At 69.0% G+C, this 41,319-nt stretch carries 37 protein-coding genes and 4 pseudogenes; 16 read left to right on the top strand and 25 right to left on the bottom strand.

The window, feature by feature from the left end; genetic code table 11:
• A partial coding sequence (locus ACFVJQ_RS39905) for a YncE family protein (RefSeq protein WP_385790706.1) occupies positions 1-742 on the top strand: 742 nt, incomplete at its 5' end.
• A gap of 430 nt (positions 743-1,172) precedes the next feature.
• On the opposite strand, the pseudogene ACFVJQ_RS39900 reads toward ACFVJQ_RS39905, so the two are convergent.
• Positions 1,173-1,472 (bottom strand): annotated as a pseudogene (locus ACFVJQ_RS39900) (SDR family NAD(P)-dependent oxidoreductase); the annotation flags it as partial.
• 415 nt (positions 1,473-1,887) lie between these two features.
• Here ACFVJQ_RS39900 and ACFVJQ_RS39895 point away from each other — a divergent pair.
• Positions 1,888-3,984 carry a serine/threonine-protein kinase gene (locus ACFVJQ_RS39895; protein WP_385790704.1) on the top strand — a complete coding sequence of 699 codons (2,097 nt, stop codon included), beginning with the start codon at positions 1,888-1,890 and terminating at the stop codon, positions 3,982-3,984.
• A gap of 142 nt (positions 3,985-4,126) precedes the next feature.
• Here ACFVJQ_RS39895 and ACFVJQ_RS39890 read toward each other — a convergent pair.
• Together ACFVJQ_RS39890 and ACFVJQ_RS39885 are read right to left on the bottom strand one after the other, a co-directional pair.
• Positions 4,127-4,249 (bottom strand): annotated as a pseudogene (locus tag ACFVJQ_RS39890) (IS110 family transposase); the annotation flags it as partial.
• Between the two features lie 63 nt (positions 4,250-4,312).
• Positions 4,313-4,537 carry a hypothetical protein gene (locus tag ACFVJQ_RS39885; protein ID WP_385790702.1) on the bottom strand — a complete coding sequence of 75 codons (225 nt, stop codon included), beginning with the start codon at positions 4,535-4,537 and terminating at the stop codon, positions 4,313-4,315.
• A 416-nt stretch (positions 4,538-4,953) separates the two neighbouring features.
• On the opposite strand from ACFVJQ_RS39885, the gene ACFVJQ_RS39880 reads away from it, so the two are divergent.
• The gene (locus ACFVJQ_RS39880) at positions 4,954-5,523 is read left to right on the top strand and encodes a GrpB family protein (protein WP_385790700.1); all 570 of its coding nucleotides are present in this window, start codon (positions 4,954-4,956) and stop codon (positions 5,521-5,523) included.
• Between the two features lie 262 nt (positions 5,524-5,785).
• Here the strand turns inward: ACFVJQ_RS39880 and ACFVJQ_RS39875 are convergent, their stop codons facing one another.
• Positions 5,786-6,022: a response regulator transcription factor gene (locus ACFVJQ_RS39875; RefSeq protein WP_385516630.1), complete on the bottom strand. Its 237-nt coding sequence runs from the start codon at positions 6,020-6,022 to the stop codon at positions 5,786-5,788.
• 315 nt (positions 6,023-6,337) lie between these two features.
• Between ACFVJQ_RS39875 and ACFVJQ_RS39870 the strand changes: the two genes are divergently transcribed.
• Complete coding sequence (locus ACFVJQ_RS39870; RefSeq protein WP_385790698.1) at positions 6,338-8,773, top strand: SpoIIE family protein phosphatase; 2,436 nt, start codon at positions 6,338-6,340, stop codon at positions 8,771-8,773.
• Between the two features lie 19 nt (positions 8,774-8,792).
• Here ACFVJQ_RS39870 and ACFVJQ_RS39865 read toward each other — a convergent pair whose 3' ends face one another.
• The 3 genes from ACFVJQ_RS39865 to ACFVJQ_RS39855 all read right to left on the bottom strand — a co-directional run bounded on the left by ACFVJQ_RS39865 (position 8,793) and on the right by ACFVJQ_RS39855 (position 14,361).
• Positions 8,793-9,650: a hypothetical protein gene (locus ACFVJQ_RS39865; RefSeq protein ID WP_385790696.1), complete on the bottom strand. Its 858-nt coding sequence runs from the start codon at positions 9,648-9,650 to the stop codon at positions 8,793-8,795.
• Positions 9,651-9,743: 93 nt separating this feature from the next.
• Positions 9,744-11,579, bottom strand: coding sequence for an MFS transporter (locus ACFVJQ_RS39860; protein ID WP_385516625.1), 1,836 nt, complete (start codon positions 11,577-11,579; stop codon positions 9,744-9,746).
• Between the two features lie 199 nt (positions 11,580-11,778).
• Complete coding sequence (locus tag ACFVJQ_RS39855; RefSeq protein ID WP_385790694.1) at positions 11,779-14,361, bottom strand: D-alanyl-D-alanine carboxypeptidase; 2,583 nt, start codon at positions 14,359-14,361, stop codon at positions 11,779-11,781.
• Positions 14,362-14,586: 225 nt separating this feature from the next.
• On the opposite strand from ACFVJQ_RS39855, the gene ACFVJQ_RS39850 reads away from it, so the two are divergent.
• The 3 genes from ACFVJQ_RS39850 to ACFVJQ_RS39840 all read left to right on the top strand — a co-directional run bounded on the left by ACFVJQ_RS39850 (position 14,587) and on the right by ACFVJQ_RS39840 (position 16,945).
• Positions 14,587-15,339, top strand: a complete 753-nt coding sequence (locus tag ACFVJQ_RS39850) for a GPP34 family phosphoprotein (protein ID WP_224734706.1) — start codon at positions 14,587-14,589, stop codon at positions 15,337-15,339.
• Between the two features lie 375 nt (positions 15,340-15,714).
• On the top strand, positions 15,715-16,572 hold the full coding sequence (locus tag ACFVJQ_RS39845; protein ID WP_385516621.1) for a helix-turn-helix domain-containing protein: 858 nt from the start codon (positions 15,715-15,717) through the stop codon (positions 16,570-16,572).
• A gap of 184 nt (positions 16,573-16,756) precedes the next feature.
• Positions 16,757-16,945: a DUF397 domain-containing protein gene (locus ACFVJQ_RS39840; RefSeq protein ID WP_385516619.1), complete on the top strand. Its 189-nt coding sequence runs from the start codon at positions 16,757-16,759 to the stop codon at positions 16,943-16,945.
• Positions 16,946-17,052: 107 nt separating this feature from the next.
• Here ACFVJQ_RS39840 and ACFVJQ_RS39835 read toward each other — a convergent pair whose 3' ends face one another.
• The 3 genes from ACFVJQ_RS39835 to ACFVJQ_RS39825 are packed head-to-tail and all read right to left on the bottom strand — an operon-like array spanning position 17,053 to position 19,491.
• The gene (locus tag ACFVJQ_RS39835; protein WP_385790691.1) at positions 17,053-17,931 is read right to left on the bottom strand and encodes a MerR family transcriptional regulator; all 879 of its coding nucleotides are present in this window, start codon (positions 17,929-17,931) and stop codon (positions 17,053-17,055) included.
• A 54-nt stretch (positions 17,932-17,985) separates the two neighbouring features.
• Positions 17,986-18,489: a glutathione peroxidase gene (locus ACFVJQ_RS39830; protein ID WP_385790689.1), complete on the bottom strand. Its 504-nt coding sequence runs from the start codon at positions 18,487-18,489 to the stop codon at positions 17,986-17,988.
• Between the two features lie 9 nt (positions 18,490-18,498).
• Positions 18,499-19,491, bottom strand: coding sequence for a winged helix-turn-helix domain-containing protein (locus ACFVJQ_RS39825; protein ID WP_385516614.1), 993 nt, complete (start codon positions 19,489-19,491; stop codon positions 18,499-18,501).
• 73 nt (positions 19,492-19,564) lie between these two features.
• On the opposite strand from ACFVJQ_RS39825, the gene ACFVJQ_RS39820 reads away from it, so the two are divergent.
• A complete protein-coding gene (locus ACFVJQ_RS39820; protein ID WP_385790687.1) occupies positions 19,565-20,749 on the top strand; it encodes an MFS transporter in 1,185 nt (394 codons plus the stop codon).
• A gap of 110 nt (positions 20,750-20,859) precedes the next feature.
• Here ACFVJQ_RS39820 and ACFVJQ_RS39815 read toward each other — a convergent pair whose 3' ends face one another.
• Positions 20,860-22,437, bottom strand: a complete 1,578-nt coding sequence (locus ACFVJQ_RS39815) for a carbohydrate-binding protein (RefSeq protein WP_385790685.1) — start codon at positions 22,435-22,437, stop codon at positions 20,860-20,862.
• A 185-nt stretch (positions 22,438-22,622) separates the two neighbouring features.
• Complete coding sequence (locus ACFVJQ_RS39810; protein ID WP_385790683.1) at positions 22,623-24,059, bottom strand: BTAD domain-containing putative transcriptional regulator; 1,437 nt, start codon at positions 24,057-24,059, stop codon at positions 22,623-22,625.
• Positions 24,060-24,295: 236 nt separating this feature from the next.
• Here ACFVJQ_RS39810 and ACFVJQ_RS39805 point away from each other — a divergent pair, with 236 nt between their 5' ends.
• On the top strand, positions 24,296-24,613 hold the full coding sequence (locus ACFVJQ_RS39805) for a hypothetical protein (RefSeq protein WP_385516606.1): 318 nt from the start codon (positions 24,296-24,298) through the stop codon (positions 24,611-24,613).
• Positions 24,614-24,691: 78 nt separating this feature from the next.
• Here ACFVJQ_RS39805 and ACFVJQ_RS39800 read toward each other — a convergent pair whose 3' ends face one another.
• From ACFVJQ_RS39800 to ACFVJQ_RS39785, 4 genes are all read right to left on the bottom strand, one after another.
• Positions 24,692-24,982: a zinc-ribbon domain-containing protein gene (locus ACFVJQ_RS39800; protein WP_385516657.1), complete on the bottom strand. Its 291-nt coding sequence runs from the start codon at positions 24,980-24,982 to the stop codon at positions 24,692-24,694.
• A 135-nt stretch (positions 24,983-25,117) separates the two neighbouring features.
• On the bottom strand, positions 25,118-26,743 hold the full coding sequence (locus tag ACFVJQ_RS39795; protein ID WP_385790681.1) for a multicopper oxidase family protein: 1,626 nt from the start codon (positions 26,741-26,743) through the stop codon (positions 25,118-25,120).
• A 178-nt stretch (positions 26,744-26,921) separates the two neighbouring features.
• Positions 26,922-27,431: a cupin domain-containing protein gene (locus ACFVJQ_RS39790; RefSeq protein WP_385790679.1), complete on the bottom strand. Its 510-nt coding sequence runs from the start codon at positions 27,429-27,431 to the stop codon at positions 26,922-26,924.
• A 191-nt stretch (positions 27,432-27,622) separates the two neighbouring features.
• Positions 27,623-28,192: a DinB family protein gene (locus tag ACFVJQ_RS39785; protein WP_385790677.1), complete on the bottom strand. Its 570-nt coding sequence runs from the start codon at positions 28,190-28,192 to the stop codon at positions 27,623-27,625.
• A gap of 327 nt (positions 28,193-28,519) precedes the next feature.
• On the opposite strand from ACFVJQ_RS39785, the gene ACFVJQ_RS39780 reads away from it, so the two are divergent.
• Both ACFVJQ_RS39780 and ACFVJQ_RS39775 read left to right on the top strand, forming a co-directional pair.
• Positions 28,520-28,783 carry a hypothetical protein gene (locus ACFVJQ_RS39780; protein ID WP_385516600.1) on the top strand — a complete coding sequence of 88 codons (264 nt, stop codon included), beginning with the start codon at positions 28,520-28,522 and terminating at the stop codon, positions 28,781-28,783.
• Between the two features lie 441 nt (positions 28,784-29,224).
• The gene (locus ACFVJQ_RS39775) at positions 29,225-29,653 is read left to right on the top strand and encodes a VOC family protein (RefSeq protein WP_385790675.1); all 429 of its coding nucleotides are present in this window, start codon (positions 29,225-29,227) and stop codon (positions 29,651-29,653) included.
• Positions 29,654-29,727: 74 nt separating this feature from the next.
• On the opposite strand, the pseudogene ACFVJQ_RS39770 reads toward ACFVJQ_RS39775, so the two are convergent.
• From ACFVJQ_RS39770 to ACFVJQ_RS39740, 7 genes and pseudogenes are all read right to left on the bottom strand, one after another.
• Positions 29,728-30,459: pseudogene (locus ACFVJQ_RS39770) on the bottom strand (transposase); the annotation flags it as partial.
• On the bottom strand, positions 30,456-30,902 hold the full coding sequence (locus ACFVJQ_RS39765) for a hypothetical protein (protein ID WP_385790673.1): 447 nt from the start codon (positions 30,900-30,902) through the stop codon (positions 30,456-30,458). The gene ACFVJQ_RS39765 and the pseudogene ACFVJQ_RS39770, both read right to left, overlap by 4 nt.
• Positions 30,899-31,165, bottom strand: coding sequence for a hypothetical protein (locus ACFVJQ_RS39760; protein ID WP_385790671.1), 267 nt, complete (start codon positions 31,163-31,165; stop codon positions 30,899-30,901). Before ACFVJQ_RS39760 ends, ACFVJQ_RS39765 begins: the two co-directional genes overlap by 4 nt.
• A 445-nt stretch (positions 31,166-31,610) precedes the next feature.
• Positions 31,611-32,069 carry a hypothetical protein gene (locus tag ACFVJQ_RS39755; protein ID WP_385790669.1) on the bottom strand — a complete coding sequence of 153 codons (459 nt, stop codon included), beginning with the start codon at positions 32,067-32,069 and terminating at the stop codon, positions 31,611-31,613.
• Between the two features lie 236 nt (positions 32,070-32,305).
• Positions 32,306-32,494 carry a hypothetical protein gene (locus tag ACFVJQ_RS39750; protein ID WP_385790667.1) on the bottom strand — a complete coding sequence of 63 codons (189 nt, stop codon included), beginning with the start codon at positions 32,492-32,494 and terminating at the stop codon, positions 32,306-32,308.
• A gap of 565 nt (positions 32,495-33,059) precedes the next feature.
• Positions 33,060-33,281 (bottom strand): hypothetical protein, encoded by a 222-nt coding sequence (locus ACFVJQ_RS39745; protein ID WP_385518259.1) that lies wholly within the window; start codon positions 33,279-33,281, stop codon positions 33,060-33,062.
• 623 nt (positions 33,282-33,904) lie between these two features.
• On the bottom strand, positions 33,905-34,231 hold the full coding sequence (locus ACFVJQ_RS39740) for a hypothetical protein (protein ID WP_385518262.1): 327 nt from the start codon (positions 34,229-34,231) through the stop codon (positions 33,905-33,907).
• Positions 34,232-34,857: 626 nt separating this feature from the next.
• On the opposite strand from ACFVJQ_RS39740, the gene ACFVJQ_RS39735 reads away from it, so the two are divergent.
• A complete protein-coding gene (locus ACFVJQ_RS39735; protein WP_385518265.1) occupies positions 34,858-35,193 on the top strand; it encodes a hypothetical protein in 336 nt (111 codons plus the stop codon).
• 327 nt (positions 35,194-35,520) lie between these two features.
• Here ACFVJQ_RS39735 and ACFVJQ_RS39730 read toward each other — a convergent pair whose 3' ends face one another.
• Complete coding sequence (locus ACFVJQ_RS39730; RefSeq protein WP_385790664.1) at positions 35,521-35,826, bottom strand: hypothetical protein; 306 nt, start codon at positions 35,824-35,826, stop codon at positions 35,521-35,523.
• Positions 35,827-35,933: 107 nt separating this feature from the next.
• The gene (locus ACFVJQ_RS39725; RefSeq protein ID WP_385518271.1) at positions 35,934-36,407 is read right to left on the bottom strand and encodes an ASCH domain-containing protein; all 474 of its coding nucleotides are present in this window, start codon (positions 36,405-36,407) and stop codon (positions 35,934-35,936) included.
• Between the two features lie 344 nt (positions 36,408-36,751).
• Between ACFVJQ_RS39725 and ACFVJQ_RS39720 the strand changes: the two are divergent.
• The 4 genes and pseudogenes from ACFVJQ_RS39720 to ACFVJQ_RS39705 all read left to right on the top strand — a co-directional run.
• Positions 36,752-37,437 (top strand): annotated as a pseudogene (locus tag ACFVJQ_RS39720) (FtsK/SpoIIIE domain-containing protein); the annotation flags it as partial.
• Positions 37,438-37,657: 220 nt separating this feature from the next.
• A complete protein-coding gene (locus ACFVJQ_RS39715; protein ID WP_385518274.1) occupies positions 37,658-40,258 on the top strand; it encodes an NACHT domain-containing protein in 2,601 nt (866 codons plus the stop codon).
• On the top strand, positions 40,255-40,752 hold the full coding sequence (locus ACFVJQ_RS39710) for a hypothetical protein (RefSeq protein WP_385518277.1): 498 nt from the start codon (positions 40,255-40,257) through the stop codon (positions 40,750-40,752). The genes ACFVJQ_RS39715 and ACFVJQ_RS39710 overlap by 4 nt, the downstream gene beginning before the upstream one ends.
• Before the next feature lie 141 nt (positions 40,753-40,893).
• Positions 40,894-41,319: a hypothetical protein gene (locus ACFVJQ_RS39705; RefSeq protein WP_385790662.1), complete on the top strand. Its 426-nt coding sequence runs from the start codon at positions 40,894-40,896 to the stop codon at positions 41,317-41,319.

The following is a 41,319-nucleotide window of genomic DNA, read 5'->3' as shown; positions in this document are numbered from 1 at the left end:
GGGGGTGGCGGTGTCCGGGGACGGGAACCGGGCCTACGTGACCAACGCCGGCTCGGACTCGGTGTCGGTGATCGACACCGCGACCCGCAAGGTGGACGACATCCCCGTCGGCAAGAGCCCGGTGGGGGTGGCGGTGTCCGGGGACGGGAACCGGGCCTACGTGACCAACGCCGGCTCGGACTCGGTGTCGGTGATCGACACCGCGACCCGCAAGGTGGACTACCGCATCCCCGTCGGCAAGAGCCCGCTGGGGGTGGCGCTGTCCCGGGACGGGAACCGGGCCTACGTGACCAACAACGGCTCGAACTCGGTGTCGGTGATCGACACCGCGACCCGCACGGTGGACCACATCCCCGTCCGCAAGGACCCGCGGGAGGTGGCGCTGTCCCGGGACGGGAACCGGGCCTACGTGACCAACTACAGCTCGGGCTCGGTGTCGGTGATCGACACCGCGACGAGCAGCACGGTGGAGCACATCCCCGTAGGCAAGAGCCCGCTGGGGGTGGCGGTGTCCCCGGACGGGCGCTGGGCCTACGTGACCAACGCCGGCTCGGACTCGGTGTCGGTGATCATGGACCAGAAGACGTCCGACACCTCAGCACTGCGCCCGGCCGATTCGGCGGGACCAGGAAACTTCTCTCCCGGAAGCACGGCTGACCTGCAGGCGATGGCGCGATCTTTGTCCGGTGGCATGCTCGGCGGCGGTCCCACATGGCGTCTTGACGGGCGCAGTCGGACCTAGGCCAGTGGCGGTTGCCTTGCCTCACATCATGACGGGGTGCAGCCCGGCGGGTGCCAGACACCCTCGTCGTAGCCTGTGCAGGGCACGTTCGATACCGCGCTCGACGATCCCGTCGTGACCTTCGTTGTCTGAGGCACTGCCTCGGCGCTCGCCACGCCCACCGTTCCGGCGAGCAGCGCAGCAGCGCAGGACGCGCCGACGAGGTGTCGGATGCGCCTTCGGGTGCTTGTCGCCATGATGATCTCCTTTGGGGGTGGATGGGTGGCTTACTCATCAGCGTGGAAGGCCGGTCATGAGGGCGTCAACGGCCATGGGGGACTTGTCGCAGTATCGGGACATTCCATGACATTGAGGATTTTCCGTAGGCCTTCCCCCTTCCCCCGCCCTGTAGGTGGCGTCACTGTCACGGCCCGAGGGTCGTCAGTGCTCCCAGCCCGCCGAAGTGGCTGTCCCGGGCGGCGACATGGACGACCGCGTCGATCCCGCCGAACCGCTCCCGCGCCAGCCCGGCCGGCTCCTCGCACTGCCCCTCGTCGGTGATGTCCGTCGACCGGTACGCCGTGTGCGCCCCGCCCGGATCGATCGCGGCCGCGCTCTTGGCGAGGTTCGCCTCCGTCCGCGCACCCAGCACCGCATTCCCGCCGTCCCGTACGACCGCCGCCGCGACCTGGTGACCCAGTCCGGCGCCGACCCCCGAGACGACCACGGTCTTTCCCTTGAGCAGTGACATCGCAGACTCCCGGCTCTGACGCATTATCTGACGGAGCGTCAGAGTATGAGGGCGCGAGGAAAGGGGAACGCCACGGATGCCCACAGCGAGCTCGGCCGCGAGTGCGCCTATCACCGCCGGTAAATCCGCTGCACCTCTCCGACCTGGGCTTACGGGAGTCGAAGCGGCTGTGACCTGCTAGGGCGGGTTGCAGAGGCAATCGGAGGCAATCAGAGGCAATCCCTGGCGACGGCGGCGATGCCATGCATCCGGCTTGCGCTTTCTCCTGATCCGGACACCGCCGCACGGAATATGCGTGGGATACACCAGTTATGAGTGACTTGCTGCTCTTCAGGCGATATGAAATACCTGAAGAGAGGAGCCTTTCAACGCTCGCCGGGGACCCCTGTGGGGCCGTCCCGGAAGAGGGAGCGTCATGACGGGAGCGTACGAGGGCGGGCGCGTGATCGCCGGTCGCTACCGGCTCCTGCGTCGGCTCGGCGCCGGCGGCTGGGGTCGGGTGTGGCTCGCCTATGACCCGGAACTGGCGCGCGAGGTCGCGCTCAAGGAGATCATCCTGCCGCCGAACCTCCCGGAATCAGAGGTGGGCGCCCGGATCGCGAGGGCCCGCGGCGAGGCGAAGCACCTCGCCCGGCTGGTCGACCACCCCCATGTCGTCACCGTGCACGACATCGTCGAGGAGGGCGGCCTGCCGTGGATCGTCATGGCGTACGTCCCCGGCGCCACGGACCTGGAGGAGGTGGTGCACGAGCGAGGGCCGCTGCTGCCCACCGACGTCGCCCGGATCGGGCTGGCGATCCTGGACGCCCTGCAGGAGGGCCACCGGCTCGGCGTCCTGCACCGGGACGTCAAACCGGCCAACGTCCTGCTGACCCAGCCGGGCCCGCAATCCTCCCACCCTGCGGAGTGCGGCCGGGTGCTGCTGACCGACTACGGCATCGCGCTGGAGCCAAGCTCCGGCGAGCCGCGTCTGACCGCCCCCGCGGAGATCATCGGGACCCTGCGTTTCATGGCCCCGGAACGGTTCGGCGGCGAGATGCCCACCCCGGCCTGCGACCTGTTCTCACTCGGCGGCACTCTGTATTTCGCGCTCGAGGGGACCGGCCCCTTCGACCGCGACTCTCCCTGCGCCATGATGAACGCCCTGCAGTTCGAGTCTCCCGCCCCGCCGCGCCGGGCGGCGGAACTGGCCCCGGTCATCCTCGGGCTGCTGGTCAAGGATCCCGCGCAGCGGATGGGCGGCGACGAGGCCGCCCAGCTGCTCACCCCCATCGCCGCCCAGCCCCGCCCTTCCCCTTCGCAGCCACCCGCTCTCCCACCGGAGATGCCGCAGCCCGAGCGGCCCCCCGCCTCGAAGCCGCCGCGCGCTCAGGAATCGGCCCCGCCGACCGAGATCACGCTGCCGACCGAGCCGGAGAAACCGACCGGCCCGCCCCTGGAACCGCCGCCGCACAAAGGTGACGAGGCCCGGCCGCGGCGTCGCCTGCCGTGGCCCAGAAGCCGACGGGCCAGGCTCATTGCGGGGGTGGTGGCGGTGGCGCTGGCCGCGGGGGGCGTCGGCATCTACCTGGCGCAGTCCCTCCCCTCGGATCCTGAACCCCCCGCACCGACATCCGTGTCCCCCATCCGCGTCGGCGACCGCCCGGAGGGGGTGGCGGTGTCCCCGGATGGGCGCTGGGCCTACGTGACCAACTCCGGCTCGGATTCGGTGTCGGTGATCGACACCGCGACGAACCGCCCCCTGGGCAACCACATCCGCGTCGGCGACCTCCCGAAGGGGGTGGTGGTGTCTCCGGAGGATGGGAGGCGGGTCTACGTGACCAACATGGGATCGGATTCGGTGTCGGTGATCAACACCGAGACGAACCGCCCCCTGGGCAATCCCATCCGCGTCGGCGACCGCCCGGAGGGGGTGGCGGTGTCCCCGGATGGGAGCCGGGTCTACGTGACCAACTCCGGCTCGGATTCGGTGTCGGTGATCAACACCGAGACGAACCGCCCCCTGGGCAACCCCATCCGCGTCGGCGACTCCCCGAAGGGGGTGGTGGTGTCTCCGGAGGATGGGAGCCGGGTCTACGTGACCAACATGGGATCGGATTCGGTGTCGGTGATCAACGCCAAGACGAACCGCCCCCTGGGCAACCCCATCCCCGTCGACTCCGGCCCGGCAGGGGTGGCGGTGTCCCCGGATGGGAGCCGGGTCTACGTGACCAGCTTGGACTCGCCCTCGGTGTCGGTGATCAACACCGAGACGAACCGCAGGGTAGGTCGCCCCATCCCCGTCGACCCCGGCCCGGCAGGGGTGGCGGTGTCTCCGAAGGATGGGCGCTGGGTCTACGTGACCAGCTACGGCTCGGCCTGGGTGTCGGTGATCAACACCGAGACGAACCGCAGGGTAGGTCGCCCCATCCCCGTGGAATCCGGCCCGGCAGGGGTGACGGTGTCCCTGGATGGAAGCCGGGTCTATGTGGCCAACTTCAGCTCGGGTTCGGTGTCGGCGATCACAATCTAGAGGACGTCTAAAAGTCAGGACTGCGCCCGGTCGATTCGGCGGACCAGCAGCATGGCCATCCGCCCGGAAAGGAAACGTCTCTCCTGGAAGCGCGATTGACCCGCGCAGGCGCTGGCGCGATCTTTGCCCGATGGCCTGCTCAGCGGCGGTCCCACACGGCGTCTTGCCGGACACAGGCCAGGACGGTGATGGCCTGGGCCAGTTCGCTGTCCGTGGGAAGGGGCCGGTGTTCGGCGATGCCGGTGCGCAAGAGGTGCGCCAGTAGGCCACTGGTCGGCGACAACACCAGGTCTGGTGAAAACGCGAGGTCAGTGGTGGTTGCCTCACTTCATGGCGGGGTGCAGCCCGGCGGCTCCCAGATGCGCATGTAGTTCTCGTCGTAGTGGTAACCCGTGCAGGTCTCGTATGGTGCCGCGCTCAACGACTCCGCCGTGGCCTTCGTTGTCTGAGGCGCCGCCTCGGCGCTCGCCACGCCCACCGTTCCGGCGAGCAGCGCAGCAGCGCAGGACGCGCCGGCGAGGTGTCGGAGGCGCCTCCGGCTGCTTGTCGCCATGATGATCTCCTTTGGGGGTGGATGGGCTGCTTACCCACCAGCGTGGAAGGTCGGCCATGATGGGGTCAACGGCCATGGGGGACCTGTCGCAGTATTGGGACATTCCATAACATTTGGGATTTTCTGTAGGTCTTCTCCTCTTCCCCCGCCCTGTAGGTCCCTTCCAGGCCCTTAACGTCGGCGGTCGTGGTCGGCATGAGTGCATCGCCAGCCGTCCTCGGCTGCCCGATGGTGTCGGCCCAGCAAAGAAGCCACAGTGTCGAGGGGGTACCAGGAACGCATGGCGAACTCTTTGGGCTGCGGCAAGGTGCCCCATCGCCTTGATCGTGGCCTTCGACAGTGACGTGATGCCAAGGAATGGAGTCTTCCTCATGCCAGAAGAGGAACGTCAGGCCCCAGGGATTCCGCGCGTGCCCATGACCGCTGCTGAGATCGAGGCGGCCCACCTCGGTGAGGCCCGCAAGCTCAGCGGCCAGGTCACCTTGGTGGAGTACGACCCGCAGTGGCCGCAGGTGTTCGAGCGGGAAGCCGAGCGCATCCGCGACCGGCTCGGACATGTCGAGCACCGGATCGAGCACGTCGGCTCCACGTCGGTGCCGGGGCTTCCCGCCAAGCCTGTCATCGACATGCTGCTGATCGTCCCCGACTCCGCGGACGAGGCGGCCTATGTGCCGCCCCTGGAGGGCCTCGGGTTCCAGCTCGTCATCCGGGAACCCGAGTGGTACGAGCACCGCGTCCTGCGCCGGCACGGTCTCGCGCCCAGCGCTGGGTCGGCCAATCTGCACGTGCTGTCGACCGGCTGTCACGAGGTCGGGCGCATGCTGCGCTTCCGCGACCGGCTGCGCACGCACAGCGGTGACCGCGAGCTGTACGCCCGTACCAAGCGATCCCTGTCCAGGCAGTCCTGGCAGTACATGCAGAACTACGCCGACGCCAAGACGGAGATGGTGGAGGAGATCCTCGGGCGAGCAGGTCACGAAGCCTGACACGCCCAACCGCCCGACAGCAGCGCGGCAACGCGCAAGGGCCCTGCGCCGGCTGCTGGCGGCCCGTCGGGCGGGGGCTACGGGTTCGCGTGTGAAGGAGCTCGTGTCCCTCAGGCCGTGTCTGCCCTGGTCATGGCCTGATCACGGGGTGAGCGGGTGACCTCCGTCGGTTGCGGTTGTGCGCCGCTGTTGGCGGCACCGCAGGCACCGCCGTTCCGCCGGTGCCTGCGGGGCCATCCCATAGGCCGCCCGGGCGTCACTGTCACAGCTCGAGGGTGATGGCCAGCCGCGTGAGTTCTGCCGTGCTGGTGATGCCGAGCTTGGTCCGGATGCGGCGCAGATAGGCGTCGACCGTGTGCTGGGAAAGCCCCATGCGGCGGGCCGTTTGAGCGTAGGTGTGCCCTGCGGCGATGTGCCGCAGAACCTCCTGCTCACGCGGGGCCAGCCGGGGCTGAGCGGGTGCGAGGGCTTCGTTGTACGGCGTGGGTGTGGAACTCATGGGATTACTGGGACTTTCCTCCGGCGGATCGGCTCGGTCATCACTGCGCACGCTCTCGAAAGCGTCTGATATGTACCGAGATGTAGCTATTGCCGTACTTCACGCGGAGGGCTCGGGATGCGGTTCCACGCCGTCTGCACTTTCTGAGATTTTTCCGGGCCGCCCGGCCGGGGCGGCCGGGGCAGGGCGGCGCCCCGACCGGCGTTGCGTTGGTGCTGCGTGCCTCGCAGGATCATGCTTGTCAGTGGGGCCCTGGCCGTGCAGGTTCCCGTGGGACTGCGGGGAAAGGATCTAGCGAGGACGAGATGAGCGGCGATGGAGCGACTTCCCACCCCTCCTGGTGAGCGGCCCGACAGGGCGGACGACTTCGGCGAGTCGGCGTACACGGCCGCGGCCACCGTCGATGCGCAGGGCATCGTGACGGGCTGGAGCGAGGGGGCGCGGCGGCTGCTCGGCTACGAGCCCCCGCAGGTCGTGGGGCGCCCCGTCGCCCATCTGCTCGCCGACGCCCCCGACGAGCGCACGCGGTGGGATGTGCCCGGGCGGGACAGGTGGAGCGGCAGCGTGGCGGTGCGGCACCGCGACGGCAGCCGGCTTCGGCTGCGACTGCTCGCCAACCGGCGCACGCCCGGCGGGCAGGCCGACGAGTGGCTCGTGGTGTCCGCCGTGGCGGGCCGGCCCGGCACACCCGGCGAAAAGGCTCTGGCGGAATGGGTGTTCACCCAGTCCCCCTGCGGCCTGGCGGTCTTCGACACGGATCTGCGACTGGTGCGGGCGAACACCGCCATGGAGCGCGCGCTCGGCTTCACGGAGACCGAGATGCGCGGGCTGCGGCTGCCGGAGATCGCACCGCATCCCCCGAGCGAGGAGGCCGACAGGAGGATGCGCCTGGCCTTCGAAACCGGCGAGGCGCAGTACCTGCAGGCCGACATCCGCCCCGCGACGCCGCCAGGCCCGCAGCACGGTCGGCCGACCTCGCTGACCCCGATAAAAGACCTGGACGGCCGGGTGCGCGCCGTATGCCTGGCGGCGCACCACAGGGCGCAGGAACCGCCCGCCCGGCAGCACACGCTCCTGCTGAAGGACGTCGGCGCCCGCATCGGCACCACCTCGGACATCGCACGCACCGCACAGGAACTGGCCGACGCCGCCGTCCCCCGCCTCGCCGACTTCACCGTCGTCGACCTGCTCGACATCCCCGGGAGCGGCGACGAGCTGCCCTCCGCCCTGCTGGCCGGGGCCGTCACCCTGCGCCGCACCGCGGTGCAGTCGGTCCTCGACGAGCACCCCGAGTCCGTGGCCGGGGCGGGCGAGACGACCGCCTACCCGGCACCGTCACCCGTGGCCGAATGCCTGGCCCAGGGCCGTGGCGCCCTGTACGCGACGGCCGACTTCGCCGTCGCCCGGTGGGCGGGCGAGGACCCCCAGGCCGCCCGGATCCGCGAGGTGGGGACACACTCACTGATGGTGGTGCCGATGCGCTCACAGGACACCACGGTCGGCGTGGCCCTCTTCGGCCGTCACCGGAGCCCGGAGCCCTTCACACCGGAGGACCTGTGGCTTGCCGAGCAGCTCACGGCCCGGGCGGCCGTCGGCATCCACAACGCCCGCCGGCCCGTCCGCGATCGCACCACCACGATGACCCTGCAGCGCAGCCTGCTCCCGCAGACACTGCCCGACCAGGCGGCCCTCGAGATCGCCTCCCGCTACCTGCCCGCCGGCAGCCGGGCCGGTGTGGGCGGCGACTGGTTCGACGTGATCCCGCTGTCCGGCGCGCGGGTGGCCCTCGTGGTGGGCGATGTGGTCGGCCACGGCATCCGCGCCTCAGCCACCATGGGCCGGCTGTGCACCGCGGTGCGCACCCTGGCCGACGTCGACCTGCCGCCCGACGAGCTGCTCACCCACCTCGACGACCTCGTCATCCGCCTGTCCACCGACGAGGCCGTCACGGGCGGCGCCGCCGAGACCGCCGGGGGCATCGGCACCACCTGCCTGTACGCCGTCTACGATCCGGTCTCCCGCCGCTGCACCCTCGCCCGGGCCGGCCACCCCCCGCCCGCCGTGGTCACCCCGGACGGCGCCGTGTACCTCCTCGACGTCCCGCCCGGCCCGCCGCTGGGCCTGGGCGGCCTGCCGTTCGAGACCAGCGAGACCGAACTGCCCGAAGGCAGCCTCCTCGCCCTGTACACCGACGGTCTGCTCGAAGCCCGCGAGCGCGACATCGACGAGGCCCTGGACAAGATGTTCGCCGCCCTCGCCCGCCCCGCCCAGACACCGGAGTCGGTCTGCGACCGGGTACTCACGGCCCTGCTGACCCACCGCCCGGACGACGACATCGCCCTGCTCATCGCCCGCACCCGGGCCCTCGACCCCGACCGGGTCGCCGCCTGGGACCTGGCCTGCGACCCCTCCGACGTCGCCCGGGCCCGGCAGCTGGCCACCGGCAAGCTGGCGGACTGGGGACTCACCGACGCCGCCTTCGTCACCGAACTGATGGTCAGCGAACTCGTCACCAATGCCATCCGCTACGGCCGGCCGCCCATCCAGCTCCGGCTGATTCACGAGAGCAACACTCTGATCTGCGAAGTCTCCGACTCGAGCAGCACCACCCCGCACATGCGGCGTGCCCGGATCTTCGACGAGGGCGGGCGCGGCCTGCTGCTGGTCGCCCAGCTCGCCCGCCGCTGGGGCACCCGGCACGCCCCGGCCGGCAAGACCATCTGGGCCGAGCAGTCCCTGACCGGGAGCTGAGTGCCCGCCCCCGAAGAGTTCACCGCAGCTCGTCCACGTAGCGGTCCGTCCCCGGGATGGTGGGGATGAAGGGTGCGACGAACGTGACGTCGCCCAGCCCCGAGGCGGCGACTGCCGTGTCCAGGTCCGTGAAGTGGTCCCGCCAGGCCTCGCGTGGGTCGTGCTGGAGGAACCAGAGCAGGGTCAGTCGGGTCCCGACGCCCTCGACCTGCTTGACGTAGGTCATCCGGTCCAGGGGCAGGGGCGTCGGCGTGAAGACGGTGACGAGGGCCGCGGGGGAGCCCGCCAGCCGTTTCGGGAGGTGGTCGTCGCGCAGCCAGGCGAGCAGTTCCTCGCGCCTGCCGGGGGAGCCGGCGTCGATGACCTGGACGACGAGCCCGGCGTAGGGGTGGTCGAGGGCGTGGATGTCACGCGGGCCGTGGTCGCCGTCGCGGTAGACGGTCGCGGTGTGGTCCTGGAAGGCCGTGAAGATGTGGGTGCGGTCCTGGAAGACGCGGTGGTCGCGGTTGAGGCGCTTGTTGATGCCGACGGTCCACCGCATGTGGTCGGCGTAGCGGCCCGCGGTGATCCAGTAGACGGATATGTAGCATCCCGCCGTGACCGGCTGCGCGATGGCGGACTTCTCGGGGTAGCGCAGGAGCTGCAGTTCGCGTGGGGCCACCCAGCGGCGCCCTGCGTACATCCAGGGCATGGCCATCGCGCCGGCGATGTAGTGGTCGTCCTCGTACCAGCGGTTGTACTCGCGCTCCCGGCCGGGGTGCGGCTCGACCATGGTGATCAGGGCGTGCCCGAGGTCGGCTCCGTAGGGGCCGACGGCGGCCAGTTCCGCGTACATGTCGCTGCGGGTGTCGGCTGTGTGTGCCGCGTCGTCTGTCATGCGTCCGGTCTAGCTGACGTTACGTCAGATGGGGAGGGGCATTCCGTCCGACTTCGCCCGGAGTCCGTCAGGCAGGTCGAGCTGCGCCGAGCGTCACCGCAGCTCCTGAGGGCACGGCGTCCCCCGCGGCAGGTCGTAGGGCGAGGCCAGCCGATACGTCCCGGCCCGCGGAGCGAGCAGCACCGTCCACTTGTCGCCCTCCGCGTCCTCCTCCGTCTCCATCAGACAGCCGCTCACGTTGCGGTACGTCTTCGGAGCGCCGTCGGGGCGGTCCTTGGACGCCTCCGTCTCCTGCGGCGCCTCGACCCCCTTGCCCTCGGCGTCGACGAGCTTGAGCCAGGGGGAGTAGGGGACGCGGATCAGGACCCGGCCCGGCTCTGTCACACGGAGGGTCATCTCGCCCTGCTCGGCCCGCTCGACGGTGGCCGGCGGATCGGCCAGCGGCGTCGGGTCGTCGACCGCGAACAGCTGCCAGTTGGCGTCGCCCCAGATCTGCTTGAGATACGGCAGCCCGCGCTGCACCAGCTCGCGCTCCCGCTCACCGCCGTCACCGTCCGGGTCGTCCTTGGGCAGGACGACATAGCGCACCGCCCAGCGCTTGAGCCACTCGTGGTAGTTCGCCGAGTTGAGGGTGTCGTCGTAGAAGAGCGGGTTGCGCTTCATGTCGGCCTGGCGGTTCCAGCCGCGGGCCAGGTTGACGTACGGGGCGAGGGCGGAGGCCTCACGGTGCGAGCGGGCCGGGACCACCTCGACGCGGCCCTTCTCGGCGCCGGCCTCCTGGAGCTGGTTGACCAGCGGCGCCAGCTCGCGCGCCCAGGACGCCGTCGGAGTCGTGTGGACGACATCGTCGACCGACTTGAAGCCGATCCAGGCGACGAAACCGGCGAACGCCACCACGATCGCGTACCACTTGCGCGAGCGCGGCACCGTGAACGGCAGCGCCGCCAGCAGCGCCACCCCGGCGAACAGCATCGCCAGCCGTGTGATGTTCGAGCCGATCTGCGAGCTGATCAGCCACACCAGCAGCACCGCGAGGGCGTACACAGCGGCCGTGATCCGCACGGTCTTCCAGTCGTGCGGGACCAGGAGGAAGACGAAGACCGCGTAGAGCAGCGGAAGGGACGCCGACCCGAAGGACATCGGCTGGGTGCCGGAGAACGGGAACGCCCACGCGGACACCGCCACCACGGCGCTCGGCGCCAGCCCCAGCGCCCAGGCGCCCGGCCGCCGCTTCTGCAGGAACAGCGCCACCGCCACCAGGCCCACGAACAGACCGGCGACCGGTGAGGACATGGTGGCGAGCGCGGCCAGCGGCGCCGCGCACAGCGCCTTCGCCCACCGCCGGTAGCGCCAGCGGTACGGCCAGCAGAACACGACGGCCACCGCGCCCAGCGCGAACATCGTGCCCAGCCCGAACGTCACCCGCCCCGACGCCGCGTTGCACAGCAGCGCGTACACCCCCGCCAGCGCCGGCCACATCGGCTGCCGGACCGCCCGGCTGCGCACCAGTATCAGCGTCAGCAGCCCCGCGGACAGCGTCCCCGCGATCATCATCGTGGTCCGCACCCCGAGCACCGACATCAGATACGGCGACACCACGCTGTACGAGACCGGGTGCATACCGCCGTACCAGGCGAGGTTGTACGCCGAGTCCGGATGCCGGCCGACGAACTCGGCCCAGGCGTCCTGCGCCGCGAGGTCGCCGCCACTGTTCGCGAACGTGAAGAACCAGATGACGTGGAGGATTCCGGAGAGGCCGGTGGCGACGAGGACGGGGTGCCGGGTCAGCCGCTCACGCAGAGCGGCGGCCATCTTCCCGCGGCCGGGCCGGCCGGACCCGTCCGGCCGATCCGCGGGCACGCGTATTCGCGGGCCGGATCCCCGGCCCGGACCGGTGTCGTCGGTGCGTGTCGGCTCCGCAGTGGCCACCTGTTGGCACTCCCCGTGTCCCGTCTTCTGTTCACGGCCGTACGTGCCGTTCCCGGCCGGTTCTCGGCCCTGTGGCCGGGGGTTTCCGCGCCCGTTGGGCACGCGGGCACCCTGTCCCGATTCGTGACGCTAGCACGCACCCCGCCGGCGAGCGCCCCGAGGAGGGCCTCGCCGACGGGGTGCGCCGGGACTGCGGCAATCAGCCGATTCGGGTCAGCTTGGCCGTGAAGCCCGGCTCGGCAAGGTCCGACTGCAGGGCGACCGGCACCTCGACCGCGCCACCACTGCCGTCACCCACGGTGAGCGTGCCCACCTTGGTACCGGCCTTCGCGGTGTGCGGTACGTCGTCGGAGGCGAAGGACAGCTCCACCTTCAGCCCCGCCCAGCCGACCGCGGCGACGTCCTCGGTCACGACGACCGGCGTACGGCCGCCGAGCTGGTCGTCCACATACCCGACGACGTCACCCTTCTTCAGGATCTTCGCCGAGGTCAGCGCGTCCTGCGCGCCGAGCATCGCGGTCTTGCTGACCGCGTTCACGGTGTCGATGATCGGCGCCGTGTGCTGGCCGAGGATCGCGCCGACGACGGTGACCGTCTCGCCGCCGACCTCCTTGGTGGCGGCGAAGAGCAGGTTGCCGCCGGCCGCGGTGGTGGTGCCGGTCTTGATGCCGATGGCGCCGTCGTACGGCACGAGGGTGTTCCAGTTGCGCCACTTCTGACCGGACGGGTCGACCCACTCGGGCAGCTTGGTGATCTCCACCAGCGCCGGCATCTGCACCAGCTCGTTGCCCAGCTTCACCTGGTCCTCGGCAGTGGAGACCGTGGACTCCTCCAGACCGGAGGGGTCGGTGTACGTCGTGTTCTTCATGCCGAGTTCCTTGGCGGTGTCGTTCATCTTCTTGACGAACGCCTCCTCGGAACCGGCGTCCCAACGCGCCACCAGCCGTGCGATGTTGTTGGCGGAGGGGATCATGATGGCCGAGAGCGCCTGACGCTCGGTGAGCTGGTCGCCCTCCTTGACGGTGTTGAGCGTGGACTCGTTGCCCGCCTGGTCGTAACCGCCCTCCCTCTCGGCGGTCGCATCGACCTCGATGTTCGGGCCCTCCTCGCCCGCCTTCAGCGGGTGCTCCTTGAGGATGATGTACGCCGTCATGGCCTTGGCGACCGAGCCGATGGCAACCGGCTTCTGCTCACCGAAGTTGCCCATCGTGCCGATGCCGGTGACGTCCATCCAGCCCTGGCCCTCGCCGGGCCACGGCAGCTCGGCCTGCTTCCCGTCGAAGGTGTACGACTCCTCGGCGGTGAGCTCGAGCGTGGGCGTCGGCAACGGCCGCATGGCCTGCACGATCGCAAACACAATCACCAGCAGCAGTACAAGCGGCGTCCAGATCTTGACCCGCCGCACCAGCGTCCGAAGCGCCGTCTCCGGGGGCGGCGGCGTGTTCGTCAGCTCCGCCAGCAGGTCCAGCGGCGGCTTCGGCGGCAGCGGCTGCTGCGTCGTCCGCTCCGGCCCGACCTGCGGCACGGGAGCGGTCGCGTCCGCGGGAACCCTGGGCAGCGCGGAGGTGGCCTCGGCCGGACGGGGCTTACGCGTCTCGGGATCGTCCAGCGGCTTCAGCGCAACGAACTTACTGGTGCGCTCGGCTTCGGCCTCGGAGGCGGCCTTCTCGGCGGCCCCTTCAGCGCCCTCCTTCGGCGCCTTCTTGACGTCGCCCAGCTTCAGCATGGTGGTGGGCTGGTCGACGGCGGGCTTGGCGGGTCGTACGGCCCGGAAGACGGCGGTGGGCTGGTCCACGGGCTTGGGGGTGCCGTCGCCGTCACGGTGGGACTCGTCGTCGCCGTCGGCCTCTTGGGTGGCGTCGGAGTCTCCGGCGTCGGCAGCTGCTTCGTCGGCCGTCTCCTCGTCCGCGTGCGCAGCCGCTCCTTCGGCCGCGTCCGCAGAGGCCTCCTCAGCGGCTTCCGTGGACGCCTGCTCGTCGGTTTCCTCTTCGGGCTCCGCGTCGGTCGCCTCGTCGGCGTCTGCAGCCGCCTCTTCGGCTGCCTCCTGGGCCGCGCCTGCTGAGGCCTCCTCAGCGGCCGCCGTAGACGCCTCGTCGGCGTCCACAGCTGCCTCTTCGGCTGTCTCCTCGGCCGCGTCCGCAGAGGCCTCCTCAGCGGCTTCCGTGGACGCCTGCTCGTCGGTTTCCTCTTCGGGCTCCGCGTCGGTGTCCGCAGAAGCCTCCTCGGCGGCCTCCGTGGACGCCTCCCGGTCGGGCCCCGCGCCGGTCGCCTCGTCGGCGTCCACAGCTGCCTCTTCGGCCGCGTCCGCTGAAGCCTCCTCAGGTGCCTCCGTAGAGGCCTCCCCGTCGGAGTCCGCCCCGGAGCCGTCCTCCCCGGCCGCGTCGTCCCCGTTCTGCTCGGCGTTCCCGTCGGCGTTCTCCCGGGCGCCCTCGTCCGTCTCCGGGGGAGCGGCCGTCACCCACGCGGCCACAGCCGCACGCAACCGCTCGTCGCCCGCCGCCTCGGCACGGTCCCGCTCCTCGGGGCCGCCGGTGTCACCGGCGTCACCGTCCTCCACCGAACCCTCGGAGAGCTCCCGCACGGAGAGCACCTGCGTCGCCGTATCCACGCGACCGCCCGCGTCGCCCGACGCGGACTCCCGCGCCACCGCGAGCCGAGGGTCGGCCGCCGCGGCCTTCCTGGCCTCGGGAACCGGACCCGCGCTCCCCGACGTCGGTTCTGCCGACGACTCGCGCTGCTTCGACCTGTCGGGGGACTCGCCCGCCACCGATGCCTCCTCCATGCGGCGCACGTACCCCGTGCGCCTACCCGAAACCGTGGAACAGCCGCCTGGGCCACCGTTCCACAGCGCTGTCCGAACCATGTACCAGTGTCCTGTGTGCGGACTTGACCCCTGCGGTAGACGAGAACGACATACCTACTGGTTCCACTACGAACCGGTCACGCACCCTCGACAGACCAATGTGAGAGGGGTCACCCTGTCATTCATCCACGCGGGGAGGCATGGATGGGCAGGAGCCGCAGAACACTTCCGGAGGAGCTTCTGCTGCTGGCACTGGACCCGGCCACGGGTACCACTGCACAGCCGCAGTCGCTCGACCTCGGTCTGGCCGGAGCACAGCTAGTGGAGCTGGCGCTGGCCGGACGGATAGCCCCAGACGGGGATCGTATCGCCGTGGTCGTACCACGGCCGACAGGAGATCCGACGCTGGATTGCGCGTTGGAGTTGCTGCGCAGGCGCGGCGCTCCGGTACGTGCAGTTCACTGGATCGGCGGGCCACGACTGGGGCTCCGCCAGACCTACCTCTCGCATCTGGAGCGGTGCGGCATGGTGCATGCCGTGGCCGGCCAGATGTGCGGGGTGCTGCCGACGACTCGTTACCAGGCGACGGACAACGCCATCAGCCGGGAGATCAGGGCCCGGCTGGATTCAGCGATCCGCACCGGCGTACCGCCGGACCCGCGGACCGCGGCGCTCGCCGCACTGGCCCACGCGGTCGGCCTCGGCAAGCACCTGTATCCGGGCAACGAGGGCCGCTCGTCCCGTTCCCGGCTACGGGACCTGATCCGGCATGACCCGATGGGCGGTCTCGTGGCGCACGCCGTGATGGACGTCCAGAACGGCGTGGCGGCCCAGCCACGCCGCAGCGCGGCACCGGCCGGCCGAGCGGCCGCCGGAGCCAGGCCCGCGGCGGAGCCCGCCCGCGGTGTCCCGGCGCAGCCACGCCGCGGATCGATGGCGCGAGCCGTGGCTCACTGAGCCGCAGTCCCACGGCACCGCACCACGACCGCACCACACCCACCAGGGCAGCACGACCGCACGCAGCACGACAGCACGCAGCACGTCCGCACCACGCACCGCCACGCGCAGCCGAGCCATGGAACAGGGCCCCACAGACGCCCCACAGACCCGGTTCGGGAGCCGCAGCGGTCCGCGCGGGGTGGCGGGACCCGTCGTCCGGACGACAGACGGGTTCCACCGCCCCGCGCGGTCGCATGTGCGCGGGCGAACTGACGCGTACGCGCCGCATATCCGCTGTTTCCCAGCGGTAAGAAGCACCTTGGTGGCAGTCTGCTCAGCAGCAGACACGCAAAGTGGCAAAGTTCGAGGCATGCAGCCGGAGGTGCACGTCCCGTGGCGTCAAATGTCAATCCCACCGTCAGGCGGCGCCGGCTGGGCCAGGAGCTGCGCAGGCTCCGCGAGCTCAAGGGCATGACGGCCGAGGAAGTGGCGGAGCGGCTGCTGGTGTCGCAGTCGAAGATCAGCCGGCTGGAGAACGGCCGGCGCAGCATCAGCCAGCGCGACGTCCGTGACCTGTGCGGGGTCTACGAGGTGGAGGACCACCGGATCGTCGACTCGCTGATGCAGATGGCCAAGGACTCGCGTCAGCAGGGCTGGTGGCACGCGTTCGGGGACATCCCGTACAGCGTCTACATCGGTCTGGAGACGGACGCGGCCTCGCTGCGGGTCTACGAACCGCAGGTGATCTCCGGCCTGTTGCAGACGCGGCCGTACGCCGAGGCGCTCATCCAGGGCGCACTGCCCGAGACCTCGGAGGCCGAGGTCGAAAAACGCGTCCAGGTGCGCCTGCGGCGGCAGGAACGCATCTGCGCCGAGGAGAACCCGCTGCGCCTGTGGGCGGTGCTCGACGAGGCCGCCCTGCGGCGCGTCGTCGGGAACCGGCAGGTGATGCGCGAACAGCTGGACCATCTGGTCGAGATGTCCCGGCTTCCGCACATCACCGTTCAGGTCATGCCGTACTCGGTGGGGGCGCATCCCGGCCTCAACGGCCAGTACGCGGTCCTGGAGTTCCCCGATGCGGGCGACTCGAGCGTCGTCTACATCGAGGGTGTCACCAGCGATCTCTATCTGGAGAAGCCCGCCGATGTCCAGAAGTACTGCGTCATGTACGAACACCTCAGGGCGCAGGCCCTGAACGTGGACCAATCGCGCCAGTTCATTGCAGATGTCGCGAAAGAGTATGCGGGCTGACGCTCAACACCCGAGTAAGGGCGCCGGAGAGTACACGTTCGCCGGGCGGAAAGGAAGACTCCTCTGGAATATGCCATCCGGTCGAGTGAATCGCTTCTTCAGGCGGGCAAGTTGGCGAGTAGCGTCGATCACGCCATCGATCAACAACGTTGGCGACTCGTCAACTTGCCAGACCGGAGCAACCATGGCAATTCAGCAGGGCGCCACCCCCGAGTGGACCAAATCCTCGTACTCGACCGGAAACGGCGCTTGCGTCGAGATCAAGTCTCCTGCCCCGTCGGCGCTCGCCGTCCGGGACTCCAAGACCCCCGAAGGCCCCGTTCTGGCCTTCCCCGCCGATGCGTGGAACGCCTTCGTGGCGTCGGTCAAGTAACGCCCGTTCAACACCCACGCGCACCACAGAAAGAGCCCTCTCGACTGGCCCGCCGTCCCGGCCGAGGGGGCTCGGCCCTGTCCAGGCCCTGCTCAGCAGAGCCTCCGTCACCTCACCGGAAACGCCACATCGCACACCGGGTCCTCGGCCCCCGCCGTGTCCCAGTCCGCGAAGTACACCTCCCGGCACGGGCCGGCCTGCCACAGCCCCTGCTTCGGGATCCACTCCTCCACCGCCTCGAAGGCGGCCAGGATCTGCGGATGGGCCACCTGCGCCTTGGTGATCCGGGTGTACGCCAGCCGCTGGGCCGGCTCCACACGGACCTTCGTCTCCCGCGTACGGCCCTGCTTCTCGACCCATGCCCGGGCCGCCGCCTCGTCGGCCACCGGCACGCACGACTCGGCCGGTCCGTCACTCTCCATCGACACGTCGGAGTGGTACACGACGAACGGCGCCGCCGTGATGCCGCCGCACTCCCGTGCCCCCTCCTCCAGACGCCCCAGCGACGCGCCGATCCACGTCGGCAGCTCGCCCGCCAGCACATGCCGCGTCTCGGTGATCAGCACCTGCTCGGGCACGTCCACCGTCTCGACCACGAACTTTCCGTACATCTCGGAGCTCCTCCCCGACAGTCGTCCACGGAGGTACTCGGCGAGCGTCCGCTGCCCCGCGAACCGCGCCTCCACGTCCGCCCAGTACGCGTCGAGCCGGTCGGCAGCCGCGGCCCCGTCCGGGGCCTCGACGACCTCGGCGATCCGCGCGAGCGGCATGTCCAGCTGGCGCAGGAGCGCCACGAGGCGGGCGCGTTCGATCTGGTCGGCGCGGTAGTAGCGGTAGCCGCTGACCTCGTCGACATGCGCCGGGGCCAGCAGCCCGAGGCGGTCGTACAGCCGCAGCGCCTTGGCCGACAGCCGGGCCCGCGCGGCGAACGCCCCGATGGTGAGCAGTTCTTCGTCGTGAAGGTCCACCACGTCATCCTCCGTCACCGGGCGCCTTCCGCCCGGTGACACAGGACGCTCACCCCTGCCCCAAGGGCAAGGTCAACCCAGCTGAGCCTCGACGGCGGCCACCACTTCCGCCGCCTCCGGCTCGGTCTGCGGCGAGAAGCGGGCGACGACCGTGCCGTCCCGGCCGATCAGGAACTTCTCGAAGTTCCAGCGGATGTCCCCGCTGTGCCCCTCGGCGTCGGCGAAGCCGACCAGGCGGTCGTACAGCGGATGCCGTCCGTCCCCGTTGACCTCGACCTTCTCGGTCATCGGGAAGGTCACGCCGTACGTCGCCGAGCAGAACTCGGCGATCTCCTCGGCGGTGCCGGGCTCCTGGCCGAGGAACTGGTTGCAGGGCACTCCGAGCACGGTGAAGCCGCGGTCCGCGTACTGCTCCTGGAGCTTCTCCAGACCCGTGTACTGCGGGGTCAGGCCGCACTTGGAGGCCACGTTCACGACGAGCACGGCCTTGCCGGCGTACTGGGAGAGGCCCGCGGGACCGCCCTGGAGGGCGCCGATCTCGACATCGAGGGGGGATGCGTTGGTGTCAGCAGTCATAAGCGGATGCTAGCTCCGGTAGGTGTCGGGCCCGTGGCCCGGTCCCGCCGCCTTCACCAGCACCTCCCCGGCCGCCGTGCGCGAGTACAGCACCGACCGTCCCGCCCGCCGCCGCTCCACCAGCCCCGCGTCCAGCAGCACCTTCAGATGCCGCCCGACCGAGCCGAGCCCTTGTCCGGTCACGGCGACCAACTGGCTCGTACTCATGGGTGAGTCGAGCAGGACGAGCACCCCGGCCCGCGCGGTGCCGAGCAGCGCGCCGAGGCTCGCGGGCACGAGCCGGGCGCCGGGGTCGGCGAGGGCGCCCGTGCAGCCGTAGACGATGGCGTACCGCTTCGGTATCTCCCAGTACACCCAGCCGTGTCCCGGTGTGACCGGCACGAGGACGAGTTCGGCGCCGGAGATGTCGCGGGGCGGGTACTCGTGCACGTTCACCTGGAGCCGGTTGTCGCCGAGCCAGCGCGTCTGCCCCGGCTTCAGGGAGTCCAGTACGGCCGCCCAGCCGCCCCGGCTCACCTGCGCGGTCCGGGCGACCACGTCAGCCTCCAGAACGCGGCGTCGGCGGTCCCAGTACGGCCGTACGGTCTGAGTCCAGACGTATTCCAGGAGCGTGGCCGCCCGGTCCGGCAGGTCGTCCCGTTCCAGAGCGGCGGGGAGCGGGCCGGCGAGGGAGACGCGGAGGTTGGCGCGGGCCTCGGCGGGGTCGGTCGCACGCACCTGGGCCAGTGTCTCTTCAAGGGGCTCCCCGTCGCACGGGAGGGGTGCGAGGAAGTCGGCGATCCAGGACTTGCCGAGCCCGGCGCGGACGAGCTGCGCGGTCACCGGGTCGGCCGCGAGGAGCGCGCGGTAGCCGGGCAGGTGGGCGCGCAGCCAGGCCTCCTCGCCGGGATGGGCGCCGGTGCCGGCGTGCAGCAGCTTCAGGCTCGCGAAGGTCTCGGCGAACGGGGAGAGGGTGAACCGGCTGCGGGCGAGTGTGTCGGCGTTGAGCTGCCACCAGCCCATGACCACCCCCGTAGGTTTCGCCGACGAGCGAAACAATAACGACCGCCTCCCGGCCGCTCCGAGACTCCCGTGCATGCGCAGCTACCGCGATCTCTTCCGCACCCCGGAGTTCACCCCCTTCTTCCTCTCCTACGCCGCCTACAACGCGGCCCTGACGATCGGTGGTCTGTCGCTCGCCACGCTGGTCTACCGGGCCACCGACTCGCCGCTGCTGTCGGCGCTGAGCATGTTCGGGCCGCAGCTGGCGCAGGTGCTGGGCGCGACCTTCCTGCTCTCGGGCGCCGACCGGCTGCGCCCTCGGTCGACGCTGGCCGGGATGGGTCTCGCCTTCGCGGCCCTCACGGCGGTGCTGGCACTGCCCGGACTGCCGATCTGGGCGGTCTTCGGCGTCGTCCTCGTGCAGGGCCTGATCGCGTCGCTGGGCGGGGGAGTGACCGGGGGGCTGCTGAACGAGATCCTCCCCAAGGACGGTTTCGTGCTGGGGCGTTCGGTGTTCAACATGGCCTCCGGGCTGATGCAGGTCATCGGTTTCGCGACCGGCGGCGCGCTCCTGGCGCTCCTGTCCCCGCGCACCTGTCTGCTCCTCGCGGCGACGCTGTACGCCACGTCGGCCCTGGGCTACCGCCTGGGCCTGACCGCCCGCCCGCCACGCTCCTCGGGCCGCCTCTCGGTCGCGGCGACGTGGCGCACGAACGCCTTCCTGTGGTCCTCGCGCCCGCGCCGCCTCACCTACCTGGGCCTGTGGATCCCCAACGGCCTGGTCGTCGGCTGCGATTCCCTCTACGTCTCGTACGCCCCGCACGCCGCCGGCGCGCTGTTCGCGTGCGGGGCGCTGGGCATGTTCGTCGGTGACGTGATCGTCGGCCGTTTCGTACCGCCCATCCTGCGCCCCCGGCTGGCCACCCCGCTGCTTCTGCTGCTGGCGACGCCGTATCTGCTCTTCGTGTTGCGGCCAGGGGTGGTCCTGGCCGCCTTGGCCGTGTGCCTCTCCAACGTCGGGTTCGCCGCGAGCCTGGTCCAGCAGGAGCGCCTGATGTCCCTCACCCCCGACGACATGGCGGGCCACGCCCTCGGTTTGCGCTCCGCCGGGATGCTCACGATGCAGGGCGTGAGCGCGGCGTTGGCGGGCACAGTGGCCCAACTGACGTCACCGGCGACGGGGATGACGGTGATGGCCGCCGCGTCGCTCGCGGTGACGGGGTGCCTGGCCTGGGGCTGGCGGAGGGCCGCGGCGCGGCCGGCATCCGTGGAGGCGTGAAGCGGGGCGGCGCCACGCGGCACGGACGGCGGGATCCTCGCCGACGCGAACCACTGACCCGGCCGGCACCTCGGGGTGCCGGCCGGGTCGCGAGAGGAGTTCCGGTGAAGTTACGGCGTCACCTGATTCCCGCCGAACGTCACGACCAGGCGGCCGTCCGCCGCGTAGGACCAGCGCAGGGCACCGGCGTACGAGGCGCACCGGGAGCCGTTCGAGCCGGACCAGAACTGGTTCGAGCTGTCCGCGTCACCGACGATCCGGTCGTTCGTCCCACTGCCGCTGCGGCACGAGGTGTTGCTGCGGAACACCGAAGTGCCCGCGTCGAACGAGAAGTTGCGCTCGGTGTTGTCGATGCTGACGTTGTTCGAGACCGTCATCGTGCCGGGGTTCCGGTTGTAGGTGAACCCGTGCTTGCCGTTGTCGTAGGCGATGCTGCGCCGGACGACGTGGTTGACCGGGACGTCCTCGCCGCCGAGCTTGTAGCCGTTGCGGTCGCCGTTCCCGGCCTGGGAGCCGTCGCTGAGGGTGCCGTTCTCGTAGGCGAGGGAGTCCTCGATGGTCACCGCGCCGATGGGGCCCTCGTCGGCGTAGGTGTAGAGGTCCCAGCCGTCGTCGATGTTGTTGTGGGCGACGGCGTAGCGGAAGACGTTCCCGGGGCCGGAGGTGAGCTTCGCGGCGAAGCCGTCGGCGTCCTCGCCGTCGGAGTCGGCGTTGTCGTGCGACTCGGCGCTCAGGATGAGGTTGTTGGACGGCCACTGGTCGCGCGGGGTGGTGGAGGCCATCCGTGAGAGCTGCAGTCCCGTGTCCCGGTTGAAGCGGGTCACCGTGCGCTCGAAAACGTTGTTGCTGCCGCCGACGAAGATCCCGTTGTCGCCGGCCCGCTCGACGACGATGCCGGAGACATGCCAGTACGACCCGTTCACGGCGAGCCCGCGGTTGGACGAGGACTCGCTCTGGGCGGAGAAGTTCAGGACCGGGGTCTCACCGGGGTAGGCGGACAGCTTCGTACGGGCACTGGAGGTGCCGTTGTTGCCGGCCGGGATGGTGATCGTCTGCGAGTGGTTGTACGTCCCGCCGCGCAGGTAGATCGTGCCGCCGGGGGTGATGCGGCTGATCGCCGAGGTGAGCGTGGTGGGGGACGTCTGGGTTCCGGCCGCGCTGTCGGTGCCGTTCGGCGCCACGTACAGCGCGTCGGCGGTCGGCGGCGGGGTGGTGTCGCCGCCCGTCTCGACCTCGAGGTAGTCGATGTTCGGCAGACCGGCGGCGGTGGTCGGGTTGAGCCGGACGGTGTTGCTGCCCGCGTTCAGTGACACGGTCAGGGTCTTGGTGACCCAGGTCGACCAGGCGCCCGTGCCTTCGAATGACGGGGTCTGCACCGTGGACCCGTTGACGACCAGGCCGGCCGGGCGCGCGGTGGTGGTCCCGTTGGCGAAGCGGACCCTCAGCGTCGCGGTGCCCGCGGCGGGCGCGTTCACGGTGAACTGTGCGTGGGCGCCGGCCGCGTTGGTGCCGTTGCAGAACCCGCTGCCCGAGTAGCCGGCCCAGTCGGAGTCGATGGTGCCGGTGCAGACGGACGGTGAGCTCTCGGCCTCGTACCGGGTGGCCGCGGCCTGCGCCATGGTGCCGGAGAGTGCGACGAGCGTGCCGGTCAGCAGGCTGACGCACGTGAGGGCGGCTCTTCGTTGCATCGTTGTCTCCTGGTTGGTCAGCGGGTGCCGTCAGGTTCATGAACGTGAAACGGTGTGAGTGAACTGGACGGCCGAATACGTGATTCGACCGGAGGGAAAGCGCTTTCTCGGACGCTAAAGCGGCCGCCGTGAACGCGTCAATATGCGCGTACTTGATCCTTATTCACAGACATGAACCACAGCGGCTACCGGACCTCGCGATCCCGCACGTCGAGCACGGCGCGGCGGTTCTGCAGCCGTGACCCGGCGATGCGCAGGGCCAGCGGCAGCCCGTCGCACAGCCCGACCAGCTGCTGCGTCGCCTCCGGCTCCCTGCTCGCGCGTTCCTCTCCGATGATGTGCATGAGCAGGGACACCGCATCCCCGCTCTCCAGCGGCTCCAGGGTGACGCGTCGATCGGCGTCCAGTTCGGCCAGCCGTCGGCGGCCGGCCACCAGCACCCGGCTTCCGGCTCCGGCGGGCAGCAGCGGTCGTATCTGGTCGGCGTCCAGGGCGTCGTCCAGTACAAGGAGCAGCCGTAGCGGGCTGGTTGCCGCGCGCCAGACGGCGGTGAGTTCGTCGAGGTCGCTCGGCAACTCGCCCGTGGCCGCGCCGAGCGATCGCAGCAGCCGTTGCAGTGCCTGCTCCGGCGACTGCCGCCGCTGGGTGCTGTGCGCGCGCAGGTCCACGAACAGGCAGCCGTCCGGGTACTGGGCGCTGAGCTCCCGGGCGGCCCGTACGACGAGCGCGGTCTTGCCGACCCCGGCCGGACCGTCCACCGTCACGATCGACACGGACCCTGGCGCGGACGGCGCGACCAACTGGGCAAGTTCGGCCTCGCGTCCGGTCAAGTATCCTGCGTCGCCCGGCAGTTCATTGACCGTACGGCGAGGGCGGGCGACCCTGCCGATCAGGCGTACGTCGTCCCGGCGCAGCACCGCCTCGTGCACGCGGCGGAGTTCCTCGCCAGGGTCGACCCCGAGCTCCTCGCGCAGGCGCTCGCACATGTCCTGATAGACGGTCAGCGCCTCCGCCTGACGTTCGCTGCCGTACAGGGCGCGCATGCGCAGGGCCGTGAGTGACTCGTCGTACGGACTGGACACCGACAGGGCGGCAAGGTCGTCCAGCGCATCGGCGAAGCGGCCGAGCAGCACCAGGCACTCGAGCCGCTCCACTCGCACCGTGCGCAGCCGCTGCGACAGCCGTTGCCGTTCGACGTCGGCGAAGGGACCTGGCAGCCCGGCCAGCGGCTCGCCGCGGAACAGGGCGAGCGCCCCGGAGAACCGGTCCATCGCGGTGGCCGGATCGCCGGCCGTCTTCGCGCGCTGAGCGTCGTCGACCTGCTGGGCCAGGTCCGCCACATCCAACCGGACGCCGTCGGTGGTGAGCCGGTATCCGCCCCGTTCCCCGCGGATCACCGAATCGGCGGGACGGGTGCCCTGCGCGTCGAGGGTCTGTCGTAACGCGTAGACATAGCTGGGCAGTACGCTGCGGCCGGTCTTCGGCGGCTCGGCTCCCCAGACCCCGTCGAGCAGCTGCTCGTGGCTCACCAGCAGGCCCGGACGCAGCGCCAGTGCGGCCAGCACCGCCTGGCGCCGGACGGGTCCCAGATCCAGGGGTGTGCCGTCACGCCAGGCCCGCACGGGCCCGAGCACCGCGAGCCGAAGCCGTTGAGGAGATCCCCCGCCCACTCCGAAGCCTCCGCCCCGCTCCGCGCATCATCAGAATTTCATCGGCATTGCAGCGTCTGCCGCCACGGTTTGCAACTGCCCATCGCGCCCCGCGGACAACCGCGGGGCAGTGCCGGAGGGTGCGCCGTACCGGGCGGCGGCCGTATGCGGGGGGACGGCCGCCGTCCTTTCGAGAAGGGAACACGGACGTGGCGGTCGACGACGGGTCTCTCACGAGCTTGCTGCAACAGCGGAGGCTGTTCCTCACGCCGGAGCGCAGGCGTGCCGGGGTGGTGGTGTACGTCTGCGTCGACGACGGGTTTCCCGGCGGGTTTCCGGTCGGCCGCGTCATCCCGTCCGAGGCCGGGACCTGGGCCGCGTACGCCCGGGTCCGTCCTGGCCGCGTCTTCGCCGAGGACCGGGTGGCCACGGGGCTGCCGAACCTCGCGCAGGCCGTACGCGCCGTTGTGGACCATGCCCACATCGGGGACGTTCTGCTCGGCCTGGAACAGGGAGCGGGGGCCTGACCTGCGCCACGCCGCTGTCGACCCGGCCCGCCGTGCCGGGCCCCCGGCGGCCGACGCCGGGACCCCGCGCCGGTGGGCTCAGGACTGGTACGGCTGCTGCTGCGACTGCCCGTAGGCCTGGCCGTGCGGGCCGCCGGCAGCCTGCGCCTGAAGCTGCTCCGCCTGTGCCTGGGACACCTTTTGTTCCGCGCTGCAGAAGGTGCACTGGGTCATGTACTTCGTCGAGACCGGGAACAGCGGCACGAAGAACAGCGTGAACTTCGTGACGCGCTTCCTGAGCGTGTGCGCGGCGGGGTTACCGCACTGCCCGCACACGAGCGTCAGTATCGCGAGCTGGTACAGATATCCCTTGGTGCCAAAGATGATCACGATCTCGGTCCTTCCCGGGTCGGCGCCTACCGACACAGTGCCACCGAGCAGGGGGCTCACGCGAACGCCGGAGTCCTCCCGTCCACCGGACGCAAGGGCTGGTACGCGCAGATGGCAGGGGAGCCGGTGCCGTCGTCACTTCCGGTAGCCGAGGATGGTCATCATTCCGGACTCGGAGTGGTACTGGTTGTGACAGTGCAGCATCCACAGGCCCGGGTTGTCGGCGTAGAAGTCGATGACGAGTTTGCGGTGGGGCAGTACGTGGGCGGTGTCCTTGCGGGCTCCGGCCGCGTCGATGCCGGTGAGGGCGAACGTGTGGCCGTGCAGGTGCACGGGGTGCCACATGTCGGTGGCGTTGATGAGGCTCAGGCGGACTCGTTCACCTTCCCGGACCGGGACGCGTTGCTCGATGGAGTACGGCTTGTGATCGAAGCCCCAGTCGAAGTTCTCCATGCCGCCGGTCAGTTTGATGCGCATCTCGCGGTCCGGGTCACGGTCGCTGAAGGCCACGGACTCGTCCGGCACGAGCCGTCTGGCGGGCACGACCCGGCCCTCGAGCTCGTCCGGATGCACGAAGGGCCGGGGGAGTGTCCCGCTGCCGGTGCGCAGGACTGCCAGGGCACGCGCGCCCTTGCCCTCGGCGAGCGCGACCAGCGGGAACACCCCGTCCTTGGCGGTGATCAGCACGTCGTAGCGTTCGGCCATACCGAGCAGCAGCGCGTCCGTCTTCGTGTGCTCGACCGGGTAGCCGTCCGTGTGCGTCACCGTCATCTCGTGATCGCCCAGTGCCACCCGGAAGGCCGTGTCGCCCCCGGCGTTGATGATCCGCAGCCGGATGCGGTCCCCGGGGCGGGCCCGGAAAACCGAGGGAGCCTGCGGAAGGCGGCCGTTGACCAGGTAGTACGGGTAGTCGACGTTGCCTCCCTCGCTGTGCAGGATGCGGCTGTGGGAGCCCTGCAGGATGCGGGAGGGGCCGACGGACCTGTCATGGCCCGAACCGTTGTGTACGTCTGCCTCACCCATGTCCATCGGCTCGCCGTTGCCGTTCCGCAACTGCGCGAGCACGCCGTCCGGGGTGGATCCGGCCACGCCGTCCAGCCAGTCGTCCAGGACGACGACCCACTCCTTGTCGTAGGACAACGGCTCCTTGGGATCCTCGACGATCAGCGGGGCGTACAGGCCGCGGTCGAGCTGCATGCCCGAGTGCGAATGCAGCCAATACGTGCCCGGGTGCGCCACGGCGAAGCGGTAGGTGAAGTCCGCGCCGGGCTTGATGGAGTACTGGGTCAGGCCCGGTACGCCGTCCATGTCGCAGCGCATCCGGATACCGTGCGAGTGCAGCGTCGTCGCCTCGCGCAGATGGTTGGCGAGCGTGAGATCGAGTACGTCACCCGCGGTGATCCGGATCTCCTTGCCGGGCAGCGTGTCGCCGTACGCCCATGACCTGACAGTCCGTCCGCCCAGGTCGAGGGACGTCTCGGTGGCGGTGAGCGTGAACCTGCGGACGGGGCCGGACCCGCGCTTCCTCTCGGCGGCGACGACCTCGGGATCGGACGGGTTGACGTATCCCTTGGGCCCCTTGGGGACGAAGCCGCCACCGCTGTACCCGCCACCCGCCCGGCCGGTGCCTCCGGGGTGGGCGCCGCCCGTCCGGCCGGTGGTCCCGGGGTACACGCCGGACCCGGAACAGGCGGTCAGGACTCCCGAGCCGGCCGCCACGATCGAGGCACCGAGCAAGGTGCGCCGCGTATATGTGTTCATGGGTAAATAAGACCTGTCTTGTGGTCTCATATGTGAGAACCGATGCGGCGCGTCTCACGAATCGGGGGCGCGGCCCTTGGGGGCGCAGGTGCCACCGCGGTGCTGCCGCCCCACACGGGCTCCCCGCCCAAACCCGGTGGGACGAAGCCGACTGGAGGACGGGCGGCGTGTCCCGCGGTCACGGTTCGCCGAGCAGCTTGAGCCCGTACCTGGCGGTGAGTTCGGCGACCCACTCGTCCGAGAACCCCAGACCGTACTGCTCGCCCAGCTCGGCGCGTCGCTGGAGGAACTCGGCAGGATCGGCCGCCGTCTCGGCGGCCCTCCCCAACTCTTCGAAGAACCCCTCGAAGCCGGCGGGGGAGATGATCTCCAGGACCCTCGCCGGTTCCGGTCCGGCGTTCCAGACGGTATGCAGGATCCCTCGCGGCTTGATGAGGTACGAGCCCGGCCCTGCCGTTGCCTCGTGGTCACCCACCCGGGCGCCGACCCGGCCCTGCAGGACGTAGGTGAACTCGTCCTCACGGCTGTGCACGTGCGGCGGTACAAGACGGCCCGGTTCGATCGGGTGCTCGACGATCGAGAACTGGTTGCCGGTGTCCTCACCCCCGATCTTGAAATCGACCCCCAGACCCGCGAGCCAGATCGAATTTCCCTCGTCCGGTTCGACTACGAAGCGGAGAGCCGCCATCACGGCCTCCCAGGTGTCGCTTTCACTACCTTCCGTCGTCCTATGCCCGATTCCTGGAAGGTGCCCGGCGGGCCCACCCCACCTCACCGCTCGCCCCGGAGTCCCCGTGATTGCTCCACCGGCGCGCCCCGTCGGAGATCACCCGAGGAGGCCTCGCGACTCTCGCCGAGTAGGTCGGACACCCGGACTCGTCACTGGCCCACCCTTCCGTCGATGCACTCGCGCAACAGGTCGGCGTGCCCGCAGTGACGGGCGTACTCCTCGATCATGTGCACCATCAGCTCCCGAACCGCGATCTTGTCCTTGCCCAGACGCTCACCCAGATCCGGGTGCTCGGCCAGCGCGGCGTCCAGCGCGGCCTGCTCGCGCTCCAGATCGGAGTAGGCAGCATCGACCTCGGCCTGCTCGGCGACAACTCCGTCGAAGTCCGCGTCACGCTCGCCGTACAGCTTCGGCAGCGGATCACCGTCGCTGATCCAGTTGCGCCAGTCCCGTTCCACCTCGGCGAGGTGCCGGATCAGGCCGAGCAGCGACATCGTCGACGGCGGAACCGACCGACGGGCCAGCTGCTCCGCATCCAGGCCCTCGCACTTCATCCGCAGGGTCATGCGATAGCCCGTCAGGAAGTCCTGCAGCGTCGCCAGCTCGCCGTCCGGACTGGCACCTTCGCTGTTGCGGGGGTCGTCGTCCGGGTCGGCCCACATGTCGGGGTAGGTGGTTGCCTGGCTCCATCGTGCGGGTTGATCACTCATGCGTGCCATGCTCGTCCGTGAGGGCCCGAGCTCGCCAGCCAGTTTCGGTCCGGGCGAACGGGTGTGCGCGGTCGTTCCAGCGGGGTACTGCGCCTTCGCCGTGAATGCTTCCTGCCCGCTTCCAAGTGCTGGCAGAGGCAGGCAGGTTACTCGCACCTGACCGGGGCCGTCCGCATGCCGTGCACTGTGATCGCCGGGTGTTCCCGTGGCACCCCCCTCGATCGGGCACGCGAGGGGAACGGCGCTTGCCGGGGCGGTTGCTGAGCTTCACTCCCATGCTGCTTTGATCAGCGCGTGACTGGTACTGATGACCCGACTGGCGACGGATCGGGGCGGATGAGTCGTGCCGTCGTTTTCGGCGGGGCCTCAGTTGCGTTCTGGTTCTGCTGCCCTTTCTGGACACTCGTCTGGCTGCTGGCCTTGCCGCTGGGCCTGGCAGGCCTTGTCCGAGGTGCCATCGAATACCGCGCCGCCTCGCATCAAAGCGCGAGCCGTGCTGAGCCGCTGGCCGGCCTGGTGCTCTCGTCCCTGGGAACGGCGGCTGCGGTCGCGTACATGGTCTTTGTACTGACGCATCCGGACCTGCCGATTCAGGAGTAGACCGGCGGGGCTGCTTCGGGACAAGGGATCATGGCCCCGGATGCTTCCGGAACGTCGCGCAGTCTGTGGACCACACCGTGTACCGCTCCTTCGCGCGCGTCGCCCAGTCCGTCGGCATCCGGGTCATCCGACTCCACGACGCCCGCCACGGCACCGCGGCCGTAGGCGCGCCCCGCTCGTGATGGAGATCCTCGCTCGGCAGCCGGTCGAGCAAAGTCACGAACTCCCCGAACCCGTCTGCGCGTTTACTCGGCCCCCATGGCTCCTCATCGCCCGCGAGCAAGGTCGTATCGTCGAAGCCCGTTGCCGCTTGGAGGCATCGACATTGGTCAACCCCTGCGACCGCACGACACAGCAGCGGCTCGCAAGGACCGTCCTCCCGTCAACATGCAGATTCCCACCGGGAGATGAGCAACAGAGTCCCCCTGTTATGGTGCGCCTGTGTCATCGATCAAGCAGTTCCAAGTCACCTTTGACTGCGCGGAACCTGAGCGTCTCGCTCGCTTTTGGTGCGAGGTGTTGGGGTACGTCGTACCGCCGCCACCGGCGGGGTTCGCCACTTGGGACGATTTCAACCGCTCTCAGGCTCCCGAGGATCAGGGTTCATGGTTCGCATGCATTGATCCCTCAGGTGTGGGCCCGCGACTGTACTTTCAGCGCGTCCCCGAAGGCAAGGTCGCCAAGAATCGGCTGCATCTTGACGTGAGAGTCGGTACCGGGCTTGTGGGGGAAGAGCGCCTGGCCGCGCTCGAGGCCGAGTGCGCACGACTGGTCCCGCTCGGCGCGGTACGCGTGCGACTCCTGTATGACGGCAACGATTCCTGCATCGTGATGCAGGACATCGAGGGCAACGAGTTCTGTCTCGACTGAGCATCCTCCGAGCTGGCGAGGTGGGGAGGGCCGCCTCCCTTGGACCTCTCTGGTCTCGTAGGGGGCGGGAGTTGTCCCGTGAGGGCGAGGTTGTGCAGCCGGGCGATGCCGAGCATCGTGGTGTGAATGCCGTCGCCCTTCAGACGGCAGTCGCGAAGGATCTTCCAGGTCTTCATCCGCGCGAAGACGTGCTCGACGGGGGCCCGGACCTTGCGGCGGGAGGTGTTCCTCCTTCCGTGCAGGCGGTTCGGTCCGGCCGCGTTCGCGGCGGTGCGGGATGAGCAGGCCGGTGCCCCGGTAGCCGCCGTCCGCGATGACCGTGGCCCGGCCGACGGCGGCCTTCGCACCGGACAGTTCTCACGCCTTGCAGTCGTTGCGGTTGCCGGTGACCGGCCGGCCGACGGCGACGACGAGTCGGGTGTCGGCGTCGATGACGACCTGGTGGTTGGTCGAGTACCGGTAGTTCTTCGACTGCTCGGCAACCGTATGATCCTGCGTGGGACCGGAGTGCCGTCGACGATCAGCGCGGCGTCCTTACGGAACCGCTTGCGGGGCTGGAGCGCGAGCGACGGCCCGAGGTGGCCGATGATGCGGTCAGCGGCCGACTTCGACACCCCGAACAGCGGGGCGAGCTGCCGCAGCGTCAAGTTCGTACGCCAGTAGGCCGCTACTGGCAGGACCCGGTCCTCCAGTGTCAGGCTCCACGGCCGGCCCTTGCGCACCGGGTCCGCGCCCTCGCGCCGCATCGCAGTAACCAGCTTGCCGAACGAGTCGTCGGAGTGAGTGTGCGGGCGGCGTTTCGTCAGACCTTCTCGACTCGCACGGAGTGTCCCGCGAGGAGTTGATTCATGTCGTCGGTGTCGGAGGTGAAGACGGTTGCCTCAGCTCCCTGCGCGGCTTCCCGCCCGGCCACAGCCGCCAGAACGGCGTCGATGGCGTACTTGTGCCCATGCAGGCCGGCTGTCTTCAGCATGTCGCGCGCCATGGTGATCACCTGGTCGTCCGTGTGCACGACGCGGATCCGGGACAGCGTCCAGTTCCATAGTGCCTGCCTCGACGTTTCGCGAGGGTCCCATGCTTCCAAGGTCGTGAGTGCCGAGGTGACGATCGGGATGTCGAGCCGCGGAGCCGTCTTGATCAGCGCAGCCATCTCCCGATCGCCCTGTACCGCCTTGGAGAGGGCCTCGGAGTCGAACACGAAGACGCGCTGTCGCGGCCGGTGCAGTTTCGCTCGGGCGGTGCGGCTCACGCGGCCTCGTCCGAACGCGAGCGCTGCTCGTCATGCCAGCCGTCAATCGCGGCGATGCGGTCCAGCGCTGCTTGCTGCTCGTCGTCCGTCACGGTGCCGTGCTCTTCTTCGAGACGTTCGGCCAGCTCGCGCAGTCGGTCCATGGCGTCCTGATGAGCGGCGGCGGCCGCGATGTAGCTGGACACCCCGCGCGCGTCGACGCGCTCCTTGATCGATTCCACCAGCTCTTCCGGCACGGTGATGGTGATCTTCCGAGTTGCCATACTTCAAGTATGCCACGACCTGCGTGTTGCGGCCTGCTCTTCTGGGGCCGCGCCTACGGCGTTGTCATCCGGATCGGTTCGGTGTCGTCACCGGCGGAGTCTGAGCCCTGTATGGGTACCTCGGCTGCCGTCATCCTCGGCAGCCACTTCATGCTTCGATCAGGGAGATCGGAGCCAGAGCGTGACGGTCACAGGGGCCTTGCGGTGCTCGCGGGCTGCGGCAAAGCGTGGTGCCCCCGGCAGGATTCGAACCTGCGACATCCGCTTTAGGAGAGAGGCTGGGTGGTGCGGCAGGTGACCTGCGGATACCTCGGCCGAGCTAGTCGGCATGATGGTGCCTGCCAGTCACCACTGTTAACCGCGGCTGACCCCTGTGTCTGGCACGACTGTGGCACGCGGCGAGCAGACGGCTCGGAACCCGGTCGGCTCCGCCGTTGCCCGGTGCTCAACCGCCGTAGCGGCTGCGCAAATCCTCGGTGATCCGAGACATCAGCCCGATCGCGCCTTGCGGTGGTATCTCCGCCAGCGGACGTTCTGTCTGGGGATCGTAGGCGGTCAGCCCGGTCTCCTTCTCGACGATGGCCGCAAGGGCGAAGACCTTGCCGAGCACGACCGCAGCGTCGTCCCCCGCATGCCAGTAGGGCACAGTGATGCTCACCTCGTCACCGAAGACGGACAGGTCGATGCCGGTGCCCGAGTGGCTCAGGTCCCGCGACTCCTGCTCGTACTCCGTGACCTCTACTTCGCCCAGCAGGGTCCGAGCCTGCGGCACTATTCGGTCCCAAGCTTCGAGGAGGCGGGCAGTGATCGGCTCGCTGTCCTCGGCTGTGTCTTCCATCGCCTCCAGGACCTCATCCCAGGACTGCCCGTCGCGTCGGCTCAAGAAGTAGATGTCGTAGCTCACCGCGCGATCGTAGACACTCGAATCTTCCGAGGGCAGGGCTTTGCTACTGGTGACTCGGTTGGCGGCATCAGCCTGGGAAGCCGAGAGGATCTGGGGCTCGATGCGGCGCTGACCTGGGCGAATGGTCGACAGCTAGTCTTGGCAGACGGTGACGCTTTCCCCGTGATTCCCCGCTGTTCCCCGCCCGATCTGGTGCGGTTGTGGGGCGCGCATTCGTCATCACGCCCCAACGTCACCTACCGCTTCTGCGCCCTGTAGCGCTTCATGAGCGCAGTGATCCGCGCGTGGTCCGCCCGGCCGTTGAGCTCGGCCACGAGATCGTCAGGACACAACTCGTAGAGATCGCCCCACCATCGACATCCTCGGTTGTCCCAGACCCGGTACCCACCTGGCACGCCCCTGGCGACGTAGCGTCTCCGGCTCATGGTCCCCCTGTTCCCCGGCGCTGTTCGTGCCGTGCATCAGCGAGTCGTCCCCGACGCGTGACCATACGCGTGCCGCGGCCGACCGGCGAGGCAGTATGCAGCTGCCAGCCCACACGCTTTCCAACTGTGTTGGTGGGATGGTGGGCTGTGTGCCAGGGCGTTCATCTGCGTTCATGGGCGACTGGCTGCTGATGCCGGGACGGCTTTGGCCCTCGCCTGAACGACCGTGAACGGGGCTGAATGAGACGGAAACTGAGACGGCCGCACTCCGACCGCAGCACCTCAGACAGCCCGCGGGTAGCTGTCGAAACCACCGCTAGGCAGCCTTGGGCCGCGCCGCACGCGTGCCCGGGGCGGGCATCTGTGCATCCTCGGAGGAGAAGATCTCGTCTTCTCCGAAGTCCGGGGCCTGGAATGGGTTTGTCGTCGGAGGCGGCGATACTGCAGTGGAACGGCGGGGTTGCCCTTCCAGGGCGGAGAACAGCGACGTCGGGTCGATGAGAGGTCTGCCTTTCGTTGCAGGTCCCTGATGGGACCTGGCGTGCCGTAACCGGGCACGGTGGTCCTAGAGCTTGGTCATCTTGGCGTACGGGCTCAAGATCCGCATTTGTGCCGAGCCGAAATCCACGAGCGCCGCGATTCCGTCCTCGATGCCGACTACCCGGCCGAGGCCGTACACGTCGTGTGTGACCTGGTCGCCCATGGCGAAGTGTTTGGGAGCCGGTGTGACCGGGGCCTTGAAGGGGCTGGTAGGCAAATGACGCTTCGGTGCCGCAGGCTTTGTCATGACTCAGTATGAGCCTACGTGTATCCCGCTCGCTGTGTCCGTTGGCACAGATCCGGATGGCAGCAACCGCGTCATGCCACTGACCTGGCGTTTTGAGACAAGGTGAGGCGAAACTCGACCGCAGGTCTCCTTCGCGGACAGTGGCTGCCCCCTGCCTCCGGCACGGTTGTGGCACGAACCTCAGCCGGCGAAGTCAGCCACGAGTGCGCCGATCGATCAGGCGCGTACGCTCCGGCCACCCCGCCGGCCTCAGTCACTACTGGCTCGTGTCGTCGACCAGAGCAAGCCGCGACGTCCCGCCCGTGCGAGCCAGCAGCTTCCTGGACCTCAGCTTGGGAAGCTTGGGTCTCATGTGGGCGGTTGGCGGCTGACCTGTTGCGAAGCGGCTACGCACCTGACCGGTCGACTACCTGGTCCCCGCCATTCCCCGTGTTTCCCCGCACGACCTGGCACGGTTTTGGCACGACTTCTTCGTCCCGACCTACTGGCTGGGAGTGTATTGAGGTCTGGTGGGCCGGTCAGGCGACCGTTGAGGGCCGTTGTCGGTTGGCTGCGGTCGCTGTGGTTGCTGTACTCCGCTGCTGTACGGCTGGCTCACCACTCACGCCCGGTGCCGTAGCCCCTCATGGCCCAGAGACGGCTATGGCATGGGCTCCGAGCACCACGGCGACGATCAGGCTGGCGACGGCGATGCCGGCGGCCGTGCGTCGCCCCGGAGGAAACCAGCGTGGCAGGAAGAGAATCAGAACCGCGCTGATCCACGCGGCGGACACCAGCCAGGGGAGCCATGCCTCCGCCCGTTCGTTCACCCGGTAACAGTGCTCGGCTCGCGGTCCTGTGACGCCGAAGTAGAAGAGGCAGTCGTTACCGAAATTCTCGGTAATTAGCCCGGCGAACCCCCACCACACAGTGACGAAGGCAGCAGCGGCCACTGCGACACGGAAGGCCAAGCAGCCTCCAGAGCCACGCGGGGCAGTGTCCATACCTCGACCTCTCCGCGGGGAAGCTGTCCCGCCGACAGTATCCCGGCATGATTCGAACCTGCGACACCCGCAGTTCGATCCGAGTCCGCTCCGGCTACTGTCGTCGACTGGTGTGACATCCGGACGAAGACACTGATGAACGCCTCCGTCCGGCGTCGTTGATGTCAGCCGTGGATGTCAGAAGCCTTCTGATCCGTAGCTCTGCCCAGGTCGGTCAGCGACAGCCATGCCGGCCGCTTCGAGGACCCGGAGGGACGCTATCGGTCGGCGTCGGTTGTGGTGGTTGCGGGTACTGCGTTGCTGTACCGGGCGCCGTCGCTGTTCAAGCCACTCGACGTGCATCTCATCTCGGAGCTGGCGGGTATGGTGCAGCCGCGATCAAGCATTTGGTTTGGAGAGGGGCTTTGGGAGCGAAGACGGGTCTGCCCGTGTATGCCGACGACGTGCCGGACCAATTGCGACGGGTGGAGCCGGCGGACCTGGCGCGGACGACGGGTGGGAGCAGGGCCCGTCGTCGCTGTGTGGCGGCTGTTCCGGTCCGCGCGCGGCTCGTCGCGGTAGTGGCCGCGCCCTTGCTGGCTGGAGGTTGCGGCATGCTGGACGATCCGGTCAAGGACCGCTGGGAGTCGAGAGCTGAGTTTTCAAGTTGTGGCGAGGTGAGCTTGGCCCAGGGTGAGGAGATGCAGAAGCAGGCGGTGCGGGAAATCATCTGCCTCCGGCGAGCCCTTAAGAGCGGTGAGGGCGCAGAACTGAAGGTCACTTATCCCACTGTGGAGGGTGACCCGATTCGCGAGTACTACCGCTTGACGCCGCAAGCCAGGCTTGAGGTGTACACCGACAGCACGGACGACCGCTACTCGGACCAGAAGTGGTCGTTCGTCGAGTGCTACTCCCCGGAATGGTTGGCTGAGGTTTCCTGCGATCAGTGACCAGGCCAACGCGATGAGGTCGTTGATGGCCTCCTGGCAACCGACTGGAACCCGCATCAGGCGCTTTCAGGCTGAGTCGTAGCGTTGGCTCATCGGTGTTCGGCGGTACAGACGCGCGGGGGCGGCCGACAGCCGGGCAGAGGCCTTGAAAACCGTCGTGGCAGCGATGTCACCGTGGGTTCAAATCCCGCACCCACCGCAGATGAACGGCCCCTGACCAGCCAGCAGGGTGGGGGCCGTACTCAAGCTCGTGCACCGTGATCACTCGCGGTTCCCCGCTACTCCCCGGCAGATCGGGCACACAAAAGGCACGCGCCGCCGACCCGCTCAGCCGTGATCAAACCACTCGCTGAGTCTGATCCTCACCTCGCAGTTGTGATCGGTGTGCCAGACGACCTCACCACTGACCCGAGCTCCCAGCGCTGGAAGACTCGCACCGGGTGGCATGGAGCCGATATCTGCCAGCCCGACCGCATTGGGCACATCGTCGATACGAATGAAGACACCGAAGGGCCGGCGGACGATGACCTGACCATTGATGCGGGTGCCTACGGGCAGCGCGGACACGGTTGCTGACCACTCTCGGCGGATCTGCTCAGGGGACGGATCGTCCGGCCAGGCGTATTCGGTCATGAGCCGATCCTGTCAGGGGATGACCTGCGTGTTTCCGGATGGCGCTCCGCTGTTCCCCGAGACTCCCCGCTACTCGCTGTTCGGTCGGGCATGTCAGGGGCACGTCGTCACTCGTCGATCCGGGCAGCATCGGCGGGGCGAAGGTCGGCGATGAGGCGGAAGCGTTCCAGAACCGCCAGCGTCGTGTCGTCGACGGTGAAGTCGGGGTCCTCCAAGGCCGCACGCATCTCCTCGCTGTGCCAGAACCGTTCGTGGCCTTCGCGCCACTCGGCGACGCTGGTGTCCCCCTCTCCCTCGTCCACCACGTGGGCAAGATCCACCTGCGCCAGCGGGACGACGCGCACGCTGGTCACCTCGATGACCGCGACCGGACGATCGTCCGAGTCGATGACCACCGAACGGTTCCCGACTTCCGGCAGGGGCTCTCCCTCATGCTCGTAGTCGACGACGAGTGCTGTCGTAGAGGTCTTGGAACCGTTGAGGATCGCTGCGACGAGCTGGTCGCGCAGTGGGCCAGGGAAGGCGAACTCCATCCTGGGCATCGACGCGATGTCTGCGGGTGAGGTGGAGTCGGGCGTCATGCGGTCACCGTAACGACCCACCCCGGGGCGAGCCAGAACGTTAACGCGCCCACGCGGCCGGTGGAGCGACTTTGGCCGGGAGCTGCTTTGGCGCGAGTGATCATGGCTCCGTAAGCTTCCGGCGCGTCGGGCAGTCTGTGGACCTGCCCGTTAAAGCACGACGTTGGGCCATGATCTTCGAGGCTCGCGCCAAAGTGGCTGGCTGAAGCCGCGGAGCCGACCGCCCCAGCCACGACGTGTTCTGACCTCATGCTCCGCCGGCCGCCCGCGCCCGCCCGGGGGAGCGAAGCGACGACGGGTGCTTGACCCCGTGAAGAAGGTTGTAACTCAGTCGGTGGCACACCTTCGCTCCGCGCCTGTCGGCGCTCGCCACCGACCCGGAGCAGGTCGCCGAACGCTGCCCGTGCTCATCTAAGGAGATGGAGGACCGATACGACCTGATCAAGTCCCGACAGGGCATCGCGCCGAACACTCCCAACGAGGAGAGCGCTTCCGACAGCTGGGGCTGCCCGAGCACGAACGCCCGGTATTCGTCGTACTGTTCGTCGACGAGGTGGCCGAAGTCTTCCTCGTCGCCATGAAAAAGGACGAGGAACACCGGGACGAGATGGTCACCCAGCTCATCCGGCTCGCCCAGCTCGGCCGTGCGGTCGGCATTTACCTGGAAGTCTGAGGCCAGCGCTTCGGCGCCGAACTCGGCAAGGGCGCGACCATGCTGCGGGCCCAGTTGGCCGGCCGCGTCTGCCACCGCGTCAACGACGAAGCCTCCGCCAAGATGGCACTCGGCGACATCGCTCCCGAACGGCCCGGCCTCGCCGTGGCCGGTGACACCTCCGGCGGCTGGTCCCGCATCCGCACGCCGTACCTCTCCCTCGGCGACGCCGCCGAGACCTGCCGCGAGTCGGCCCACCTGGTCCCCGACCTGCCCGCGCTCAAGCCCTTCCGGCCCGTCGAGACACCGAGCCCGGTCGCGCGGCCCCGACCGTTTGACCTACTGGCCCGCGCCTACGCTCATCCCCGGTCGGCGTGACCGCATCACGCCACGTCCCTGGAGAATCCCAGTGATCGCCGCGACAAGTCTCTGCGACAGCCACCGTGATTCACGCGGCAGGACATCGCAGCGCAACCCAGCGCCATGGCCTTGGTGGTGAACGGCGAACGGGCCAGCAGATCAGCCGCTTTCGACCCGGTGGCCACGCTAGAGTCGTTACCTGGGGAAAGACGATTTACCCGGGGGAAGGGTCGTCACCGTGGCCAGTGAGTTCAGCGCGGTGTTGAGGCAACTGCGGGTGCGGGCGGGGATGACCCAGGAGGAACTGGCGGAGCGCAGCGGGTTGAGTGTGCATAGCATCCGCGCCCTGGAGAACGGGCAGCGTTCCAACCCTCATACGAGCACGGTGGAGGAGCTGGCCGAGGGGCTGGCGCTGGGTCCCGAGGAGCGCGAGGTGTTACTGACCGCCGCTGGCCTGCTCAATCCGGACCTGCTCAATCTGTACCTGCCCGGTCCGGAGCAGTCCGAGCCCCTCGGCGATCCCGCAGCCGAGCAACTCGCGAGGCAGGTGGCCACCCGCTGGCAGCGCGAAGAAGAACAACGCCAGGTCCAGGACCCGTTCCCACTGCCGGTCCGCTGGCGAACAGGCCCCGAGACACTGACCGACCATTGGGCCAAAATTCTCCGGCAACGCGCGAATGTCACGGCCTCCCCCCTCAATCTGGACGGCCAACTGGACAAGATCGCCGATGTCTACCGGCGTATCCCGTCCGGACGACTGGTGGTCCTGGGCAGGGCCGGCTCGGGAAAGACGGTCTTGGCCCTGCGCTTCGTCCTCGACTACTTGGCATCGCGCACCCCCGGGGAACCCGTGCCGGTGATCTTCAGCATCGGCGCATGGAATCCCACCGCCACCTCCCTGCGGGACTGGCTGATCGATCAGCTGATACGCGATCACCCGGGTCTGGCCGCCCGAGGTTCCGGTGGGGTGAGCGCGGCCTCCACGCTGGTCGACTCCGGCCGCCTGCTCCCGGTGCTGGATGGCTTCGACGAGCTCGCCGACGGTCTGCGCCGCCCCGCGCTTGTGGCTCTCAACGCCACTACCATCCCCTTGCTGTTCACCAGCCGCTCCGCCGAATACGCCGCCGCGGTCGCCGAGATCGACGTACTGGCCTCCGCCGCAGCGATCGAACTCAGCGACCTCACCCTCGACGACCTGGCCCACTACCTTCCCCTCACCACCCGCAAGACAGGCCGCGCGCACCCCACCGAGAACGCCTGGGACCCCGTACTGGCCGAACTGCGTAAGCGGCCGGAGTCACCTCTCGCCGCAGTCCTGGCGACCCCCCTGATGGTCGCGCTCGCCCGCATCACCTACAGCGACACCCCTGGTCGCGACCCTTCAGAGCTCCTTGACGCCCAGAGGTTCGGCAGCCCGGAGGAGCTGGAAGACCATCTTCTGGGCAGCTTCCTCCCCACTGTCTACCGCCGACGACCCGAGCAGGGTCGGGGCGGCCGGTCCCGCCGCGGCTTCGCCCCGGAACGCACCCGGCACTGGCTCGGCTACCTCGCCCACCACGCCAACCAGCTCCGAAGCCCCGACCTGGCCTGGTGGCGCTTGGGCACCACCATGAACCGTTTCTCCCGCATGTCTGCGCTCGGGCTCCTGACCGCCGTGGTCGTCGGGGTTACAACCGGGCTCGGGAACGTCGCCGTGGACTTGATCGCAACGTCGCACGGGCTCGGGTACGTGCTCAAGCGTGGGCTCATGGTCGGGCTTTCGCACGGGCTTGTGGCCGGACTCGGCTCCGGAATCGTCTATGGGGTGGTCGGTGATCGGAGAGCGGCAGTACCAACGCGCATACGTGTCCGGGTCTTCGGCAGCCCCAGAACTGATCACGCGAGGTTCCTCCCCAGCTTCACAATCGGGCTCGTCCTCGGGCTCCTGGCCGCGCTGGTGCTGCAGCTCATGGATCAGGTCGCGCTCGCGGGCCTTGTACTCGACGGTCGGCTCGACAGCGCGCTCGTGTTCGTGCCGGGGGTCGGGCTCGGAACCGGGCTGGTATTCGGGCTCATGGCCTGGCTGGAGGCCCCGATCGACATCGGGTCTGCCACCAGTCCCGCCGACCTATTGAACACAGACCGTCGGCACGTGGTCTTCTCTCTACTCACCTGGGGGTCCGTGTTCGGGCTCGTAGCCGGGCCGATCAACGTGTTCACGGCAGGGTCTGGGTTCGGTCTCACGGCCGGGCTCCAGACAGCCTTTGCACTCGCGCTCGCTTCCTGGTTCAGCTTGACGGCTTGGGGGCAGTGGGTTGCCCTGGCACGTGTCTGGTTGCCGCTCACGGGGCGTTTGCCCTGGGCGCTGATCGAATTTCTCGACGATGCCCACCGACGAGGCGTCCTGCGCCAGGCCGGTGCGGTCTACCAATTCCGCGACGCTCGACTCCAGCACCACCTTGGTCGACCTTCCGGACTTGTGCCGGATCCAGTACTCCGGCGCGAGCCAGAAGTCCCGGCCGATGACGCCCTCTCGAACTCCTCCGCTGGATCCGTCCTGTCGAGGGGCGAGGGAGCCCGTGATGTGCGGTCGCTTGATGATCTCCTTGCTTCACACGCTGCCCTTGTGACCCGGATCCTGGACGATGCTGCAGACGAGTTTGAAGGGGTTGATCTGACTCCCTCAAGTCAGGGTGGCACGTTGGATCCAGATGAGGCACAACACCTCGCACGCGAGGCGCGGGAGGCCGTCAACACCGACCTCATCGCACTGTTCATGAAGCTTGGGCCGCCTCCGGAAGCGACCGGTAGAGATCACTACGAGCCCATCAACAGCGGCGGTGGGGGGACCCGGGAGTGACTACGGACGATGCAGAGTTCCTCCCTGATCCGCTCGAAGACTCCATGGCGGCCGAGGCACATCGGCTTGCTGCGCAATGGGCTGATGTACCCACAGGCGTGCTCCGGGCGGCTCTCTCTGCAGCAAAGGCTGAGCGGGCTCTGAGGTCGGACGAGACCAGGCTCCGGCTTCAACTGCATCACGAGCGGGAGATGAAGCGAGGCGAGAGGGAAGCCGCCGCGCAGGTTGAGAGGTTGCGCCATCGTCGACATGTTGTGAACGTGAGCGTCGGCGCAGTCATATCGATCACTCTTCTGGCTGCAGGCGTTGCTGTCGTTGACTCAGCCCCTTGGCTGTCTGTCATCCTGTGTGGCCCGAGTCTGCTCGCGCTCGCGAAGGTCTTCGTGCTGCACCGGAGTGACCCCGACGACATGAAGCAGGTTTCACGCGCCTCGAACAACGCAACAAACGCCGCTTCTCAGCCCCAGCCACAACAGCCGCCTCCCGCACCTTAACCGGCTGGTGAAAGGGGCTGAGCAGGAGTCACGAACAGAAGTGCGGGCCTGGATCGTGGGGCTACGAGAGCTGGCGGCCAGCCCCATGGACAGGCATACGCCGCCGAGGCGAACCGCCTCCTGGACCAGGCCGAGGCACTGATGGCGCAGCCCCGCGCCGAACGGGGCAACGCCGAGGCCGCCGCCTGGGAGGTCATCCGTTCCAACGATTTCGCCGCCGCGCTCGGCGCCGTGCAGGAGGCTCCGAAGGGGATCGGTGACGTCGCCATGGGACTTGCCGAGATGCGCGTCAGGGCGTCACGGCTCGCTCACGACGTCGACAAGCAGGCCCGGGAAGCACTGGCCCTCGTCCATGGGCGGCTGATCCGCGAGCGGGAAGCCGCGCAGAGGCATCCGACGCTCCATGACACGGAGACGGACGGCCGCCGCGACCTGCATCAGGAGCAGACGACGGCGTGCGGCAAGAAGACCGCGCTTCCCAATCTGGAAGTCAAGCGGCATGAGGGGCCGGAGGAGGCGTGGCTTGGTAGCACCGCCGGTCACGGATCAGAGCCCAGAAGACGTTGA

It is taken from the genome of Streptomyces sp. NPDC127197 (assembly GCF_042672405.1).
GTDB lineage: Bacteria > Actinomycetota > Actinomycetes > Streptomycetales > Streptomycetaceae > Streptomyces > Streptomyces flavusporus.
This window is presented reverse-complemented; position numbering and strand designations above follow the sequence as displayed.

Excerpts from the sequence above, each read along its gene's own strand:
- ACFVJQ_RS39895 (WP_385790704.1), top strand. The coding sequence starts at position 1,888 with ATGACGGGAGCGTACGAGGGCGGGCGCGTGATCGCCGGTCGCTACCGG.
- ACFVJQ_RS39885 (WP_385790702.1), bottom strand. The coding sequence starts at position 4,537 with ATGGCGACAAGCAGCCGGAGGCGCCTCCGACACCTCGCCGGCGCGTCC.
- ACFVJQ_RS39880 (WP_385790700.1), top strand. The coding sequence starts at position 4,954 with ATGACCGCTGCTGAGATCGAGGCGGCCCACCTCGGTGAGGCCCGCAAG.
- ACFVJQ_RS39875 (WP_385516630.1), bottom strand. The coding sequence starts at position 6,022 with ATGAGTTCCACACCCACGCCGTACAACGAAGCCCTCGCACCCGCTCAG.
- ACFVJQ_RS39870 (WP_385790698.1), top strand. The coding sequence starts at position 6,338 with ATGGAGCGACTTCCCACCCCTCCTGGTGAGCGGCCCGACAGGGCGGAC.
- ACFVJQ_RS39865 (WP_385790696.1), bottom strand. The coding sequence starts at position 9,650 with ATGACAGACGACGCGGCACACACAGCCGACACCCGCAGCGACATGTAC.
- ACFVJQ_RS39855 (WP_385790694.1), bottom strand. The coding sequence starts at position 14,361 with ATGGAGGAGGCATCGGTGGCGGGCGAGTCCCCCGACAGGTCGAAGCAG.
- ACFVJQ_RS39850 (WP_224734706.1), top strand. The coding sequence starts at position 14,587 with ATGGGCAGGAGCCGCAGAACACTTCCGGAGGAGCTTCTGCTGCTGGCA.
- ACFVJQ_RS39840 (WP_385516619.1), top strand. The coding sequence starts at position 16,757 with ATGGCAATTCAGCAGGGCGCCACCCCCGAGTGGACCAAATCCTCGTAC.
- ACFVJQ_RS39830 (WP_385790689.1), bottom strand. The coding sequence starts at position 18,489 with ATGACTGCTGACACCAACGCATCCCCCCTCGATGTCGAGATCGGCGCC.
- ACFVJQ_RS39825 (WP_385516614.1), bottom strand. The coding sequence starts at position 19,491 with ATGGGCTGGTGGCAGCTCAACGCCGACACACTCGCCCGCAGCCGGTTC.
- ACFVJQ_RS39820 (WP_385790687.1), top strand. The coding sequence starts at position 19,565 with ATGCGCAGCTACCGCGATCTCTTCCGCACCCCGGAGTTCACCCCCTTC.
- ACFVJQ_RS39815 (WP_385790685.1), bottom strand. The coding sequence starts at position 22,437 with ATGCAACGAAGAGCCGCCCTCACGTGCGTCAGCCTGCTGACCGGCACG.
- ACFVJQ_RS39795 (WP_385790681.1), bottom strand. The coding sequence starts at position 26,743 with ATGAACACATATACGCGGCGCACCTTGCTCGGTGCCTCGATCGTGGCG.
- ACFVJQ_RS39790 (WP_385790679.1), bottom strand. The coding sequence starts at position 27,431 with ATGGCGGCTCTCCGCTTCGTAGTCGAACCGGACGAGGGAAATTCGATC.
- ACFVJQ_RS39785 (WP_385790677.1), bottom strand. The coding sequence starts at position 28,192 with ATGGCACGCATGAGTGATCAACCCGCACGATGGAGCCAGGCAACCACC.
- ACFVJQ_RS39780 (WP_385516600.1), top strand. The coding sequence starts at position 28,520 with ATGAGTCGTGCCGTCGTTTTCGGCGGGGCCTCAGTTGCGTTCTGGTTC.
- ACFVJQ_RS39760 (WP_385790671.1), bottom strand. The coding sequence starts at position 31,165 with ATGGCAACTCGGAAGATCACCATCACCGTGCCGGAAGAGCTGGTGGAA.
- ACFVJQ_RS39750 (WP_385790667.1), bottom strand. The coding sequence starts at position 32,494 with ATGAGCCGGAGACGCTACGTCGCCAGGGGCGTGCCAGGTGGGTACCGG.
- ACFVJQ_RS39745 (WP_385518259.1), bottom strand. The coding sequence starts at position 33,281 with ATGACAAAGCCTGCGGCACCGAAGCGTCATTTGCCTACCAGCCCCTTC.
- ACFVJQ_RS39735 (WP_385518265.1), top strand. The coding sequence starts at position 34,858 with ATGCTGGACGATCCGGTCAAGGACCGCTGGGAGTCGAGAGCTGAGTTT.
- ACFVJQ_RS39730 (WP_385790664.1), bottom strand. The coding sequence starts at position 35,826 with ATGACCGAATACGCCTGGCCGGACGATCCGTCCCCTGAGCAGATCCGC.
- ACFVJQ_RS39725 (WP_385518271.1), bottom strand. The coding sequence starts at position 36,407 with ATGACGCCCGACTCCACCTCACCCGCAGACATCGCGTCGATGCCCAGG.
- ACFVJQ_RS39705 (WP_385790662.1), top strand. The coding sequence starts at position 40,894 with ATGGCGCAGCCCCGCGCCGAACGGGGCAACGCCGAGGCCGCCGCCTGG.